Consider the following 57530-nt stretch of genomic DNA (forward strand, 5'->3'; position numbering starts at 1 on the left):
CCAGGGGTTGACACGATGCAGGAAGGCTTCTAATTCTGCTCTCAATGTCACACTGAACAGCGCGTTTTCAAATTTGCTTCCCCTCATATGCTACCCACACCATTTCATTTCCCAAAAACCAATCATCTTCACTGCGATGCACTATTGTACGCCTTGCTAGAACAAAACAAGACTGTGCTGCACACTAGCCTAGGGATAGTAGTGTTGCCAAGCTTCCTGTGACCGCGCTCGGGGTTATTCCGGTGCGCAAGCAGCCGCCGCGTGATCGACGTGACGCCGGGATACCCTCGATAGTTCATATTATACTTCAATCTGTTGGTTTCACCACCCGCACTACCTCATTCCCCCGAAAATCAATCACCTTCACCGCAATGCGCCGATGCTCACCGAGCTGGAACGGGAACGAGACCGTGCCGCGCATGCGCTCGAAAGTCTCTAGGTCAATTTGTGCTCGCAGCGCCCGCTGGAGCTTCTCCCACGCATTGGGATCGCCAGGGAAAAACGCCTGACAGATGTGGAAGGTCTTGCCGTCGTAGTCGGTGTCCAAAAACCAAGCCGCTACCTCGTTTCCTCTCGCGCTATGCACTTCGCCCTTGATCGGATCGTAGATATCCACCCCGCGCAGCTCCACGATAAACGTGCCGTCTGCTTGCCGCTTCACAGCTACATCGGGCTGACCGAAGACAGTGAAAATTTGACTGGCGCGGGTGGTTTTGAGCAGATCGCCCACCAGCACGTCAGGAGCGACGTTTGCAAAATGCACCTGCAGCTTGGGCACTGGTACTTTTTGAATGAACGCCTGCGCCTCGGGATCGAACGCAAAGCCAGCAAAGATCAAGACGTCGTAACCATTCGTCTTGGCAGTGGGAATCGCCTCTTGCACTTGCAGCGCCGTCACGGGTCCGTATTGCGGACCAAACGAGATCGCCACACGCAGCGTCGCGCCGTTTTGCTCTGCCTCTGCTTCAGCATGCAGATACCCCACGTTCAAGGGGCGCACGTTGCGAAGCTCCATCTTCCTCCCGCCGGGGAAGAGCACCCCACCCTGCTGCTGGAGCAGGGTGATCATCGTCGTTAGGTAGTCTCCGCCACGGTCGTCTACTCGCCCAGCAGCTTCTTCTTGCTCGAACTGCGAGATGGGCACCTGCATGGGGTCTTCTACGGCGGGCACGGGGATGGCCTCGACGGTGAAGGGTCCGCTCACGCGCACCACGCCGGGCTTGACCTTCGGGCGGTCGTAGAGCGTCTCCTGCGGCGCGTTGCGCCGGATGCTTTCGTCAATCTCTTCGCGCTTCTTGCGTTTCGCCTCCCAAAAGCGCCGTAGGGCGTCCTTAGCCGCTTCTGGCCAATCCGGCGCCGGGACGGGATCGGGCACTTCTTTCAGCGATTTCCAGCGATGACCTGTGAGCCGATAGAAGTCCTGAAGCCACGTTTGGATCGCTGTATCTTCGACAAATCCTTTGTGTTTGGCTTGGTGTAGCTTGTGGTAAATCTCGTGCGCTTCTTGGGGCCAAGACGGATGCGGCACCTCGCGCGGCACTTCCCACTCCAGCAGCTCATTAACCCGCACCACTTGTCCGCTTGGCAACGTGCAGGTCTCTGTATCGGGAGCAGTGAAGTCCACGACGTGCCCTTCGCGCCCGCCTTGAGCGATGCGAATGCGCACAGGCTGTCCTTTCAGCGTGCGGTTTAAGTCCGCCAGCGCCTGCTCGATCTGCGGCTGGTATTTGGCAGCGATGGCGTCAATTTCGGTGTTCTTGGCGATGCTCTCCAGCGTGATGTGCGGGACGGTTTCGTAGTGGAAGCCGCCGGCAGGACCACGCGCTGGGTCACGCAGCTCGTAGTAGTCGAATTTCGCCGTCATCAACCGCTGCCGGGCAATGGCAAGCGCGACGCGGGAGGTATCGCAGGTGATCCAGCGCCGGCCCCACTTTTCGGCGCAGTAGGCTGTGGTGCCCGAGCCGCAGGTGGGATCGAAGACGAGGTCGCCCGGGTCGGTGGTCATTAGGATGCAGCGCTCAATAACCTTGGTGTTGGTTTGTACGGCATAAACCTTTTCTCGTGAATACGTGCTTATCACAGTATCATCCCAAACATTGTGTAAGCGTATAAACGAAAAATCTTCCGGATAACGCTTTGTGTATTTCTCGTCTTCGGTCAGACGCTCCGCAGCTCGCAACCTCGCGATCAGCACTAGATCGTCCGTCTTGCGTTCCGCTGACTTGAACCTGCGTCCACCACACTCTGTCCGATCGAAGGTAGCCAACAATTCTTCCTCGTGCCTGTCGCGGTAAAGTGTCCGAACTTTCATTTGATTGCATTCTCGCGCGTACCACAGCAAATAATCAAACAACCTTGGAATGGTCATGGTGTTTTGACTTGCTGCAGTCTGAAACGCCACCACCGCCACGAAATTCTCCCTCCCAAACACCTCATCCAATAGACATCGCACCAGGTGCAGGTTCTCGTCGTTGATCTGCACAAAGATCGAGCCGCTCTCGGCGAGCAGTTCCCGCGCCAAGAGCAGTCGATCGCGCAGGTAGGTGAGGTAAGAATGGATGCCCAGTTTCCAGGTATCGCGGTAGGCTTTGATCTGTTCGGGTTCGTGGGTGAGGTCTTCGTCCTTGTCTTTCACGTCGCGGCGGTCAATGCGCGGCTGGAAGTTGGAGGCGTATTTGATGCCGTAAGGCGGGTCCATGTAGATCATCTGCACCTTGCCCGCCATGCCCTCTTTGACCAAGAGCGAGTTCATCACGAGCAGCGAATCGCCCAAAATCAGGCGGTTTGCCCAGCCGACTTCGTGCTGATAGAACTCGACCTGCTTATCCGCCGGCAGCGGCGTTTCGCCAAAGAGGTCGGGCTGCAACGGCTGTGGTCGGCGCACTGCGTTGAGGATGGCGCGCGTGGAGATGCGCTCGTGGATGTGGAGCGAGACCACATCCACCTCGAAGCTCGTGTGCTCGGCCTTGCCGGTATCCTGGGACGCTCCCAACGATCACCGGCTATGTGCAGCGAGGTACTGCTGGCCCTTATCCGAGATCGCCCAGACGCCGCGTGGGGTATCCTTGCGGAACAGGCCTTCGTGGACGAGCCACAGTCGTGCCCAGTGAGCAGCGTTCTGCCAGCGGATGACCCTTGATCAGAGGGAAGTGGGCGTAGGTCGGCAGGCTTCAGGTATGGCCGCATTTCAGCGTAGACACACTTCAGGACCTCCGACGACCGCGCCTGGCCGCCCAGAGCAACCAACGCCCGCAGGATAGGCAGCCGGAAGGCTTCCTCTGGTGTTCGCTCCCCATGAGATAACGGCTGGTGGACAGAGGCTCTTCTGCGGGATTTGCTATGGAGGCGCTTCCACCGCCGGTGTCTGGCGCGAGTTAGGGCGATAGATTGTTCGAGCTGCCGCCCCATACTCATCAGTATCCGAGCCGCGGCATAGGATCCCTGCTGTGTTGCCTCAGCGGCTGATCGGCGCATGCTCTCCAGTGTCGTTTCCAGAGCGGCAAGCAGTCGGCTGAATCTTCTGCTGTGTTCTGGTATCCCATGATGGCCTATGGTTTGGTGGACACGCCCGCTCTTTCCAACTGTGCCGTCGCTCTGTGGAGCGCGTAATTTCTGCTCAACGTTGTCGTAGATATTCGGCACAACTTACGTAGCGGCATTGCATAGATGATACCTGTAGGGACTTCGTTTGGACGTGGTCTGCTCCTGAGGCAGTTCCGTACGCTGCGTTCTTCAAGAGCCGTCTGCAGGGTGCGAATGCGCAGAATCGCAGAGGCGGGGGGCTGAGAGCTATGGGGCTCTCAGCCGCTGGTGTAGAGGAGACTCGTGTGGATTACGGATGAGCCTCGGTGGCTTACGTATGGGAGGCGACGGCGCTACAGGCTATCTGCTCCAGCTCCTGGAGTGTCAAGGACTTCGGCCGCATGATGGGGGTGCCGAGGATGCGATGGACCAGAATCTGGGCGCAGATTCCCAAGGCACGGGAGACCCCGAACATGACGGTGTAGAACTCAAACTCCTGCAGACCGTAGATGTAGAGTAGCGAGCCGGAGATAGCGTCTACGTTGGGCCATGGGTTCTTCACTTTGCCCTGCCGCTGGAGGACCTGGGGCACGATCCGGAAGAGCTGGTTGACGAGGGTGATCAGCTCATGCTGGAGGCGGTACTGCTCGGCAAACTGCTGGAAGAGGGTGAAGCGAGGGTCAATTACCCGAAGGACTGCGTGGCCGTAGCCCGGGATGACGTGCCCACTGTTGAGCCAGTCCCAGAGATATTGCTCTAAGGCCTCGTCTGAAGGCTGGGAGCCCAGGGTCTGCAGGGTCTGCAGTAGGAAGCGCAGGCATTCCTGGTTTGCTAATCCGTGCAGAGGCCCTGCCAACCCGTTGAGGCCGGCACTGACGGCATAGAAGGGGTCGGAGAGCGCAGAGGCGACGGTGTAGCCGGTCAGGGCGCTGACGTTGCCGCCTTCGTGATCGCTGTGGAGGACGAGGTAGAGGCGCACCAGGTCCCGGAACTGCCCGGTGGGGTCTGGAAGTCCGAGCATGTGGGCGAAGTTAGAGGCCCAGTCCAGCCCGGGGTCGGGTGGGATAGGCTCAGCATTCTGGAAACGGAGCCGGTAGATGCCGGCTGCCAGCGTCGTTATACGTCCCAGGAGCATTAGGCAGTCCTCCAGCAGGGGCTTCCAGAGTTCACCTCGAGGGAGCCCCTCTTCGAAAGCCCGCCGGAAGGCGGATTCCCGCTCCATCGCCAACAGGCCCAAGCTCAGCATCGCCATCGGATGCGAGTCCCGAGGGAGGGCTCGGAGCGCATCCCAGACGTACGTCGGAACAGGGGCCCGTTCGGCCAAGCTCTGCCGCAGAGACTCCCGCTCCTCCTCTGAGGGAAGCTCGCCAGTGCAGAGGAGCCAGAAGATATCCTCTGGCATGCGGTCTGCCAGGTCGGCAATCGGGATATTGCGGATGCGGAGCCCTTCAGTTGGGATGACGAGTGAGGTTTCACAGAGGAGTGCTGGAACCCCGCGCATACCGCCGATGACCTGCTCTACGCGGATGTCCGCGATAGGAGTACTGCCGTAGTCATGGAGCACTGTGCGGAGCTGCTGCTGCCACTGCGGGGCCAATCCTTCCAGCCGCTGCCGTAGAAGGGTGCTCATCGGGCGTTCACGAGAGGCTGTGCGACAACGAAGTGCCGTTGGCAGCAAACTTAGCAAAGTTTACGTCGGACGTGCGCGAAGCTGTATCACGAATTCTCACAGAGGACTGGGTATTGGCGAAAGCTGTAATTTTGCGACGTCAACGGCGCATTCGTCTAGGGGTTAGGACACCGCCCTCTCAAGGCGGAAACGGGGGTTCGAGTCCCCCATGCGCTACCAAATCCAGCCCTGCCCGATGGACCGCACGGTTGCTCCTCCATTTACACTCACCGCCGACGACGGTACGGAGGCCAAGCTGGAGAGCTTTCGGGGACAGTGGGTGCTGTTGCTCTTCTACCCGCGTGACTTCAGTCCTGTCTGTACGGAGCAGCTCTGCCACTACCGAGATGAATGGGAGGCGTTAGAGCTACCAGGGGTGAGGGTGTTCGGCATTAGTCCCGATACTGTGGAGCGTCATCGGGAGTTTCGTCGCCGGTACGCGATACCGTTCCCGCTCCTCGCTGATCCTCAGCAGGAGGTCTTCCGCCGCTACGGGATGGTGACCTTAGGGCTCCTACCGGCACGCGGTGTCGTAGTTGTGGATCCCGAGGGGATCGTGCGCTATCGGTGGAAGAGCTCATTAGGGCTGCGGTACCCGAAGGCAAGAGAGCTACGAAGTCTTCTTCTGCGACTCCAAGAGGGAGGGGCACCTCGGAAATGAGCCAAGGGGCGGTGCCAGGAGAATGGCTACAGCAGCCCTGCAAGACCGGCGAGAGGCACTCCTGAGGCACGAAGAGCTAGAGTGGTTGCGCGAGCGGGCTTCGGAGTGGGCAGAGGCAGAGATAGTGCCTGAGGAGGTTGTGGAGTGGCTCGTGCGGCGGCGAATTTTCAAGCTCTTCGTCCCAAAGGCCTTCGGTGGCAGGGAGGAGAGTCTGAGCAGTGCAGTCCGGCTCTACGAGGCCCTGGCGGAAGTGGATGGCAGCGTGGCGTGGTTGGTGCAGATTGGTGCCGGTGGGGGATTCTTCGTGCCATCGTTTGCGCCGGAGGTAGCCCAACAGTTCTTTTCAGCCGATAGTGCGGTGATCGCTGGTTCGGGAACCGTTGGTGGGGTAGCCCGTCGGGTGCGGGGAGGGTACCGAGTGTCAGGGCATTGGCGGTATGCTAGTGGAGCTCAGTACGCAACGCTCTTCACGGCAAACGCAAGGGTCCAGGAGACCGGTGCCGTGCGGGCGTTTGCGTGGCTACCGGAGCAGGTACGGCTGGAGCGAGATTGGCGCGCGCTCGGCATGCGGGCAACCTCAAGCTGGAGCTTCACCGTGGACGATGTCTTCGTGCCAGAGGGGTGGAGCTTCGTCGTGGGGCAGAAGCTCTGGGAACCGGGGCTGCCAGTGTATGACCTTCCCTTCGGCTTCTTCGCTACCGCTTCGATTGGAGCAGTAGCACTGGGGCTTGCCCGAGCCTTCTTCCGGGAGCTGGAAGCGTTGGAACACCCTGCGGCCATTCGGGCTCTGCTCCCTCGCTGGCGGGAGCTGCTGGAGTACGCTCGGTATGTGTTCCACACAACGGTAGAGTGGGCGGAAGAGGGCGTGGTAGCAGGGAGACTGAGTCTAGAGCAGGGGCAGCGTGGTGAGTGGATACTTCGGGAGGCCGTCTGGATGGTCAGGCAGTGTGTGCTCGAGGCGCTGCCGGCGGCTGGGATGGCGGCGATTCTGGAGGGGACCGCGATTGGACGGGTAGCACGGGATCTCCTCACGGTAGCTCAGCACCACGCGTTGTGGCGGCCGGAGTGGAGGCCTGAGGTAGTATGAGGTGGGCTGAAAGGGCAGCGTCATCCGCACTCTTTCGCCTGTTAGGTCGCCGCCTATTTCGAGCAGCGGGGGGCGGCTTCTTTCGCTTCTCTCGCGTCGTTGCCTTCGGTAGCGTCTTCCTGGGGAGCATGGCGCTCATGCTGGCCCTCGCCATCCTGGAGGGCTTCCAGCGGACGCTCTACGAGCAATCGCTGCGGTTTACGTGGCACGTCCAAGTGCGGACGTTCGGCGGACACCTATTCTTCTACGAGCCGGTGGTGGAGCGATTGCAGCAGGAGTTTCCAGGTGCTACGGTTGCCGCAGTGCGGGAGCAGGAGGCGTTGTTACGCACAGCAGTCGGTGTTGAAGGAGTAGTGTTGCGAGCACTGAGCTTGGCACCAAGTCGGGTGCCAGTGGGATTCCAGATTGTGGACGGCCGTGGGGACTTCAGCTCTGACACGGCTTCCGAAGTGCTGGTCGGGCAAGCCCTGGCCCGTCGGCTGGAGCTGGTTCCAGGAGATACGGTGCTCGTCATCACTGCACAACGCCAAGGGGGCAATGTCCTGCCGCTGCTGAAACGGCTCAGAGTTGTCGGAGTCTACCGCAGCGGGTTGACGAAGTACGAGGAATTGTATGCCTACCTCCCCTTCGGACGGGCAGGCCGGTTATGGGAGGTGCCAGAACTAGCTGCAACAGGGGTTGATCTCCTGCTTCCGACTGCGGAGGCGATCCGTGAAGCTCCGCAGCGCATTGAGCAGCTTTTAGGGGTTCCGTTCTATGCCCTCAGCCTCTACGAGCTCCACCAGCCGCTCTTCGCCTGGATTGAGCTGCAGCGTGTCCCTATCCCGTTGGTGCTGGGGCTGATGACGCTGGTGGCGGTCTTCAACGTGCTCACCTTCTTGGTGCTCTTGGTTGTAGAGAAGGCCAGGAGCTTTGCTATCCTCCAAGTGTTAGGACTGTCGCCACGGCAGATTCGGTGGTTCTTGTTGCGGCAGGGGACGGGGCTGAGCTTTGCGGGGGCTGCTGCTGGATGTGCAGTAGCAGGGGCATTTGCGTGGGTGCAGACCCAGTGGGGAATCATTCGGTTGGAGGGAGCGCTGTACTACTTAGACACGCTGCCGATAGCGGTTCTCTGGTGGCAGCCCGTCGTCGTCATCGCCGCAGCGGTCGGGTTGGCGGTACTGGCAAGCGTTGTGCCGAGCGCGGTTGCACGGCGCCTACCGGTGGTCGCTCTGCTCCACTTCCGGTGAGCGCCAAGATTTCTCCGTTGCTGCTAGCATTCGGTAGCAGACAATCCACGGTCGACCTCCCTGCGGGAACTCGTGCAGCTCATGCCGGGGACGGCAAGGGAGCTTGGCGTCTCAGACCCCTTCGAGCCGAAGGCCAACATCGTTGGCGGCAGTCGCTACTTACAGCAGATGCTCCAACGATTTGGCAGCCTCCCACTGGCTTTGGCGGCCTACAATGCTGGTCCAGGACGAGTCCAGCAGTATGGGGGTATTCCACCGTTTCCCGAAACTCAGCGGTACGTCCAGAAGGTCTTAGCACTCTACCGACAGCTGGAGACGGTGGCTACTGCAGCGGCTCCAATTCAGCCGTGAAGTGGCGCAAGAACGGGGGCTCTGAGACGATGCGGAAGCCGCGCAGCGAGTCCCGTTGCATATGGAGCTCAGCCAGCGCGTTGGCCACATACTCCAGATGGCTCTGCGTATATACTCGTCGCGGGATGGCAAGCCGGACCAGCTCCATCGGCGCTCGCTGGAACTGTCCGTCACTGCCTCGTCGTCCCAGCATGAGCGAGCCAACTTCAACAGCGCGAACCCCTGCGTGGACATAGAGGGCGCAAACGATTGCCTGTCCAGGGAAGTGCTCCGGAGGAATGTGTGGAGCGAAACGAGCAGCATTCAGGAAGACTGCATGCCCGCCTGGCGGTTCTACTACGGGCAGACCTGCTTTCCGGAGCTGTTCGGCAAAGCTTGCAATCGAGCGGATACGGTAGTGCAGGTACTCCTCCTGGAAGGCTTCGCGGAGGCCTTGCGCAATCGCCTCCAAGTCGCGTCCGGCTAGTCCGCCATGTGTCGGGAAGCCTTCCCAGAGGATGAGCAGTTGCTCTACGCGCTTTGCCAGCGGGGTGTCCCGTAGAGCTATGAAGCCTCCAATGTTGGCGAGACCATCCTTTTTAGCGCTCATGAAGCAGGCGTCAGCATACGAGAAGAGTTCGCGAGCAATCTCCCAAGGAGTACGCTCTGCGTAGCCGGGTTCACGGCATTTGATGAGGTAGGCGTTTTCAGCGATTCTGCAAGCATCGAGGATGAGGGGGATTCCGTACTGCGAGAGCACCGCCTTCACGGCTCGCACGTTTGCCATTGAGACTGGATGCCCCCCAAGCGTGTTGTTCGTGAGCGTTAGGAGGCAGGCCGGGATACGGTGCGCGCCAGCTTGCTGGATAAGCTCCTGCAGCTGCTCCACATCTATATCGCCCTTGAAGGGGTGGTCCGAATCGGGGTCTAGGGCTTGTGGGATAGGCAGGTCGCGAGCCTCGGCACCGGTGAAGGCGATGTTGGCTCTGGTGGTGTCAAAGTGCGTGTTGCTGGGGATGACTTTGCCGGGTCCGCCGAGGAGGTGGAAGAGGATTCGTTCGGCAGCCCTCCCCTGGTGGACCGGGAAGATGTGCGGCATCCCAGTCAGCGCTTGAACGGTCTCTACGAATCGGTAGTAGCTCAAGCTACCAGCGTAGGCCTCATCCGCTTGGAGCATTGCGGCCCACTGTGAATGGCTCATGGCACCGGTACCGGAGTCAGTGAGCAGGTCAATGAGTACGTCTTCCGAGCGGAGGCGAAAGACGTTGTAGCGGGCCTGCTGCAAGAGCTGCTCCCGTTCAGCACGGGTCGTCATTCGGAGGGGCTCAACGACTTTGATGCGGAAGGGCTCAAAAGGATATGGCATGCTGGCTACACCGTTGAGGGCACGAACTCAGCGCAAAGATAGTGGGGGATGCCAGCCGCCAGTGCTGATGCCGTTCTGCCCCTATGCTGAGCGGATGAAGTACTTCCCAGGCAGTTGGCGGACCAGCCCGCGGAACTCCAGCTCCAGCAGCCGCGAGAGTGCTTCCTGGACGGGGATGCCAGCTCGTTCGGAGAGAGCGTCAATGTGGATCGGCTCTTCGCTGAGGAGGTGGAAGAGACGCTCTTCTGCAGGCGAGTTGAACTGAGGCGAGGAAGCCTGGGGAGCCAAGGGAGCTAAGCCCACGTCAGCAAGGAACTCTTCGGGTGAAAGGGCAGGAGCTGCTATTTGGCGTTGAATGAGCATGTTCGTCCCCCGGCTCTTTTCCGAAGTGATGTTGCCAGGGACGGCGTAGACATCCCGTCCCTGGTCGAAGGCGAATTGGGCGGTAATCAGAGCCCCTCCAGGGATGCCGCTCTCGATGACAAGGACTGCTCGAGAGAGACCGCTGATGATGCGATTCCGCTGGGGAAAGTAGGCTGGCAGTGCCTTCGTGCCCGGTGGATGCTCGCTGAGGACAGCACCACCGCTCTCAACGATCCGCTGGGCCAATCGAGCCGCAGTGATAGGCTGAATTCGGTCCAACCCTGAAGCTGCCACGGCATAGGTGATGCCTCCCGCACGCAGCGCTGTTTCGTGGGCGATGGTGTCGATTCCTCGAGCAAGTCCGCTACAGATGACGGCACCGGCACGGACGCAGGCCTCGCTGAAACGCTCCGCGCAGAGTCTTCCGTACATCGTGCACTCTCGAGTCCCAACGATGCTAATCACGGGGACGGCGTCGGGTTGGAGCTTCCCCCAGAGGTAGAGGATGGGCGGGGGATAGGGGATGTGGAGCAGTAGGGAGGGATAGTCCGGCGAGGTTAGCGGCAGTAGCTGGATGGAGAGCTGCTCGCAGCGGCGTAAGACGGCTTCGGCACGCTGTCGAGCCGCTGAGAGAGCTGATCCCTCGAAGAGATGGAGCTGCTGTATGGCCCCAGACGCCGCAGCAGCGCAAAGCTCTTGAAGGTCCGTGTAGTGCTCAAGGAAGTGTCGCAGAGACCGCTGAGGAAGCCCTGGAAGGAAGCTCAGCGTCAGTACGTCGATCGCACTCCAGCCCATCCAGGATTAGTAGCCGAAGAAGTGGAGCATTGTCTTGTCGTTTCGCCAATGACGACGTACCTTGACGAAGAGCTCCAAGTACACGGGAACTCCCAAATGGGCTTCGATTGCCTTTCGAGCTCGCTGGCCTAGGAGCTTCAGACGGTGCCCGCCAGTGCCGATGAGGATAGGCTTCTGGGTCTCCCGCTCTACGATGATGTCAGCAGCGATGTACCATTTGCCGTGTTTCCGCTCGGCAAACTCCACGATTTGCACCTCGGTGGAGTAGGGGACCTCGTGCTGATAGAGTAGGAAAATGTGCTCGCGGATCAGCTCGGCAACGAAGAAGCGCTCTGGCTGTGTGCTTAGCTGCTCGGGATCGTAGAGGAAGGGCGAGCTTGGGAGGTAGCTCGCGATGGTGCGAAGTAGCTCGTCGACGTTTGCGCGCTTGAGGGCGGAGATGGGCACGAACTCCTGGAAGAGACCCACTGCGGCGTAGCGTTCGATGATCGGGAGCACCTCCTCTGTCTTCCGTAGGAGGTCGATCTTGTTGAGGGCAACGATGACGGGCTTTCGGAGGTGCTGGAGGGCTTCAGTGACCTCTTGGGTCAGCACTGTTTGTGGGTCTGCATGCTGGGTGACGTCTGCAACCAGGACTAGCACATCAGCATCCTTCAGGGAGCTGTGGACATAGCCCATCATTGCCCGGTGGAGCTCGTAGCGGGGTTCCAGTATGCCGGGAGTGTCCAGGAAGAGGATTTGGAGTCGCCGCTGCACGTCGGTGTAGATGCCAATGACCTGCTTCCGAGTCGTCTGAGGCTTTGGGGTGACGATGGAGAGCTTCGTTCCCAAGATGGTGTTGAGGAGCGTGGACTTCCCCACGTTCGGCTTACCAATGATGGCAGTGCTCCCTACCCGTGGGAGTTCTTCTACGGGTGGCGATGGCGCTTCAGTGGTAGGGTGTTGGTGTGCCTCGGAGCGGTGCTTACTCATGGTTGTGGTTGGGGTGATGGCTGTGGAGGGGCTGAGAAGTCCTCCAGTTGACGGTGGCGTACGAGACGGGCCTCTATGAGGAAGATGACGTTCTCGGCAATGTTCGTCGCATGGTCTGCCATCCGCTCCATGGCCCGCAGCACAACGATCAGCTTCACCCCTGGGCGTACGAGCTGACTCTGCTGCTGCATGAGCTCGATGACGCGGTTGCTGATCTCCTGCTCCAGGGAATCTACAGTAGAGTCCAGTGGCAAGAGGTGCTTTGCCAACTCAGCATCGGCGTTAACGAAGGTATCCAGACTCGTCTTGACCATGGTGAACGTTGCCTTCGTCATCCGCTCCAGGCCGACCAACTGTGCCAGCTCACAGATTTCGGGGGCCTCCAGGACTGCTCGCGCAATGTTGAGTGCCATGTCGCCGATGCGTTCCAGCTCGTTGTTGATCTTCAGCGCTGTCAAGAGGAGTCGCAGGTCGCTGGCAACGGGCTGGTGAAGGGCGAAGATGCGCTGGCACTGGCTGTCAATTTTGATGTCTAGGGCGTCAATCTTCTCGTCGCGCTCGATGACGAGCTGAGCGAGTGTGGTGTTGCACTCTAAGAGAGCGCGGAAGGCGAACTCTACCTGCTCTTCCACGATACTGCCCATACGGATGAGGCGAGTGCGAAGCTTGTCGAGGTCCTCTTCAAAGCTGCGGTGCATGGGGCGAGCCCTGTGCTGTGCGACTTAGGCTTAGCCAAAGCGTCCGGTGATGTAGTCCTCGGTCTCCCGCTTCTGCGGGTTTGTGAAGAGCTCCCGCGTCCGGTTGTACTCTACCAGGCGCCCTAAGTAGAAGAAACCGGTATAGTCGCTGATGCGGGCAGCTTGCTGGATGTTGTGGGTAACCAGCACAATCGTGTAGTCGCGCTTCAGTTCCTCGATGAGCTCCTCGATCTTGGCAGTGCTGATGGGGTCCAGGGCAGAGCAGGGCTCGTCCATGAGCAGGATTTCCGGGTTAACAGCAATTGCTCGGGCGATGCAGAGACGCTGCTGCTGCCCACCAGAGAGTTCCAGCGCGGAGTGGTGGAGCCTGTCCTTGACTTCGTCCCACAGAGCGGCGCGGCGGAGGCTTTCCTCGACAATGGCGTCTATCTCCGACTTTGGGAGATTGCCATTGAGGCGGAGGCCAAAGGCGACGTTTTCGTAGATGGACTTCGGGAAGGGCACGGACTGCTGGAAGACCATCCCCACGCGGCGCCGCACCTGCACTACATCTACCGACGGGTCGTAGATGTTGATGCCGTCGATTTCTACCCGCCCTGTGGTGCGCGCGTTCGGGATGAGCTCATTCATGCGGTTCAGAGCTCGTAGGAAGGTGGATTTCCCGCAGCCGGATGGGCCAATGAAGGCCGTCACTCGGTAGGCGTAGATATCCACCGTTACGTCCTGCAGGGCATGCTTGTGCCCGTAGTGGACACTCAGCTCAAAGGTTCGGATCTTGGGCTCCAATGGAGTCGGAGGTGCCATGGCTTAGAGCGTCAAGGGTCGCCGTCGGCGCATTCTCAGACGTAGAAGGACGGCCACTAAGTTCAGAGCAAAGGTGGTCAGGAGCAAGACGACGGTCGTGGCGTACTGAAGCGGTCGGGTTACCTCTACGTCTGGCGACTGGGTGGAGAGCACGAACAGGTGGTAGCCAAGCTCCATGAATTGGCTCGTTAGGCTCTTGGGGAGCTCTGGTAGGGAGTAGGCGGCCCCAACGAACATGATGGGAGCAACCTCGCCAGCTCCTCGGCTCACGGCCAAGATGGAACCGGTGAGGATTCCCGTGAAGGCATGTGGCAGTACGACTCGGCGTATCGTCTGCCATCGGGTTGCTCCAAGCGCTAATGAAGCCTCCCGCAACTGGCGTGGGACGCTACGGAGTGCCTCCTCTACGGACACAATGACGACCGGGAGGGTCAACACGGCTAGCGTAGCTGCCGCCCAGATAATCGCAGGCTTGCCCCACACAAGTTCTAGACCGAACACCCGGTCTATGCCTTTCCCGACGAATTGCACGAAGAAGCCCAACCCGAAGAGGCCGAAGACGATGGAAGGAACACCTGCCAAAGTGTTGACGCCGAAGCGTACCCAGCGGGTAAGTCGGGAGTCCTCTCGCGCGTATTCGGCAAGGTAGATCGCCGTTAACGTCCCGATGGGCACACCCAGGATGGACATCAGGATGACCAGGAGCACTGTGCCGTAGATAGCTGGGAAGATGCCCCCTTCTGTGTTGTTGTTGCGCGGGGCTTCTGTGAGAAACTCCCACGTAACGTGCGGGAGTCCCTCGATGGCGAAATGCCCAAGGAGCCCCACGCTAAGCCCGAAGACGCAGAGCGCGGCCAGCAGGGTAATCCCGACGAAGCCGAGTCCGATGAGGACTTGCTCACCCGATTCCTTCCGGAAGCCGTAGCGGGCCATCGGTAGCCTCTCACGAGCTACTCCCTCGGAAACGGCGCAGCAGGCGTTGCCGCACCCAGAACTCAGCAATGACGTTGAGCGTGAAGGTAACGCTGAACAGCAGCAGACCAATCAGGAAGAGGACGCTGTAGTGGAGCGAGCCCCAGACGACCTCTCCCATCTCTGCTCCGATCGTTGCCGACATCGTCCGTACGGGTTCCACTGGGCTCCACGACAGCAGAGGGGCGTTCCCGCTGGCCATCAACACAATCATCGTTTCACCGAAGGCGCGACCGAAGCCGAGTAGGATTGCAGCAAAGATGCCCGGCATTGCGGCCGGCACCATGATGCGTAGGGCTACCTGCCATGGTCGTGCCCCCAACGCCAATCCTGCCTCCCAGAGACGACGGGGGAGGCTAGAGAAGCTGTCCTCGGTGATGGTGAAGATGATCGGCAGAATCGCAATAGACAGCCCAATCCCGCCAACGAGGGCATTGAGGCGGTAGGTCGTTCCCAGGGTCTGCTGTATGAAGCTTGCAACGACCATGAGGCAGAAGAAGCCGATGACGACGGAAGGGAAGCCCGCCAGTAGCTCGACAACGGGCTTGATTGTCTCTCGAAGCCAGCGGGGAGCGAAGAAGGCAGCGTAGATAGCAGCCAAGATGCCGATGGGCGTTGCCAGTAGGAGCGCGATAATGGTGACCTTAAGTGTTCCAGCAACGAGGGGCAGCAAGCCATACTTTGGTTGCTGCGAGACGGGCTGCCAGACAGTTCCCAGGAGGTTCTGGAGCAGCGGCGGAGCTGGAGGTGTGGCTGCTTCCGCAGAATAGGCAGACGCTGTGATTTCAACCGTTGGTGAGGTGTCAGGATTGTCGGCCTCCAGAGAGGCATCGGGGTTGTAAACCTCAGGAGTAGAGGGAGCTGTCGTTTCAGCTTCAGCTCCGTAGACTTCTGGAGTCACTTCGGACGAGCTGACTAGGGATGCCTGCTCGGCGGAGAGGATGCCGACAGCTTCTCGTGCGACGAAGAAGAAGACGAGCGCGATGAGAGCGATCGCGCTGAAGGCTGTGGTACGGAGGATGAGCTCTATGGCTCGTTCACCCAGCTCGGAATACCATGGACGGCGGTGCTGGAGCGAGAGTGCCAGCGAGGGTGAGCGTGTGTTACTGCGGCTGACGCTTGTTGCCGGGGAGGCGGATGGGGAAGTAGCCAACTTCGGAGACGACGCGCTGTCCGTCATCGCTCAGCACCCAGTCTATGAAGGCCTTGAGTTCGCCGGTGGGGCGCTCCCGGAGGTAGAAGTAGAGGAAGCGGCTGATTGGATAGCGCCCAGAGACGACGTTCTCCAGAGTCGGGGAGTAGTATGGCTTCCCCGGTGACTCAGCAATCGCTACCTCTTTGATGTCTTTCGCGTAGGCTGCTCCTCCGTAGCCAATTCCCCACCGGTCCTTCGCTACAGCGTTGACCAAAGCAGCGGTGCCGGGCATATGCTGTACGTTGGGGGCAAAGTCCTGTCCCTGGAGGACACGCTCCTTGAAGAACTCGTACGTGCCCGAGTTGTTTTCGCGGCTATAGAGGATGATGCGAGCATCGGGACCCCCGACTTGTTTCCAGTTCGTCAGCTTGCCAGTGTAGATGTCCCTGACTTGCTGGAGCGTCAACTTGCTGACGGGATTGTTGCGGTTGACGTAGATGGCAATCCCGTCGCGGGCGACGCGGACTTCAACGCCGCGGCTGCCGTACTTGCGCTGAAGCTGCTCCACCTCTGATGGGCGCAGTGGCCGCGATGAGGCGCAGATGTCCGTTGTCCCATTGATGAGTGCTGCAATTCCAGTCCCTGAGCCACCACCGGTGACTTGGAATCGGACTCGGTCCTTGTGGGGATAGAGCTCTGTCCAGCGCTGGCAGAGGATGACCATAGTGTCCGAGCCCTTAATCGTGATCGTCTGCCGCTGTAGGGCAGCAAGACCGATGAGGACGACAGCGCCCAGGACACCCACTAGAACAGTCCTCCGCCGTACCATCGCTGGCCTTTGATCCGTTTGCCCGTGCCAGAAGTAGCTATCAGCACAAACTTAGGACGCTCCTGAGTCCTCTAGGGGCAAAGAGGAGTGGTTACGTTTCGGTAACATAGCGCCGGGCATCTTCGAGGAGAGCTCTGGTGGCGCTAGTCCCAAGCCGATCGGCTCCAGCGGCAATGAGAGCGCAGGCCTGTTCGTAAGTCCGGATACCGCCTGAGGCTTTGATCCGGACGCCGGGAGGGAGAGCCGAGCGCAGGAGTGTGACATCTTCCACCGTTGCGCCGCGGGCTAAGAAGCCTGTGGAGGTCTTAACGTAGTCAGCTCCCGCCCGCGCTGCTAACTGGGCAGCCTGGACAGTAAGCTCTGGGGTCAGGAGACCGCATTCCACGATGACTTTGAGCAGCCCACCTCGGCGATGGACTGTGGCTGCGAGGGCCGCAATGTCCCGCTCGACCTCCGTGATGTCCCCATTGACTAGAGCCGGCAGGTTGATGACCATGTCTATCTCCCGGGCCCCCATCGCAACGGCTTCCTCTGCTTCTGCAAGTTTCGCCCGCCGCGGACTTCCCCCAAAAGGAAAGCCAACGACGGTGCAGACAGCTACAGAACTCCCGCGAGTGAGGCGATAAGCGGCAGGGACAAAGTACGGCAGGACGCAGACACTGGCGCAGCCCCATTCCAAAGCCTCTGAGCAGAGCCGTTCGATGTCCGCGGGCGTCGCAGTCGGCTGAAGCAGTGTATGGTCGATACGGGAACTCAACTCTTTGAGGCTTGTCATGGGCCTTGTTCCGATGTCGGCGAGACAGGCTCAAGAGGAGTGAGTGTGGAATGGCGCCACTCGTTGAAGAGCAGTACGGCTACGGCAGTTGTCGGAACAGCCACCAGTAGCCCGACGAACCCAAAGACGGTGCCGAAGAGGATGAGCGAGAAGATCAGCAACACTGGGTGCACCCCAATCCGGTGTCCCAACACTCGCGGCTCCACGATGTAGGCGTTGAGGAAGTGGAGGCCATTGATGACAAGGCTAAACACCAGGAAGTCCCGCAGAAAGTTCGCAGACTGGGCAATCAGGATAGCGATGGCTCCAGCTCCCATGGTGATGAGGATGCCGAAGTATGGGATCGGGTTGAACAAGCCGCTGAGGAGCCCCAGCATCACTCCGTAGGGGATCCCCAGCAGCACGTAGAGTGCTCCAGAGACGAGTCCGACGAGGGCAGAGATAGAGATAATCCAGCCGAGGTAGGTCCGTACGATAGGGCTGGCTTTCAGCAGGACGGCTAACCCTCGTGGAGCTTGCCGCTGCAGGACTTCGACTACCACCGCTCGGAGCTTGGGGAAGTCCTTCAGCAGATAGAACGTCACGATCGGCAGCAGCAGGAGGTTGACGACGTGCGTCGCGATGCGAGCGAAGCCGGCCAAGGCATCCAGCAGGGCGCTCATGAGGATCTGGAAGCCCTGCTCCAGCCGGGGCAGGAGGTCGCGCCGGAATACCTCCTGCACAAGCTGCGGTGGGATTCCGTAGCGCTCCAGCGCCTGGAAGAAGCGCCGGCTCTCCAGGTATGTCGTAGCGGTGGTGTAGAGCGTAGAGAGCTGCCGGACGAGAGTGTCCAACTGGCTGAATACAGTCGGGAAAATGAGGACCGAGAGCGCTGCAACCCCACCCAAGAGCCCAAGGACGAGTGCCAAGGCACTGAGCCATCGAGGGATGCCGTGGCGTTCCAGCTTAGCGAGGATGGGGTCCAGCAGATAGCCGGCAAGCAGCGCAATCCCAAAGGGCAGGAGTAGCAGCCCCATGCTCTGGATGAGCCATAGAGCCGACGCCAGCAGGAGGAGCCAGAGCAGATGGCGCGCTAAGGGCGTACTGTGCCGGTGCGGATAGAGTAGCGCAATCCCAAAGAGGAGCACAACGAATGGCGAGACAGCCAGCTTTGTCAATACCAAAAATCCCGTCAACGCTCCCCCCGCCAGAGCGAGGATGAGCCACATGTATGGCGGAGTTCGCTCCGAGGGTGGCATAGAGGCTTAGGCTTGCTGCGGGACAGTGCAGTACGTCTGGAACCAACCTCGGAGTACAGCAGCAACCTCCTCCGGCGATCTACCTTGGATGTCTTCTCGGTGGAGCATTGCAACGAGCTGCCCGTCCCGCAGGAGCGCAAACGAGGGTGAGGAAGGGGGCTGCCCGATGAAGTACTCGCGCATGCGAGCTGTGGCTTCTCGGTCCTGCCCGGCGAAGACAGTCACTGCATAGTCTGGCCTTGGGGTGTGGCGGAGTGCCATCGCTGCTGCCGGGCGTGCAATCCCGCCTGAGCAGCCACAGACGGAGTTGACGAACACTAGTGTAACCCCCGGTCGCTGGACGGCTGCGTCTACCTCTTCCGGTGTTCGGAGCTCCTCAAACCCAAGTTGCCGCACTTCCTGGCGGATGTGCTCAACGAGTAGGTCCCACATCGTCCACCTCGCGCTGCGTACAACCCAACGCAGCGGAGAAGACGATGCCCTTGGCGGCTTCGTGGAACGAGGGCCTACACCGCTAGCGGGAGCCTCTACGTCATTGCGACCGACAAGAGGAAGCAATGATGGCCAGCTACGAGGCTACCTACCATTTGCTGCAACGCCGATTGCTTCGGACGCACACGAAGGAGCTTTTCCTGAGGACAACCGCTGCGGGCGCTTGGGCACTGGTGGTGTCAGTTGCAGCGCTGCTGGCGATAGCTGCAGTAGAGGCTGTGCTTATGGCTAGCTCGTCGGTGCGGGCACTGCTCTGGCATGGCTGGCTAGGGTTCACTGCCTTGCTCTTCGCAGGGGCGGTGCTCTCACAGCTTGTCCCGTGGGTCCGCCAGCATCGGCACAAGGTAGTGGAGGATATGGCGCTGCGCGTCGGTGCACACTACCCTCACGTGGGGGATATGCTCTGCAACGTGCTGCAGCTCATGGCGAACCTGCAGCAACTTCGGGGGACGTCGCAGGAATTGGCGATTGCAGCGTTTGAGCGAGTAGCGCGGGAAGTAGAAGCACTGGACTTTGGGGCCATTGTAGACCGCCACCGTAGCCAGCGGGCCCTCTTGGTGCTGTTCGGGACACTGCTTGGAGCATCCTTGCTGCTCGGAGCAGTGGAGCCGCTCCGAAGCGGATTGTACCGCCTGGCATTGTGGCATCGCTCGTTTGTGCCACCCGCACCCTTCACGCTACGAGTAGAGCCGAGCGAGGCGACCGTCCTGCGCGGTGCGCCCGTCACAGTGAAGGTCTACGCCGACGGCACTCCGCCAGCAACGGTCCAGCTCCACCTCCTTCCAGAGCAGGGCGGGGAGCGGGTGCAGGAGCTAAGCTCCGAGACTCCGGGCATGTTTGTTGCGGAGCTCGGGCCAGCGTATGTGTCCATGCGCTACTACGCAAGCGCCCGCTGGATGGGGGAGGATGTCGTAAGCCCCGTAGGAAGCTTGCGCGTTGTAGAACGGCCGATTCTGCAGAGCCTTCGGCTGGAGCTCCGTCCGCCGGCCTACACACGGCAGCAGCCTGTGCGGCTAGAGGAGTACGTCTCGGGGATTGCGGTGCCGCGCGGATCGCTCCTTGTTGTCGTTGCGGAGGCCAACAAGCCACTGCAGCAGGCAGAGCTCCTCTTTGCACGGTCGGAAGGTGGAGATACGGTCCGTGTGCCGCTGACGGTAGCCGGAACCCAGGCTCAGGGGAGCTCTGTGGTGGCAGCCAGTGGGAGTTGGGCAGTCGTTGTCCGCGACCGTGACGGCCAGACCAACGAGAGTCCGCTCTGGCACCGCATCACCGCTCTCGACGACGCCCCACCCCAGATTGCACTCCTCCAGCCTACCAGCGATATTGAGCTGCCGCAGCAGGGGCTCTTGCCGCTCCGTGTCGGTATCAGCGACGACTACGGTTTCTCGCGGCTCCTCCTCCACTACCGCTTGGCAGCGTCGCGCTATGCTCCGGTGCAGTCGGAGTTTCGCCAGATAGCAATCCCCTTCGACCCCACGAGCACTCTGCAGGAGGTGCCATATGTTTGGGACTTGAGGCCGTTGAAGCTGTCGCCAGAGGACCGCTACGAGTTCTTCGTGGAGGTCTGGGACAACGATGCCATCAGCGGGCCAAAGTCGGCGCGGACCCCTATCCTTTCCGTGCAGCTACCTTCGCTGGAGCAGGTCTTGCGGCAGTCGGAGGTAGCGCAAGAGCGTACGATCCAAGAGCTGCAGAGCACTGTGCAGCAGTTGAATGAGCTTCGCCGTAGGAGCGAGGAGCTGAACCGACAGCTCCGTTCGCCGTCGGCCCAGCAACCCCAGCAGCGATGGGAGCAACAACGCCGGCTGCAGGAGCTACTGGAGCAGCACCAAAGCTTGCAACAGCGGGTGGAGCAGCTCGCACAGCAGTTGGAGGCGATGACGCAGCGACTGGAGCAGGTCCAGGCGCTGTCGCCGGAGACGCTCCAGAAGTATCGCGAGCTCCAGCAGCTCCTCCGCGAAGTCCGTTCCCCACAACTGCAGCAGCTCATGGAGCGGCTCCAGCAGGCGCTCCAGCAGATGACGCCCGAGCAGCTCCGGCAAGCGTTGCAGAACTTCCGCTTCAACGAGGAGGAGTTTCGAGCGGCCCTGGAGCGCACACTGCGCCTGCTGAAGCGCCTCCAAGCGGAGCAGAAGCTGGACGCCCTCCGGCGGCGTCTGGAGCGCCTGGCCGAGCAGCAGGAGCAGCTCCAGCAGGAGACCGAACGGGCACGAGGTCCAGAGCAAGCCCCAGAGCTCCAGCAGCAGCAGGAGGAACTCCGCCGTCAGTGGCAGCAACTCCAGCAGGAGTGGCAGTCGTTGGAGCAGCTCATGCGGGAAGTGCTACCGGAGGCACCTTCAGAGGCAATCCGCCAGGCGGCTCAGCACATGCAGGGGGAGCAAACGACTGAGGCTCTGCAGCAGGCCTCCACGCAGCTCCAGCAGGGCCAACTGCGGCAAGCAACGGGGGCACAGCGCCGAGCTGCTTCCAACATGCGTTCGGCTGCTGCGGCTCTGGATCGCCTCTGGCAGGAGCTGCAGCGGAACCTAACGCGCGAGGTCCAGCGCCAACTGCAGAAGGCGATGCTGGATGCCCTGGAGCTGTCTGAACAGCAGGAGCAGTTGCGCGAGCGCACTCAAGGGGTGCCGGCAGGTTCCCAGCGCTTCGCCGAGCTTGCCCGTCGGCAGCAAGAGCTCCAGCAGGCCACAGCTGCTGTCACGGAGCGTGTCATGGGAGTAGCTCAGCGCTCGTTTGCCGTGACACCGCAGATGGCTCGAGAGTTGGGACAGGCTCTGCGCTCCATGCAGCGGGCTACGGCGCAGTTAGCCGAGCGCACGCCTGCCGCCGCTCAGGCTCAACAGGAGGCGATGGAGGCGCTCAACCGCTCTGTGCTGCTACTCCAAGATGCTCTCTCCACTCTCCAGGCCGCCAGTGCTGGTGGAGCCTGTCCGAATCCTGGTGCAGGGCAAGGGGCTGGTGGCATGGGGTTCCTAGAGCGGCTCCAGCAGTTGGCCCTCCAGCAGCAAGGCATTACGCAGGCGCTCCAGCAGCTCCTCCAAGGTCGGCTGACGATGGAGCAGCAGGCGCAGCTGGCCCGGTTGGCAGCCCAACAGGCACAAGTGCAGCAAGCCCTGGAAGAGTTGGCACGCCAGCAGCCTTCTAGCGGACAGCGTCCCTTGGGTGACCTGCGACGCTTGGCTGAAGAGATGCGGGAGCTCGTTGAGGAGCTCCGAGGTGGACAGGTAACCCAAGAGACGATACGCCGACAGCACCGGATTCTTTCGCGCATGCTGGATGCACTGCGGTCCATCTACGAGCGGGACTACGAGCCGCAGCGGGAAGCTCGCCCGGGTCAAGATATCATCCGCCCAAGCCCACCGGAGCTCCAGCTCTCAGAACCCTCGCGCATAGTCCCAGAGGACGCGCTGCGTCTACTGCGGCAGAGCTACAGCCCGGACTACCAGCGCCTCATAGAGCGCTACTTTGAGCTCCTGCGCCGTTCGCCTACACTGCAGCTACGCTGAGGCGATGCGGATCTTGGTGCTGTGCACGCACAACGCCCGCCGCTCGCTGATGGCCGAAGCTCTGCTGCGCTGGTTGGCGCGGGGGCACTGTGAGGTGGTCAGCGCTGGCATAGAGCCTGGGACCGTTGACCCAAACACCCTGACTGTGCTCCGTGAGATAGGCGTCCCAACGGATGGCCTGCGCTCGAAGTCCGTCGAAGAGTTCCAAGGCCAACACTTCGATGTTGTCCTGACGGTCTGCGATGGGGCTCGGGAGCGTTGCCCTGTCTTTCCGGGTGCCCCTCGGGTGATGCACTGGAGTCTGCCTGATCCCTCGCTGGCGCAGGGGACGACCGAGGAGGTGTTGGAACAGTTTCGCCGTGTTCGTGACGAGCTCCTTCGACGGATCCAGCAGGAGCTGTTGCCGCTGCTGGCGCCGGCAGCAGACAGCGCTTCATGCACGTCGCGATCGTGACATACCATTTCTTGCCTCGGCTGGGAGGGGTGGAGGTAGCGGTCCACGAGCTTGCTACAGCGCTCTCGGCACTTGGGCTGGAAGTGAGCGTCGTTGCTCCACAGGCAGGGCTGGACGGTCGGTTGGCATACCGACTGGTCCCGTTGCCGCCATGGCGTGGCGTGCCGCGGTGGGTCCGCACATATGCGGCGCTGGCGAGCCTGTACCGACGTTCCCCATACGCTGTAGTCCACGCGCAGATGCTCTATCCAACGGCCTACGAGGTCGCCCGCTTCTGTCGTTGGAAAGCCATCCCGCTCGTTGTCAGTCCACAAGGGGCTGACATCCACGTCTACGAGCCACTGGGTTACGGGATGCGGCTTCAAGCACGATTAGAGCGCCGCATTCGCACTGCAGTGCGCCGTGCAACTGTAGTGACGGTCTCCAGCCGTCTCATGTGCCGCGAGGTAGCGCTCCTCGATCCGGAGGCGGCCGAACGGGCTGTCTATGTGCCGAACGGGACGTGGACAGAGCGCTTCCGTGGCTACGATCGTCAAGAGCTGCGGCATCGCTTCGGGGTCCAGCCTGAGGAGACTGTCTTCATCACGGTCAGCCGCAATAGCCCCATCAAGGGGCTACCGCTGCTGCTCCGAGCTGCTCAGACCCTAGCGGCGGAGTTTCCGCGTGGATGGCGCCTCTGGGTCCTTGGGGTTGGCACGCAAGAACTGGCGGGCGAAGTCGCTACGGGACGACTACCGGTGGAGTTCCTCGGACAAGTCCCAATGGAGTACCGCTCCGAAGGGGTGCCGGTCCAGCCCCCTACAGCACTCGTGCAACGCCTATTAGCGGCCGACGTCTACGTTGCTCCAGCGTTCAGTGGGGGCTTCGAACTTTCGTGTGCAGATGCCTTTGCTGCGGGGCTGCCGCTCATCATCTGCCGAGCGAACGGTGCTCAGGACTTGGTGCAGGACTACGGTGCTGGAATCGTCATCCCACCGGCGAACGAAGCTGCACTCGTGGAGGCTCTCCGCCGGATGCTCCTTCAACAGGAGGAGCGGCAAGCAATGCGCCAGCGGGCGTACGAAGTGGCCCAGCAGTTGGACTGGAAAGCCATAGCAGAGCGATGTCGCCAACTGTATGAGGATCTTTCTGCTTTGCGTAGGCTGAGACATGGCTGAGCGTGTTCTAGTGACAGGAGCTGGGGGCTTCATCGGTAGCCATGTAGTAGAGCTGCTGGTCCAGGAAGGGTACCGTGTGCGGGCTTTCATACGGTACATCTCCGCTGGGAGTATTGGGAACCTGGCGTGGCTGCCTCCGGAAGTGAGGGCAGAAGTGGAGATCGTGCGGGGTGACCTACGCGACCCAGACGCCGTCCGACGGGCCTGTCATGGCTGCCCTTTGGTTGTGCACCTAGCTGCTTCTGTAAGTATCCCGTATTCGTACGTCCACCCGCGCGAGTTCGTGGAGACGAATGTCATCGGTACGCTCAACGTGCTCTCAGCAGTACTTGGGGCAGGGACAGTCGAGCGTGTCGTGGTGACCTCCACCAGTGAGGTCTTCGGCACAGCGCAGTACGTGCCGATGGACGAAGCACATCCATTGCAGCCGCAGTCCCCGTATGCCGCAAGCAAAGTCGCTGCTGATAAGCTCGCAGAGAGCTTCCACCGGAGCTACGGCTTGCCGGTGGTCATCCTGCGTCCCTTCAACACTTACGGTCCGCGGCAGACACCACGTGCCGTCGTGCCGACCATCATTCTGCAGGCGCTCCAGCGTGGACGCATCCGCCTGGGTCGGTTGGAACCTCGACGGGACCTGCTCTACGTCGCTGACACTGCTGCGGCCTTTTTGGTTTGCCTTCGTGCCCCAGCAGAGGCTGTCGTGGGGCAGACCTTCAATGTCGGTACGGGAAACGACATCAGTATCGGCGAGCTCTGCCAGCGGATCTGCACACTACTTGGCATGCCTGAGCTTCCAATCGAGACGGAGGAACGGCGCTATCGCCCTGAGGAGAGCGAAGTCTACCAGCTCTGTGCAGACAGCCGGAAAGCGCAACGTGTCTTAGGGTGGCAGCCACAGTACAGCTTAGAGCAGGGCCTGCAGATGACGCTAGCGTGGTTCAGAGAGCACCAACATCGCTACGCGCCGGAGGATTACCTGGTGTGAGCCCCAATGATAGACCTCCGCAGCGATACCGTCACGCGGCCGACAGAAGAGATGCGCCGCGTGATGGCACAGGCTCCCGTCGGTGACGACGTCTTCGGAGAAGACCCCTCGGTCAATGCCCTCCAGGAGTACGTGGCCGACCTTCTGGGGAAGGAGGCGGCGCTCTTCGTCCCCAGCGGTGTTATGGGGAATCAAATTGCATTGGCAGTCCACTGCCGCCCGGGGGACGAAGTGATCGTAGAGGCAGCCTCGCACATCTTCACCTACGAGACAGCAGCGCCAGCCATCATTGCCCGAGTGCAGCTCCACTGTATCCCGTCAGCTTTTGGGCAGATGCCTCTGGAAGCCCTCCAGCAGGCTATCCGGCCGCCGGAGTACTACTTTCCGCGGACGGCGCTCATATGCTTGGAGAACACACACAACCGGCATGGTGGGACAGTGCTGCCGCTGGACTACGTTCGGGCCGTGGCGGAATGCGCGCGCCGCCACGGCATAGCCCTCCACTGTGACGGTGCGCGGCTCTGGAATGCTTGCGTCGCAACAGGAATTTCGCCCCGGCAGTATGCCGAACCCTTCGATAGCGTGATGGTGAGCTTCTCCAAGGGATTGGGAGCGCCGGTCGGTTCAGCCTTAGTGGGCAGCCGTGATTTCATCGCTGAAGCTCGGAGGTGGCGGAAGATCTTGGGCGGAGGAATGCGGCAGGCCGGGATATTGGCCGCAGCAGCACTCTATGCCCTGCAACGCCACATCGAGCGCCTACGCGAAGACCACGAGCACGCCTACCTCTTTGCCCAGTTGCTGGCAGAATCGGGTGTCGTGGAGCTTGAGCTCGAGCGGGTGCAGACCAACATCGTTGTCTTCCGCTACCCAGCTGGAATTCCATTCGCTGCCTTCGCTGACAGCTGCCGTCGCGAAGGGGTGCTCATCAGCCAGGGAATGCCTGGATTTGCTCGGGCAGTCTTCCACTTGCACATCACCCGCCAACAGGCAATCCAAGCGGCTCAGGCCATCATTCGTGCTGTCCGGTCACTTCTGGGAGTGCTGCCGTAGATTGGGGACGACAGGGGATAAAACCCAGAATTTTGCGCGTTGCCAATTCTGTGCGCGGAGAGCTGAGGTCTTTGCAACGGCGTAGAGCTCGTCTCACAGCAATAGCGCAAGGTTGAGGCCTATGGAACAGCGCCAGGACCGTTGGACCAGTGCTGAGCCGCAGCAGTTCCGCCACCGCCTGTTGGGACGAGTGCATTCGCACGAGGTAGACCGGCAGGGCATCGTCCACAACGCTGTCTACCTGTACTGGCTGGAGGTGGCACGTGTGGAGTACTTTCGTGCCCTCGGGCTGGCGATAGACCGGCAGACCTTCATCACGAAACACCGTTTCGTGGTGGCTCGCATTGAGATCGACTACCGCATGGCGGCGCAGTTTGACGATGAGTACGAGATCCTCAGCCGTGTTGCATACGTCGGACGGACATCGCTCGGCTTCGAACAGTTGGTCCGCCGCCTGCCTGACCACACGCTCTTGGCACATGCCCGGACAGTGATGGTGCACCTAAATCCCGCAACACACAAGCCGGAGCGCATACAGGACGCCTACCGGACGCTCATCCGGCAGTACGAAGGAGAGACTGTGCACATCGAGGCCGCATGAGCACATCCGCCCGCTGGTTGGCTGTCCGCAGCATCGTTGCCCGACTGGAGGTCCCGCGCTACTGTCGGGATGGCGCTTATCGGCAGCAGGTGCTGAGATGGGTTGAGCAGGGACTCGGTGGCGTCTGCCTCTTTGGAGGAGGGGTCGATGAGGTAGCCCGGGCTGTGGCAGAGCTCTTGGCTACGGCAACGGTGCCGCTGATTATTGCCGCAGACTTAGAGTACGGGCTCCCGATGCGCTTCCGAGGCGGCACAGCCTTCCCACGGGCTTACGCGTTGGGGCGCACTGGAAATCCCGCATGGACCTTGCGGGTCGCCTCTGCGATTGCCCGTCAAGCTCGAAGCCTTGGGATTGGTTGGAACTTCGCCCCAGTCTGCGACATCGCTACCAACCCCGCCAATCCAGTCATTGGTATCCGAGCCTTTGGGCAGAGTCCGCAGGAGGTCATACCGCACATCTGTGCCTGGATTGAGGCTTCCCAAGCTGCCGGGGTGTGGGCCTGCACAAAGCATTTCCCTGGTCACGGGGATGTCACGGTAGACTCCCACCTTGCGCTCCCTACCGTAACGGCGGACGCGCAGACACTGCATAACCGCGAGTTGCTTCCCTTCCGCGCGGCAGTAGAGGCTGGAGTGGTAGGCGTGATGCTGGGGCATCTATTGGTACCGGCCCTAGGTATAGAGCCGTTGCCGGCGTCGCTGTCGGCTAAAGCCGTTTCGCTGCTGCGGGACGAATGGGGCTACGATGGGCTTATCCTTACGGATGCCCTGGACATGGGTGCTATCACGCAGCATTGGACAACGGCTGAGGCTGTTGAGCTAGCGCTCCGGGCCGGAGTTGACCTGCTGCTGATGCCAGCCGATGTTGAGGAAGCCTTTGCTACAGCTACTCGGCTAATCGAGGTTGAGCCCACACTTGCGGGGCAACGTCGGCGGAGCCTACTCCGACTCCAACGCCTGCGGGAGCTTTTCCCGCCGCCAGAAGAGGTGGCAGAGCACTACGAGACTCTGGAAGAGCTGGAACTGGCCATGCAGAGTGCTCGAGCGGCTGTGGAGTACCACGCGGATGGGACACTACCACTGCCGCAGCAGGGCCGCATTGCCATTTTCGCCTTCTTGGGAACGCCGCAGCCGGAATTGGCGACTCTCTTCTTCCGCCTTCTGAGCCAGCATGCTCGATGTGCTTGCGACATTGCGTACGTTGACGCTCGCTCGACCTCGGAGGAGGAGCAGCGGCTGCTGGACTCTGCTGGCGAGGCAACCCAAGTAGTGGTGCTCTTCCTTGCGCCACCGCGTTTGGACCCTGCCGTAGTCCAGCGGTGGTACGATTTCGCACAGCGCTGCTCTGTCCGTTGGCCTACGGTCGTGGTGCTGGCAGGAAACCCCTTCGTTCCAGTGCCATCCACAGCGACAGCAGTGGTGCGAACATATTCGGACACGGAACCCAGCGTTGCCGTGGCAGCGTTCCTGCTTTCGGGTGTCTGGACAGCGCAAGCGGGAGAATGAAGAGGGAGTGGCTGGAAGGCTCGCCCGAAGAGGTCTTTGTACGGCTCCGAGAGTCGGTGGAGCTACGCCTCCGAGAAGCAGCGCAGAAGTTACAGAAGGAGACCGTGCTCAAGCAGACCGTGCCGTACGTACTACAGTTGCCTGGTAAGCGAGTACGGCCGCTGTTGTGTCTTTTGGCGGCTGCGGTGGAAGGGGCAGATCCGCATGTGGCCGTCTCAGTGGCCGCGTCCGTTGAAATCCTGCATACCTTCACCCTTGTCCACGACGATATCATGGATCGCTCGGTCCTTCGGCGTGGATACCCAACAGTGCATGCGCAGTGGAATGAGGCGGTAGCCATCCTAACGGGAGACGTTCTCATTGGTGTAGCATACTGCCTCTTGGAAGAGTACGCAGGACACCCCAACTTCGCGCAACTGGTCCACACGATGGCCTGTGCCCTTGTACGGGTCTCCGAGGGACAGGCCCTAGACTTGGAGCTCCCTGCAGGAGAGCGGCTTACACTGGCCCGGTACTGGCAGATGGTGGAGGACAAGACTGCTGCCCTCCTGCAGGCAACCCTCCTACTGGGAGCTCTCGTCGGGGAGGTCAGTGCTCCGACCCAGGAGTTACTGCTGCAATTAGGCATGCAGCTCGGACGTGCATTCCAGCTCCAGGATGACCTTCTGGACCTTATCGGCGAGACGGAAGAGACCGGCAAGCGGCACGGGCAGGACCTAAGAGAGGGGAAGTACACGTACGCAATCCTGCGGGCCCTGGAGCAAGCTCCGGATAACCCCCTACTGCAGCGGTATCGGCAGCACCGCGGGGCGAGGTCGGATGAGGAAGTTGAGGCCCTGGTAGAGCTGCTCCAAGGGTTGGGGGTCTTGGAGGAGATGCGAGAGCAAGTAGGCTTGGAGTATGCTCGTGCAATCGCGTTAGCTAAGCAGCTCCCTGCAACTCCGGCCTCAGAGCTCCTCTGCTATCTCCTCCAGAGCCTCAGCCAGCGGCGTCGTTAACGACGTAGGTCGATGACTTCAGCATCTGTGGGGGGCTGGAAATGGAAGTAGCGGGCCGTCACGGGTGGATCTGGCTGGAAGCGACGGATCTCCCAGCGCTGGCTTCCGCTCTCAGCGGGGAGCTCTACCGCTACTGGAACCCAGTCTTGGCGACGAAACCGCAAGATGGCTTGCTGGAAGCCGAGGGCAAGGGTATCTGGAGGTGTCCATGCAACCGAAAGGATATCACCGCTCTGCGAAAGGAGGCGTAGGCGAGACTCTCCGAGGAGGCTTAACAGGACATGTTCGATCCCTCCTGACGGCAGGACACGTCGTGCCGAGGAGATAACCACTTGCCGGAGTGCAGGCGTGTAGCTCCAGACTGTCGTCCCATCACAGACTAGGAGGCGTCCCGCCCATTCAGCCCGGAAACGATTCCCTCGGGCAACAGTTAGACGGAGCTCCAGTCCCGTCTCAGAAACAGCCTCCACCGCGAAGCTTTGCAAGCGCGCGTAGTATCGCCGCAGGGCAGCCAGTTCGTCGGCGGCCAGCGACTGTGCCGCTAGCAGGCTCCCCGCAGCGACCAGAGTCCAGCGTAGGCTCATTTCAGCTTCGCCAACAAGGGACCTCGGAGGCCGGAGTAACCGGTGAGCTCAGCCTCTATGGTGCCGATGAGCACCTTGGTGACGACTTTCACAGGGATTTTGCGGTCATCGTCGGTGAGCCACATGAGGATCCGGCCCTCGCTCTTGAAGAGTCCACCCTCCGTCACCAAAGGCTCTATCAGGATGCAGCGGAAGGTACCGGAGGAAACCGATACCACTTGCTTTCCATGGATGCGAACGCCGAGGTCGTAGGTTTTAGTGCCGTAGAAGTTCTGCAGGCGCAGTACAGTATCCTTCGGCATTGCCGAGAGCTTCAGCGTGCGCACGTAGTAGAAGGCGGAGACGATGTCATGCACATAGCGCGGTATTGCGAACTCTCCGTCACTGGTAATAGCCCGGCAACGGGCGTGGTCTAAACGTGCAGTGAAGTCTCGTCGGTAGCCGCCTTCGCGGAGGCGCTGCTCGAACTCGTACGGGAAGATGCCAGCAACGTCAATGACGGTGCGATAGAAGTCCCGTACACGGTACAGCCAGTCCAAGGCAGGAACGGAGCGCACTTCAAAACGGATGTCGTAGCATGGGCGATTATAGCGGTAGACGGGTTCTGGGGCAATCTGGAAGTAGGCCTTTCCAGCGGTGATGAAGCGGTACTTGACATCGTACTCCAGCCGCTCCCCGAATCCGAAGGCCTCGTTTGGGACAGAGCGTGTCCAGTCCCCAGGAGGGCAGACAGGAGCCTGTGCGTGAGACGCTACGAGGAAAGCAATCGGCAGGGCAATCCAGCTCATCTCTGTCCGGGTTTGAAGGCTCCGCCTACGGCATAAGGACGCACGCGCGGCAGAGTTATCGTCCCTATGGCGACGTTTCCGTCGGATATTTTTGCCGCATGGGATGTCTCATAGCGAAGGGCGAGCCTTATGCAGGCTGTTATTGCTCTCATTGTTGCTGTCGGGACTCTTGGTGTGGTGTGGGCTCAGGAGCCTGGGCCTCTGGTAGCTCAAAAAGGACTTCGGACAGGTCTGGCAGCGGTGCGCTTCGTAGGGACAGATGCCGAAGGGGTGCGGACGCAGTTGAATCCTGCAGTGGGAGTCTTCGGTATCCTCCGATTCGAGGCTCTGGGGATCCCCAAACTCACGCTCCTCTTGGAGCTGCTCTACGCCCGTCGAGGGACTGAGCAAAGGATCTCCTTGGGTGGGGGAGGATACGACCTACGTTATAACCTCGACCAGCTTGAGCTGCTGGTGGCCCCGCGCCTCAATGTTGCTATGACGCCCCTGCCAGTAGCCATCTATGCTGGAATTGTACCGGGACTGCGAACGAGCGGTAGGGTGGAACAAAAAATCGGAGGTGGACCTCCAAAGAAGCTAGAGGCTTCTCTGCGAAGCATCACTGTAGGGCTGAGCGCTGGGGCTGGAACGGAGCTGCCGCTACGCCGCTCGGCACGCCTACTGGTAGACCTACGGGCATACTACGGGCTCCTCTCGATCCTCGAGCGGGATTTCAATCCCCCGCTGCGGGAGGGCAAGCCAATTCGCGCAGTCCATCCACTCGCTCTCGGCATAGCAGTGGGCGTAGGGTTTTAGGTGCAGATGGTCTGTCTGTGGCTCATTGTTGGCCCGGTGTTGAGCATTTGTGCCGCTCAGGAGTGGCAGCAGGGGGTACGGTACCAGATCCGCGCCGAGCTAAACCCTACGGAGGCACTCCTGCGCGTGCACACGCGGATGGTCTACCGAAACGCTTCGCCGGACACGCTGCGAGAGCTCTACGTGCACTTGTACTGGAACATCTTTGCTCCGAACAGCTACGCTCGGCAGTTCAGCCGAGAACGGCGTCTGGAGCGGATTCCCGAGCTTCCTGCCGTGCGAGTGGATTCCTTCGTTGTCATCGCCTCTACCGGCGAGCGGCGGGCAGACTTCAGCGTAGACAACACGATCGTGCGGCTCGGTATGCCGAAACCACTGCTGCCTGGAGACTCCGTAGAGGTCCTCAGCAGTACCGTGCAGACCGTGCCGCCGGAAGGCCTTCGGATGGGGCGCCACGGCACCGATTACTTCGTTGCGCATTGGTTCCCCTCGGTCTGCGTCTATGACCGCTATGGCTGGCACACGGAGCAGTATCTGGGCACTGGGGAGTTCTACGAAGAGATAGCGGACTTTGAGGTGGAGCTGACGCTGCCGGGGACGTACGTTGTTGTCTCCACAGGCACCCTGGCGAACCCCGATGAGGTCCTACCTGCTGAGCTCACCGAACGATTGCGCCGTCTGCGAGAAGATACCGGCATTGTGCGGATTGCCAATCTTGCCGCGCAGCCGCTCACTGACACAACGCCGCGGACTTGGCGCTTCCGTGCTGAGCGGGTGCGCACCTTCGCATGGGCGGCTGTGCGCCATTACCTGTGGGATGCTCAGCGGTGGGGCGATGTTTTAGTCCACGTGCTCTATCCCCGCGGGCTGGAGGACTTCTACCGTGACGAGGGGTTGAGGGCAGCGGTCCATGCGATTCGGTACTTCTCCGAGCACTTCGGGCAGTACCCGTACCCGCAGATGTTCGTTGTCGTCGGTGGGACGAGCGGTGGCATGGAGTATCCAGGCATCGTCTTCATGGGGCGTGATCTCACGGGTGGTATTCTAGCCCCGCGGACCGCGGAGGTCATCATGCACGAGATCGGGCACAATTGGTACCCGATGGTGATCAACTCCAACGAGACCGAGTTCGGCTTCCAGGACGAGGGCTTCAACACCTTCATCACCATGCTGGCGTTGGAGGCGTTCTATGGGCGGCGCTATCCTACACTACGGCTACCCTGGTGGCTGCGCCCCCTCATTGCGACGACGGATGAGCGTACTGGGAATGCCATTAGCACAGTCCGCTGGACGCTGACGGGACGGGATGAGCCGCTGCTGACCCGCTCGGACTGGCACCGTACGGAGGCAAGCTACGTCGTCAACGCGTACTCGAAGACGGCGACCCTGTTGCTCATGCTCCGCGGGATCTTAGGGGAGGAGACCTTTGGCGCAGTGATGCAGGAGTACTACCGCCGCTTTCGGTTCCGGCACGTGTATCCGGAGGACTTCGTGCAGCTCGTCAACGAGGTTGTCTCCCAACGCAAGGGGGAGCGGGCAGACTTTCGGTGGTTCTTTGACCAGTGGTTCTCCCAGACTCCGGTGGTGGACTACGCCCTCGCAGGCCTCCGGAACAGAGAAGCTCCAGGAGGCCTCTGGGATGTGACCGTTAGCATAGAGCGTTACCAGAGCGCTATCCTACCCGTCGATGTTGAGCTGAGGCTGCGTAACGGTCAGCGGGAGCGGGTTCGGTTCACGGTAGAGGAGCTGCTGCGGGGTCCGTCACGGCTGGAGAAGACCGTGAGACTACCCGCTCCAGCAATGTCTGCTCTCGTGGACCCGGACACGGTGCTGCTACTGGACATCAATCGGCTCAATAACTCCAGCGGTTTACTGCCGCCGGTGACCTTCCGTCCTTTCTTGGAGGCGGTCAGCACTGATCCTGTGGAGCTCTACTCCTACGGGATTGTGTGGCAGCCGGTGGTAGGCTTCAACACTGTAGATGGCCTGAAGGTAGGGGTGGAGGCTCGGGGGGCTTACTTGGGGATGTTCCACAAGGTCCGGCTGTCTCTGGCCCAAGGGGTGAGGTTCCGTCCCTTCTCCTTTGGAGGGATGTTTCAGTGGCAGCACCTCTTCTGGCAGATGCCAGCACGTCCGCAATTGGAACTCTTTGGAGCGCGGCAGGACGGCTGGGTGCGTATGCGGGTAGGGACAACGCTCTCACTCTCTCCTCTGCCACCCTCAGCATGGGACATCGTAGGGCGGATTGCTGTTGGATACTGGCGGCGACAGATAGCCGCATACGCCTTCCCCGGTTCGCCATTGGGATGGGCTGCTAGAGATCGGTTGGAGGTCGTTGCTCTTAAGGTAGCTCTAACGATGTCGGCGGAGACCGATGTCGGTACGCTGCGACTCTGCAAGAGCCTGGAGCCGTTCTGGTACAGAGGTCCTGCTGCGCCCTTTGGGGTATCGCCGTTTGCTGAAGGACGGAGCTTCTTCCGGGCGGTGGCGGAGGGCTTTTGGGAGTCAGAAGCGCCGCTCCCTTTGATGCTCCGAGGGGTTGTTGGTTGGTTCTCTTCTGATGAGCTCCGGCCGCCCTCAGTTGTCGGGTTCCGTTTAGCGTCGGTGTCTCCACTGGAGGAGCTGGAGCTGCCGCTCTTCCGCGCTCCCGGAATCATCTCCCCGGCAGCTCGAGAGCGGCGAATCATACCTGCAGGTGGGGGATTCGTTCGAGGATATGGGGCTCAAGATACCCTTGGCTTTATTCTGACGGCATTGAATGCTGAGGTCAGCGTGTCGCGGCTGCTTCGGTTGCTGCCTGCTGTCGGGCTCCTGCTGGAGCTCGTTGACCTTCGCCTCTTTGCCGATGGAGGGCACGTGGGTACAGCCCTCGGTGGTTTGCGTCAGTGGCGGTGGGATGCTGGATTCAGTGTGGTGCTCCGTCTGCCGGGTGTGCAAGGGTATTCACCTTTCCCCTTCCTACGCCGCCTAGGGATAGGGGAGATTGGGGTTGACTTCCCGCTGTACTTGAGCCATCCACCTTTGGGGCAACGGCGGTGGGCATACCGCTGGCTGCTCCGGCTGCGTTCGCTCCGCCAAGCTACCGTGGAGTGGTAAGCTCTTGGGATGGCGGGCGCTCAGTGGTGCCCACCATATGCTCAAGGAGCTGTTCTGTGGAGAGCAGCTCGTTCCGCAGGGCCTCTGCACGTTGGGGCTGTTGGAGCTGCTCGTAGGCTCGGCAGAGGGTCTCTACAAGGGCAGTCCGGTAGGCTTCGCGTTCCTGGCTTTCGTCAAGCTGCCACCATGCTCGCCGTTGTACCAGCGGAGAGAGGAGCTGTACAGCCTTCCGGTAGTGCCCGCTGGCGATCGCTCGTTCGGCGCGATCGAGCGCGGCCAAGAGGTGGTTTCGGACCTGATGAGCATGGGATTCGCTTGTTGCCGTTGAGCGGCGGTGATAGCGGCGGAGCTGGTCTACTAATGTGGCAACGGTACTGGAGTCCGTTAGGTCGTATGCGGGAGCGCGCCGCAAGGGAGTTCTGTAGACGACGATCGAGACAGCAGCACTATCTTGCGGGAAGCCGCGGGCGCGCAGTGAGTCGGCTAGGCGTGTGATGACACCGACGGTTAGGTCTGTTTCCACAAGGCCCAGTGCTCCCCGTAGGAGCGCAAGGCCCCAGGGTGTGTTGAGAGTAGGGAACCAGCGGAGGAGCTGCTGGCGTAGGAAGTGGGCCTGAACGTAGACGCGGTGGTAGTCATCGCCCCACACGCCAGTCCGTGCCCGCAGGACTCGGAGTACGTCGCTGGGATTGGCAAACTGGAGCAGGCGTAGGATGCCGAGGGCCTGGGAGAAGCCCAGCTCGGCGTAGTAGTGAATCCGCGGTAGTCCAAGGAGGCTGGCTAATGTTGCAAGATGAGCTCGCCGCCCTCGATGTGCCCGTACGTTCGCCAGCTTGTTGTATTGGCTCGTGTCGGGGAATCCAGCGTCGGCCGGTGTATCGCGGGGGATAGCGACAATCGTGATACGGCCTGTCTCCAGGTCGAGGAACAGTACGTGGTTGGCATCTGCGTGGGCTGTAGGGTCGTTGATCCGAGAGTCCACTCCGATGAGGGCTATGGTGATGCAGCGCGGGCATCGGGGAGGTGAGCCAGAGACGCGCTCCGTGAACTCAGGAGCTGAAACTGGTGCAGAGAGGGACTGTGTTGGGAGGCTGTCGGGGCTACGGGGCGGTGCAGGGGGATGTTGAGTTATCGGTAGAGCAGTGTCAGGAATGGGCTGGCTGCTCAATTCGTGCAGCAAGGTGTCTAAGTAGCGGTCTTCCGCGGTCTTTCGGAGTTTGTGGCTGTAGAGCCAGAGGAAGGCCAGCCCGAGCAAGATGGTGATTATCCCTAAGGCTGTGAGCCAGTACTTGGTCATTCCTGGGCTTCCTGCTGCTTGGCCTGGTTCCAGAGCTCATCCATCTCTGCCAGCGACAGCGCTTCTAAAGGGCGGTTCTGAGTCGAGGCGACTTGCTCGATGTACTGGAACCGGCGCGTGAACCTATCGTTGGCGTTCTGGAGACACTCCTCAGCATTCAACTGCTCAAAGCGTGCAGCGTTGACGAGTGCAAAGAGTACATCTCCCAACTCGCTTGCAATCCGGCCTGAATCGCCGGATCGTAGAGCTGTGCGGAGCTCGGCAAACTCCTCTTCCACCTTCTGCCAGACTTCCTCTTTCGTGTTCCAGTCGAAGCCGACAGAAGCGGCGCGTTCTTGGAGTCGCTGGGCGCGGAGGAGAGCCGGCAGGCTCTTCGGGATTCCCTCCAGTAGAGAGCGACGTCCTTCCCCCAGCTTGAGCTGCTCCCAGCGTTGCTTGACTTGCTGTGCATTTTCAGCCGAAGCATGAGCGAAGACGTGGGGGTGGCGGTGGACGAGCTTCTGGCTTTCCTGGGCGATAACAGCACTCAGGTGGAATTCGTTCGCTTCCTCTGCGATTGCGCTATGCATCAGGACGTGGAGTAAGAGATCGCCGAGCTCTCGGGCAAGCTCCTGCCAGTCCTGTGCGCGGATGGCTTCCACGGTCTCGTAGGCTTCCTCTATTAGGAGCGGAGCGATCGAAGCGTGGGTCTGTTCCCGATCCCATGGGCATTCCCGCCGCAAGAGGCGCACAATCTCCCAGAGAGCTCTGAATTGCTCAACAGGATCATTCGGCTGCGCCGGCTGTGGTATTGGATGTGGCATTCTTCGCCCCCGACGTGGAGTACCAGAGACGTCAAAATTCGGGGCTCTGAGCCAAAACAGCACCACGTTCCCCACTGCGCACTGAAGGGCAGCCCTTGGGAAAAGGCTAATTTTGCGCGACATGCGGCGTGCCTGGTCCATAGGGTTGCTCCTGCTAGCTGGCTGTGCTAGCGTCCCGGAGCCCGATGTGCGTAACGTAGAGGCGCTCTATCGGGCTGCACAGCAGGCGTACGAACAGCGAGAAGACGCGCTGGCGCAGAAGTGGTTGGAGATCATCCGTACTCAGTACCCAGCCAGTCAGTATGCTGCTGACGCTCTCCTCCTCTTGGCAGATCTACGCTTCCGACGAGGGGAGTACGTCATGGCGGCATTCCTCTACCAGCAGTTCCGCCAAGTCTATCCCCAAAGCCCTAATGCACGGTACGCCCTCTTCAGACTTGGGCAGGCCTATGTAGAGCTCTCCCCCCCGTACGATCGGGACCAAGAGTACACGTACAAAGCTCTGCAGGCTCTGGAAGAGTTCCGGCAATTGTATCCCAGGGACTCGCTGGTAGGAAAAGTGGAAGAGCAGATTCGGGCTCTGCGAACAAAGCTAGCCCAGCGGGATTACAGCATTGCGCAGCTCTATCGGAAGTTGCAGAGTCCAGAGTCGGCTCTTATCTACTACGATGCCGTCATCGAGCAGTACAGCGACACGGATTTTGCAGAACTTGCCCATGTTGGCAAGATAGAGGCGTTGATGGAGCTCCAACGGTGGGACGAAGCGCAGCGTGCAGTAGAAGCATACTGGCGGCTCTTCCCCCAAGGGGCTCAGCGTCGGGTAGTAGAGGCGATTGCAAGCTTGCTGGGACATGCACGAGGAGCCGCTCCATAAGCTCATGGGGAAGCCACCCTCAGCTTCCGCCGTGGAGATGACCCACTTGGTCCTACCGAACCATGCGAACCAGTTGGGAAATCTCCTCGGTGGACAGCTCATGCAGTGGATGGACATTGCTGCTGCGTTGGCGGCTATGCGCCACTCCGGGAGGGTATGCGTCACAGCGGCTGTAGACAGCATCACCTTCCTAGAGCCCATCCGTGTAGGCCATATCGTGCATATCTTGGCTTCGGTCAACCGGGCATTCCGCACCTCTATGGAGGTGGGGGTGAAGGTGTATCGGGAAGACCCAATCAATGGGACTCGCACCCATGCAGCTTCAGCATACTTGACCTTTGTGGCGATTGACCAATACGGTAAGCCACTCCCTGTGCCGGCAGTCGAGCCGCAGACGCCGGAGGAGCAACGTCGTTGGAGAGAAGCAGAGTTTCGGCGCCAGCAGCGGCTCCAGCAGCGTGAGCTCCTCCGCCAATTGCGGTATCAGCATTCGGTGGATGTCTCACAAACGATAGGGGATGTGCAATGAGGCAGGTACCGTTGACTGGGGCATTGGTAGCGCTGCTGTTTTGGACGGCGTCGGGGCAGTTCGTCTACCGTGCGGCAGTTGGTGCCGGCATCCACCCAAAGTTTGGGATCAACGCTGGTGAAATCCCTTCAGGCACGAAGACTGGGGTTGCTTTCACAGGGTTTCCGGACTTCTGGGTGCAGGGGGTCCTGCCGCTTGACCAGCATGGGGATATTGCCGTTGGGCTGGACCTGGGATATAGCAGCCATGCCTTCATCACGAAGCCAGGAGATGACGAGATGGCTACAGACAGCAACACCTTCACTCAGCACTACCGGTTCGTTGGGATTGCACCGACTTTCTACCTGAACGTCCTGGGTGTAGGGCTCAACGTTGGGGTCCCGTTGGGGGCAACGCTGCAGAACAAAAGGGGGGACGTCGAGAAAGGGCTCAAAGGGTCGGATATCGGGGTACAGGTTGAGCTGCGTCTTGGAATCTCTGCCCCGCTGATCAAGGATCCCAAGACTGGGCGGCTCAACTTCCAGCTCTTTGCGTCGTACGGGTTGACGAAGCTACCAGTAGGAACATACGAGCATCTCGGATTTGGACGAAAGGAGGACCGATATGCTCCGCGGGTTGCTGCGTTAGCTGTTGGGTTGAGCTACCACTTCTTCCTTGGAGTTCAGCGGGCAACAGTTGAGTGAGGGGTGCCCGTCCACGTTCACAAACTCGGCGGTAGCGTCCTTACAGACGCTACAGCTATCCGGCAGGCAGCAGCAGCAGTCGCTGCAACACAGCTGCAATCAGCAATCGTGGTGGTCTCTGCGTGTGCAGGCGTTACTGACCGTCTCCTCTCTATAGGGCAGCGGGCAGCAGTGGGCGATGTTGAAGAAGCTCTAGATGATGCGGAGTCGCTCTTTGCTTGGCATCTTGAACAGGCGCAGCAGCTCCTACCCTATGTGGAGGCTGAAAAGTTTAGGCAGGCTTTGGAGCGACTTCAGGGGCAGGCCGTGCGTCTCTGCCAGGCCATCGGGGCTCTGCAAGAGCTGACGGCCCGCACGCAAGATGCTCTCGTAGCGTTTGGTGAGCTGTTAGCTAGTCAGCTCGTTGCTAAGGTGCTCCAGACTGTCGCATCTGTACCCGTTCGGTTGGTAGATGCACGAGAGTACCTCATCACGGATGCTGCCTTCGGCCAAGCTCGACCCGATGTCTTGCAGCTCCAAGCTCGCTGCCAACAGCTCATTGAGTATCTGGCCGATGGGGCCATTGTGACGCAAGGCTTCATTGGTGCAACTCCCGAGGGTGCTACGACGACACTGGGGCGTGGTGGCTCGGACTATTCGGCTGCTCTCTTTGCTGCCGCGCTCCAGGCTGAGGAGCTGACCGTCTGGAAGGATGTTGCCGGTGTCTATACGGCGGACCCTGATGAGATTCCGGAGGCTGAGTTAGTGCCGGAGCTGTCGGCAGCAGAGATGCGGGAACTGGCATTTTCAGGGGCGAAGGTACTCCACCCGGACGCCTTAGAGCCAGCTATCGCTTCTGGTATTAGTGTGCGAGTCCGGAGTGTCTTGGCGACGGAGCTGCCTGGGACAGTCATCCGGAGATGCCGCCATGGGGACCCTATGCCGGTAGCGATGGCCTGGAAGATGCCGTGCTGGCTGTACGCTATCACAGCAGAGCAGCGAAGTTCACTCCAGGATTCTGCTGTTCTGGTAGCAGCCCTCTCACGCTCTGGCGGGCTGGTTGTTACTGAAGCTGTAGTAGAAGATGGGCGGTACGGTTGGCAACTTCTGGGTGGTCCACAGGCAATGCTCTCGCTCATCGGCCCGGCTCCGGAGCGGTGGGCAGCGGCGATGTTAGAGCAGCTCCGTCAGTCTGGTCTCCCATACAGGGCGTGGCTAGCAGACTCTGCACTGGCACTACGCGTCTTCGTGCCTCATGAAGCGTGGCGGGAGGCAGCTCGGACTCTCCACTGTGAATTGCTTCGCTGGCAACACTCGGTGGGTCAGCAATAGCTAACAGGCCGTGGTTGCAAAGTCGTGATGGCGACTCTGGATCTCCTTACCGATGGGGAAGCCCTGAAGGAGCGCTCAATAGATTGGTCGCTGCTGCGGCGGCTGGTCGTCTTCGTGCACCCCTATCGATGGTGGGTTGTCGTAGCGCTCGTGCTGGCTATCGTTGGGGCTCTGGTAACCCCTACGCGACCGTATCTGAGCAAGCTAGCTGTAGACCATGCACTGGCTGCTGGCCAGCTCGGTGCCTTCGCACTGCTGCTAGCGGCGGTGCTAGGAGTCGTACTCTTCAGTGCGTTGGTGCAGTATGCCCTCACCTACCTCCTCCAGTGGATCGGTCAGAGGGCGCTCTTTACCATCCGCATGCAGGTCTACGACCACGTGCTGCGCCTTGCGCTACGGTTCTTCGATACAACGCCTGTGGGACGCTTGGTAACACGCGTGACGAACGACGTGGAGGGGCTGGGCGAGTTCTTCTCCTCTGGGCTGGTGATGGCAATTGCAGACCTGCTCCTACTAGTCTGCATCGTGGGGTTCATGGTGGTGACGGAATGGCGCTTGGCGCTCTTGACCCTCCTCGTTGTCCCGCTACTCATAGGAGCGAGCATCCTGTTCCGAGTGAAGGTGCGGACGGTCTACCGGCAGATTCGGCAGCAGTTAGCGCGGTTGAATGCATTCCTCAGCGAGCACATCAGTGGCATCACTACTGTCCAGCTCTTTCAGCAGCACGAGCGCCAGTTTCGTCGCTTCGAGCGGCTCAATTGGAAGTACCTGCAGCTCCAGCGCCGTTCTGTCTTCTACTATGCCATCTTCTTCCCCACGGTAGATGTGCTCTGGGCGGTAGCGGTTGTGGCAATTCTGTGGTACTCTGCCGGGGCGCTTGGTGTAGGGAGTCTCAGCATCGGTACGCTGATTGCCTTCCTGCAGTATGTGGAGATGTTCTTCCGCCCTATTCGGGACTTGACCGAGCGTTACAACATCCTGCAGACGGCGCTGGTGTCAGCCGAGAGGATCTTTGGCATCCTCGGTGTCCGGCAGCATATCACGGATGCCCCGGATGCCGTTCCCATGCCACCACTACAGTGCGGCATTGAGTTCCGTCAGGTCGGGATGAGCTACGACGGTATCACACCAGTGCTCCGCAACGTGTCCTTTACCGTGCGGAAAGGCGAAATGGTAGCCCTAGTGGGGGCAACAGGGTCGGGCAAGACGTCACTTGTGAGCCTGCTGTGCCGCTTCTACGAGTTCCAGGATGGGGATATCCTGATCGACGGGTGCAGTATCCGGAAGCTCCAGCAGCAGAGCCTCCGACAGCGCATTGCACTGGTGCTACAGGACGACGTGCTCTTCTCCCGAACAGTGCTGGAGAACATCACCTTCGGGCGGCCTGGGGTGACGGAAGGGGACGTCTGGCGCGTGGTGCGCCAACTCGGCATCGAAGCGTTCATCAGCCGCCTACCACAGGGATTATGGACCGTCATTGGGGAGCGTGGGGTAAACCTTTCAGCGGGAGAACGCCAGCTCCTTGCTCTCTGCCGAGCGCTTGTTGGGGATGCCGACATCATCGTGCTGGACGAAGCGACGGCTCATGTTGACTCGCAGACGGAACATCTACTGGAGCGAGCCATAGAGTCACTGCGTCGAGAGGGTCGGACATGCCTAGTGATTGCTCACCGCTTATCGACGGTTCGCCAGGCTGATCGTGTGGTCGTGTTACATCGGGGAGAGGTTCGGGAGGTAGGCACCCACGACGAGCTCCTAGAACGTGGGGGGCTCTATGCACGCCTCTACCGTCTGCAGTACGCGCAGTTGCGTGCGGCCTAGCGGGACCGCCGTTGCTGAGCAGCGATAGCCCGGAGATGCTCGGAGTAGGTGCGCGAGAACAAATGTCGTCTTGAGCCGTCGCGTAGGAGCACGAAGTAGAGGAAGTCGTGTTCTTCCGGTTCCAACGCAGCCTCGATGGCATCGACACTGGGGTTGTTGATTGGCCCCGGCGGGAGTCCGGAGCGGGTGTAGGTGTTGTAGGGATGGGAGATGTTCAACTCCGAACGCTTCAAGGGCTGCCCGGGTTTGCCTAAGGCGTAGGCGGTTGTCGGATCAGCTTGGAGAGGCATCCCACGACGCAGGCGGTTCCAGAAGACGCCGCTGATGCGTCGCCGTTCATCGCTGTGGGGGCTTTCGGCCTCGATAATAGAAGCAAGCGTGAGGACTTCATGGCGTGACAGTCCACGACTGCGGGCGCGTTCGGCGAACCGTTCCTGCCAGAGCCGATCCTGCGTCTGAAGGAGCTGTTCCAGGACCTCCTCTGCAGGATGTCGCCAGAAGAGCTCGTATGTGTCCGGCATCAGGTAGCCTTCTAGCGACGGCACAGGAATGCCGCGAAGCTGAGCGAGGCTATCCGAGAAGGCTAAAGCAACGAAACGAGCAGAGTCAACCCCTGCCTCCCGTTGCAGTAGGGAGGCGAACTGCGTTATCGTAAGCCCTTCGGGGAGTGTTACCCGGACCCGAAGGACCTGCCGGCCAGAGAAGAGGGCTTGTAGCAACTCTCCACATCGGGTCTCGGGGCCGAATCGGTAGGTTCCAGCGTGGACTCGACTGCCAGTAGCGATGGCATATGCTGTCCCTACGGCGACGAAGAGCTCAGGCAGCGGGAGACGGCAACAGGATGCAGTGGTTGCTAGAGCGGCTCGAACCCCGCTACCGTGAGGGATCCAGCATTCTATGGCAGCGGCAATGGGAAGGTGCTGCAATAGGTAGGCTGCAAGACCAGTGGCAGCGACTCCGCCGACGATGATACTGGTGAGGATCCAGCGGGTCACTCTGGGCCACATTGCGGTGAGGTCAAATCAGCACGAAAGTACGGGAGAGCGAGGAACAAAGGCGCGTTCGACGAGATAGCCCAAGTTGTGTAATTTTGTGTGTTCACGGAAAGGTGCCGGAGTGGTCGAACGGGCTCGCCTGGAGAGCGAGTGTGCTCCCACAAGGGGCACCGTGGGTTCGAATCCCACCCTTTCCGCTGCGACCCCGTAGCTCAGCGGTAGAGCAACGGCCTTTTAAGCCGTGGGTCGCTGGTTCGATCCCAGCCGGGGTCACGGCCCCAAAGGAGACACAAGGGAATTGAGGAGGGGGCAGTCCTCTGGTGACTGCCCCCTGGTTTTTTGCCACGTCGTGGGAGTGGCTACCGGACGATGAGGAACCGCTCGACTGCTGTGAAGGGGCCAGAGACGAGGCGCAGCCAGTAGGCTCCTGCTGGTAAGTAGTGGACGTCAACTGTGTGCTGGTATCGTCCTGCAGGGAGTGTCCCGCTGACCAGCGTCAGGACGCGTTCGCCCATGCTGTTGAGAATCTCCACCTGCGTTGGGGCTTCTAAACCAATGCTGTAGTCTACTTGCAGCACGCCCTCCCGGACTGGGTTCGGTTGGATAGGTCGCAGGAGGTAGCCCTCGGGCGACAGTCGGACGATACGGCCATTCAGGAAGCAGCCGCCGAGCTCAATAGTGTTCGGGGTCGTGGAAACATCCACGCACTGCTCGCGTCCGGGGAGGGAGATGCTCAGCTCAGGCTCAATTCGCAACGCGTTGCCCAGGTAGGTCTGGAAACGCACTCGTAGGAGCTCGCCGTCGCGGGCTATCGGGTTCTGTCCCGCAGCGGTGAGCAGCAGACGGGCCGTACTACCGCTCCCTGGCAGCTCTTGGACCTGCAGTTGCCATGTCGCATCCAGGGCTGATCCTAGCTCAGCGCTGCCAGGGATGTACTGCATCAGCGTGCTGTTGTAGAGGAGCTCGCCTTGCAGCCGGCGGAGGGCAGCTTGACTCCAAGCGTTGCTGCGACCAACGATGCTCAACTGAATGGGCTCGCCCGGAGCAGTCAGCATTCGAGCAGGCTCAAGGGCGTATGCCGTCGCCGCTCGGTAGCCTGTACCACGGAGTGTCACGCGAAGGTCTGGATTGATAGAGTTTCGGATTGCCACTGTTGCCTCATATGAGCGTGGGTCTGTGGGCATGAAGCGGACCCGAACCTGCAGCGTATCGCCCGCCGGGATGGAGACTGGAAAGGCAGTGGGCTCGAGCAGCTTAAAAGCATCAATGTCACCGGCAATGAGCTCCAGCCCCTGGATAGAGATATCTCCTGCAGGGTTGGGGTTGATGATGGGGAAGAAGCCCTCAGGCTGGTCGCATGTCAGCACTCGGCCGAAATCCAGCCCTTCGGCAGCGATTGTGTTGATGCATCCGCTCCCAAGGATCTCTACGCGGGTAGTGACAATGGAGTCTGGCGCTGGAGCGGCGTCGGAGACGATCTCGACAACTCCCCGTCGCTCCCCAACGGCTTGCGGGGCAAAGCGCACCCCAAGCCGCAATTCACCACCCTTCGGGAGGCGGTACGGGAATGTCGGCAGTGGTTGGAGCCAAGTAAAGTCAGGGGCGCTGCCGGCTGCCCAGCGGATCGCATTGATCGTGAGATCTGCCGACGTACTGGGGTTGCGCAGCACAACGGCTGCGGGTTCCTCAGCACTCTCGCCGAGCAAGATGCACCTGAACGTGTACCCGTGGGCTTCTAGCTGAGGCAGGATTCCAATGCCGCGGATGTACCCTGTGACCGATTCAGCATTTGCAAAGAGGGCGTCTACGCTGTCAAGATGGAGTCCTTCGGCCTGTGGAGTGTAGCGGACGAGGATGCGGACTTCGGACTGCTCATTTGGCTTAACCTCTACGGGATTGCCTGGCGAGGGCTGTGGTTCAACCGAGAGGATCCGGAAGTTTCCGGCTGGAGCTAGCCCCCGTGGCCGGATCTCTTTAAGATAGGCCGCTGTGTTGCCAGCATTGCGCACGTAGAGGTACGCTTCTTGGACACTACCGACTCGCCGCTCACCCCAGTCGTACGAGGTGATGTACGGACCAGCTTTGACAGCACGGCCGCGCCAGTGCGAGATGTTCTTATCCCCTGGCGGAGCATCGCAGACAAACGTGACGTCAATGGCGTCAGAGCCGACGACCGTAGGACTGTAGCAAGCCATTGTCAGCCGGACCTGTCCTCCTGGCGGGATGCGGATTGGGAGTGGGGGCGAGATCTGGTTGAGGGTAAATGGAGGCTGGACTCCCTGGATGTTGCTGATGTGGAGCGTATCTGTACCGGGGTTGCGGACCAGGAGTCCACCGGTATTGCAGACGGTCGTGTTGACAGGGATTGTCCCTGCATCCCAGTCTTCTACCCAGATGTGGGGCATGATGCCCCGTCCCCGCAAGGCCCAGCGGAACTCAGCACACTCAGTACGCACCACGAGTGTATCCCAGTCGTACTCATTCGGGCCATGCTCACGGGTAGGCCGGTATTCGAGCTGGAACACATGGGTTTCTCTGCCGTTGAGGCGGCGTTCTGGCGGGACGGCACCAGCTACAATCCGGAACGCGGTGCCAAGCACTAACCGTGCTTCTTTGATAACGGCTGCACTATCACGGGCATTTTGGAGCGTTACGGTCAACGGCTGGCTACGTCCAAGTCGAACAGCACTAGCCTCTATCGGTTCCTCCGGCCGCGCTACGAGGCTGTCAGCAATGTGCCAGACGGAGTCAATCGCTATGTTGCCTGCGCGGTCTATGATGCCGATCCGAGCAAAGGCGGAGTGGCGTTTGTCGATGACCTCTACCCGGAAGACAAAGCGTTCTACCTTTGGGTATGGTTTCAGCTCCTCTGCTGTCACGAAACGTAGGCGGTAGTTGTAGCTGCCTTCCAGCAGCTCAATCTGGGCGATACCTTGATCTATCTGGCGTGGGTTATCGCCTTCTTTGCCGTTGCGGATCTCGGTAGAGAGGATTTCCCAATCACCACAATCTACGCGCTTGTGCAGCTCCGGCGGCAGCGTGTCTAGCTCATCGATTTTGTTGATTGCCATCGCAGCAGGCCAGCCGTAACTGTCATATTGGCTGAAGCCGTAGATGTAGCCGCCGAAGGGGGTCTCTCCGACGATGCGGTGCGGACCCGGCTGCATCCGGAGCACCACCCAATAGAGGTTCGTTCCAGGGATACGTTGTCCCAGGAACTCAGGGTGCCGACGCCAGACATGCTGGCCATCGACCTTGATGCTCTTGAGTTTAGCCTGGGTAGGGTCATTGGTATCGCCGATCGCGATGAGGTTGAAGTAGTTCGTGGCAAAAGCCTTGCTGGCAGGCGTCTGGAAGACCGTGGCGCGGATGTACTGCTCTACTGGGGTCACCACGATCATGAATGGATCAAAGTTAGGGTCATTGTCCCAGAAGGCGGAGTACGAGTACTGCATCAGGAGTACGGGCTTGTCGGCCTCCCAAATGGACTGCCCGTAGATGGAGGAGTCGTCAGCAGCAATGGTGTAGTTGTACTCCCAGAAGTCACCAGCGTTCTGGAGTCGGCCTGAAATGCTCCCCCGTAGCTGATTGTTGCGATACCAGCGGACAGTGAAATTCGTGTTAGGCTGAGAGGCGAGGATGCGGAAGAAGTCGCCTTTACGGGCGCGGCGCTGGTACTCAATTGTGATGTACCGCTTTCCCCATGCCGAGATCGGAGGTAGCATTTCCACAAGGAAATCCCGGCTAATGGCCCCAGCCTGCGGGATTGTGGGGATCATCGTGCGCATGTGGAAGGAGATGAACCCAACTGGCTTATTGCTGTAGATCCGGCTCCCGCTGAAGTCATTCTGCCCCGGTGGGGCATCCCCGCTGCCCCGGAGCATGTAGGTCTGCCCACGGTTGAGCATGACGGTGATACGGTCCCCAATGCGGCGGCCTCCGACGCTCCGTCCGTAGCCCTTTCCGTAGAGCTGGATCTGTACGAGCGTTTGGTCTTCCGAGGCGATGATGACGAAGCCGTTGCCGCGCTTCTGCCCAAAGTCTTCGTAGTCGTAGTAGGACAGGTGCATGTACTCCGTCCCCCATACGTTGACTGGAAGGGCCAAGTAACCGTCGGAGGTAGCCGGCTTTCCACTAAGGACGTAGACTGAGATGGGATGTGGGGCTGAGAGCCGAATCCCTTTCTGGGTGACAACTTCGCTCTCGCGGACCTCGTCTGTCCAGAAGAGCTCACCGTTGAGGAGTGAGAAGGTGGTGATGTCCATAGCTCGGACAGGCTTTCGAATGACGCGCCCGTCCATGGCACTGAAGAGTGTCACTTCGGTGTTGTAACTGGAAGTAACGTAGATCTCCAGCAGTTGCCCTGGATATCCATCGACTTCGTTGGGGGGAATTGCAATCCAGAACTCTCGCCCTTGGGCGGAGTTGTTCAGAATCCAAGCTGCAGGTGGAACCTTGTGTCTCTCTGCTGCTGTAGCCAAGAAGAGGGTAGCTGTTAGCACAGTCCCAACGTTTACAAGGCGCATGGCAACCCTTCCGAACTGTGCAACTTGCTACAAATATACATACTCGCCTACTGGCCGATGGGATCGGGTGCATAATCGGCACCCGTATTTTTGTGGCCTTACAAGCTATCGCTGGAGCCATGTTCTTCACGGCCGTTCACCGCATTCACTTCGTTGGGATCGGCGGAATTGGGATGAGCGGGTTAGCAGAGATCCTGCTACAGCAGGGGTTTTCGGTTAGTGGCTCTGATCTTGTACCCTCGGAGAATACCGAGCATCTGGAGCGCAAAGGAGCCCTCATCTACTACAGCCACGATGCCGCTCACATAGAGGGTGCGGAGGTGGTGGTCTACTCTAGCGCCGTCAATCCGCGAGAAAACCCTGAAACACGGGCTGCTCTGGAACGGGGCATCCCGTTGCTGCGTCGTGCGGAAATGCTGGCGGAGGTTGCACGCTTGAAGTACTGCTTAGCGGTGGCAGGAACCCACGGAAAGACCACCACTACCTCCCTCTGTGGCCTACTCTTGTTACGGGCTGGAATGGACCCGACCGTCATCGTCGGAGGGCGGCTCCGAGGATTGGGGGGAAGCAATGCTCGGCTGGGACGCGGGGAGTGGATTGTCGTGGAGGCGGATGAGTATGACCGCTCCTTCCTCTGCTTACTGCCGACAATCGCAGTCGTGACCAGTGTTGAGGAGGAGCACATGGACATCTACGCAGACCGGCACGATATCCTCGATGCGTTCGCTCGTTTCGCCAACAATGTCCCATTCTACGGACTCGTGGTTGCCTGTGTAGATGATGACGGCGTCAAGGAGCTCCTACCGCGGCTCAGTCGTAAAGTCCGGGCGTATGGGCTCTCGCCGCAGAGCGAAGTACGTGGTCGTCGAGTGCGGCTGTCAGAACGCTCGGCACAGTTTGAGCTCTTCATTAACGGAGAGTTCATCGGTGAGATTACGCTCCGGATCCCGGGGCTTCACAATGTGCGGAATGCCCTTGGAGCGATTGCCGTGGGGTGGGAGTTGGGGATACCGTTTGAGGTCATACGGGAGGCGCTGGAAGAGTTTACAGGAGTCTACCGCCGTTTCGAGATCGTCGCAGAACGCGATGGGATTCTGTTCGTTGACGACTATGCCCACCATCCTACAGAGGTCCGAGCCACACTGCAAGCAGCTCGGCAGGGTTGGGACCGTCGCCTCGTCTGTATCTTCCAGCCTCACACGTACACTCGCACTCGGGATTTTGCCGCAGACTTTGGGAAGGCCTTCGAGGAGGCCGACATCCTGATTGTCACCGACGTCTATGCCGCCCGTGAGCAGCCCATCCCTGAGGTGAGTGGCGAGCTCATCGTCCAAGCTGCCCGCCGCAGTGGACACCGCGCAGTCCACTATGCTCCTACCCTAGAGGAGGCTGCAGAACTGGCTGCTCAGCTCCTGCAGCCAGGCGACATGCTCTTGACCTTGGGTGCAGGGAACATCTACAAGCTGCACGCAATGCTCGGTGTCCGAGGCGGGGATAGATAACTGCGCTACAGGTTGAGAAGGCTCTCCAAATCGATGACATCGCCGATCTCTCTGGCAGCCTCCGGAAGGTCGCTGCTGCATAGGGTGAAGCTAGTTGACAAGGTGGCCTCAGAGGAGTTGGGAAAAGAGCAGGCCGCGGCTGCTGTCGCCTCGCTTTAATTCGGGATGCTCGGGACCGTTACGTCAAGTACTCTGTATTGCAAAGTTCTCTGTGTTGCCGTAAATTCGCATCGCGGTAGAATGTGAAATAGCAGGAGGACAGCAGCTATGAAGCGGACTTTAGTGGCGTCGTTGGTCATTTTCTGTAGCGTCCTTGGATGGGCTCAGCAGGAGCAGCTGTACGGTGGCGGGATGGGGTTCTTCGCCGCTGGTGGGCAGGTCTTGGGCATCGGGGAGCTTAGCGAACGGCTCTCTCAGGCCGGATACGGGAAGCTGCCGGGGGTCGGGATGCTGATTGGTGGTGGCGGGATGGGGTGGATTGGGAACTTCGGAATCGGGGGCGAGGGGTACGTGGTCCTTGAGCGGAGGATTTCAGGCGCAACGGGGGAGGCGGCCTTAAGTGGTGGATGGGGAATGTTCAGCGCTGCGTATGCACCATTTGTGTGGGACGGCATACGGATTTCGGCGATCGGTAGCATCGGAGGGGGAAGTCTGGGGATAGCGTTGAAGCGTGGCGAGCTCGAGGTTCCTTTTGACTCCCTGCTCCAGCGTCCGCTTGGGAACGCTCGACTGAGCACCGGGGGGTGGCTTGCACAGGTCGCTGCTGGAGCTGAACTGGAGCTGCTTCCGGGACTCCTCGTAGGATTGCGGGCAGGTTACGTCCTGCCGATTGGGTGGGATGCGCCAGGCCTTGAAGACGGTGGGAGGGTCCCTGGGGTACCGAAGGCCGACCTCAGAGGGTGGTCGCTCCGGCTCTTCCTCGGGGGTGGCTCGCCAATTCGTAGGACTGACTATGCCCCGCAAAGCGACTGATGGGAGTTGAGCGGCTTGATCCACTCCTCCACGAGCGCGTCCGGCTAGGAATTTTAACGCTTCTAGTCCAGCGGGGAAAGATGGACTTCCAGGCTCTTCGGCGGGAGCTCAACGTCACAGACGGCAACCTCTCACAGCACCTCCGTGTGCTGGAAGAGGCAGGAATCATTCGCGTGCACAAGCGCTTTGTCAGACGCCGACCGCGCACGACCTATGAGCTGACAGAACAGGGTCGGCAGCGGTTCGAGGTGTATCTACGAGAGCTGCAAGCACTGCTTGGAGCTTTGTTGGTGAATGTCTCGCAACAAGCGGAGTAGACCAATGGCTCAACGCACATTGGAAGAAATCCGGGATGCCCTTGAGGCAGTTGAGATTCTGCGTCTGCTCGTTAGCCGAGCACGGGAAGAGCTGCGTTCGGTAGCGCCGTATCTCGTAGCGTTTGGGGCGTACTCGAGCTTGAACCTCCTGCTTATGCTTTTGGGATACGGGGGATTGTGGGCAGAGCTGCTTCTGCCTGCCTTTGCACTAGCGACCTCAGTGAAGTTTGGACCGTTCCCAACGGTGTTCCTGTGGGCGTCGGTTGCAGCTGCTGCCCTTGGTGTCCTGTGGCTCTTCCAGAATCCACTCATTACATGGAGCACCCTCTTCGTAGGAATTGGGGGGACGATGGGAGTACTATACCTCATGGAGAAGCGTCGGGGTAGACTCCATGAGGGAAGGCTGGTGTTCTCCCCCTGGATTGGCGTAGGTTGGGGGATGCTAGCGGCGGGGATGTGGCTGTTGGTGTTGTCCCCGACAATCCAGAAGGCGGGTACTACCACGCCAGAGCTCTATGGTGCCCTCTGGGGCTATGCAATTGGACTGGGCCTGGTAGTAACGGGTCTCCTGTCTCCGTTACTCTTATGGGCAGGTGTCCTCGGCATCGTTGGAGCCCCTCTAGCTGCGCTGTACTTCCAGAGCGGAGAGGCTCTGCTGGTAATTTTCCTCGTGATGGCAGTGGCGATGATCGTGGTGGGGGGCCGGTCGTTGTTGGGGAAGTCGGCCTAGGGGCACGAGCTCGAGTAGCAGACACGAGTTCGAATAACCCCTTATCACTCGCACGTGGGATGGGGGGTGCCACTGCTACGTTCGTATTTTTGCTACCCAGTGGTACCTAACCTCTGGAGGCAGGGATGGCAGGAGTAGCAACGGTGGTGAAGGAAGCCTCTACCTGCGGTTCGGTACTGGACTGGATCGAAGATTTGCTGGGCGAGGAGCAGACACGGTATCTCTTGGAACATCGCTGCACGACGATTCCCAAAGAGATGTTGCAGCTACCGGGTCCCGATTTCGTTGACCGCGTCTTCGCCCTCTCGGACCGCAATAATCGAGTCTTGCGGAATCTGCAGTGGATCTTCTCCACTGGCCGCCTAGCAGGGACGGGGTATCTCTCCATTCTGCCCGTTGACCAGGGGGTAGAGCATTCCGCAGGGGCCAGCTTTGCCCCGAACCCAAGCTATTTTGATCCGGAGAACATCGTACGCTTGGCGATCGAGGGCGGATGCAATGCCGTCGCGTCTACCTTCGGCGTCCTTGGCAGTGTTGCTCGGAAGTATGCTCACAAGATCCCGTTCATTGTCAAGCTCAACCACAACGAGCTGCTGACGTATCCGAACAGGTACGACCAGGTGCTCTTTGGGACTGTCAAGCAGGCGTACGAGATGGGGGCGGCGGCGGTTGGTGCAACGATCTACTTCGGCTCACCCGAGAGCAGCCGGCAGATACAGGAGATTGCGGAAGCCTTCGCATATGCGCATGAGCTGGGGATGGCCACAGTACTGTGGTGCTATCTGCGCAACAGCGCCTTCAAGGCGGACAAGGACTACCACGTGGCAGCGGACCTCACAGGGCAGGCCAACTATCTGGGGGTAACGCTACAGGCAGACCTTGTCAAGCAGAAGTTGCCAGAAACGAACGGCGGCTTTGTGGCACTGAAGTTCGGCCGCAGCAGCTCTTTGATGTACGAGAAGCTCATGTCCGACCACCCGATTGATCTCTGTCGGTACCAGGTAGCGAACTGCTACATGGGCCGCATTGGGCTCATCAACAGTGGAGGCGAATCCAAAGGGGCCGGTGACTTTGCCGAAGCGGTGCGCACGGCGATCATCAACAAGCGGGCTGGAGGCATGGGGCTCATCTTAGGGCGGAAGGCCTTCCAGCGTCCCATGGAAGAAGGGGTTGCCCTGCTGCATGCAATACAGGATGTTTACCTGAGTCGGCTGGTGGATGTAGCATAGGCTGCATATTTTCGTGTGCCCATTGGGGCGGGATGTGCCACAAGATAGCGGAGGAGACCATGGTGTGGTGGCGAACAGCAGCAGTTGTCGGCGCCGTTGTTGCGCTGGTTGGCTGTGCGAAAGAGGAGAGTACTGAACCGACTCAGCCCCGGAACTACTTCCCCTTTGCTGTGGGGAACTGGTGGGTGTATTCAGGTATTCGGTTAGACACTTCCGGTGCGGAGATACCAGGAACGGAGTGGCGGGACTCGATGGTGATCGTTAGACAGGTGCCGTGGCATGGTCGGCAGGCGTATGTGGCCGTGCAGTACCGTAGCAATGACCACACCCCTGACACGATGCTGCTTTCCTCCGATGGGGTACGGCTGTACATGTTCTTCCCCTCGACTGGAGAGGTCCCTGGACCGACGGGGTGGGTAAAGGTAGCCGACTACTCGGCTTCTTCTTGGGCGATTTGGGATACGACGCTGACAAACGTACCGCTTGATCCCGATAATCCACAGGTGACGGTTTCAGGTTCTATGAGATGGCGCGGAGAGAGAGGTAATGAGACGTTGCGTCTGCCGGTCAAAGGGCGCCAGGTGGAGGCTCAAGAGTTTCGAGTGCAGGCGTCATTTGATGGGAAAATCTTCGCACAGGGTAGGGAGGTAGGCACTATAACCTTCACAGCCCGCTTCCGCTGGTGGGTGGCTGAAGGGATTGGAGTCGTCCGTGACCAGACGGATCCTGCAGAACTGAGGGTGCAGAGTTCCCTCATAAGCGATACGGTGAAGCAGGAAGGCGAGCGCAGGGTGCTAGTGGACTACAACGTCCAGCAATAGGCTGTAGCGGTGTGCCGTACAACCCTCTGGGCTGAGGACCTGGTGGTTACCCAGCGAGTAGGACTGAAAAGGGCCTGAGGGATGCACTCTGTCGAATAGCGAGGCATGGAGGGTTGGCCCAATTGGTAGGGCAGCGGTCTTGAAAACCGCCGGGCGAGGAGCCCTTGAGGGTTCGAGTCCCTCACCCTCCGCAGGCGCAAGGGGGGGCGGGATAGATGCCTTGGTGCTGTTCCACGACTGTGGGACAGGGGGTAGCAGCAATCGTAGGAGCTCTGGCTATTACATGAGGCGGCTGCTCAACGGATGAAGACGCAGGGGCCCGGCGGGGTTCCGGACTGCTGCTCACTTACGCTGGGTAGCTGGTGGCTATGTTTGGGCGTTGAACTGGGGACAATGAGGAATAGGGGTTCTAAACCGCCAGTGGAGGGATCCGCTCGGTGTTGTAGAGTTGGCGGAGATAGCAAGAAAGCGAGCGACTGTGGTGGTGACGTAGACGAATGGTGACCCAGCGAATGCTACCCTGGTAGCAACGGAGAACGGGTGTTTTCAGCAGTCAGCTTTTGCGAATTTTCCTCACAGTGGCATGGGGATGTTGTTTCTGTGAGCTCGTAGCAGGCGGTTAAGGTTGGCGATAGCATTAGCGAAGGACTTCACATTCCACCTCCACTACGCCTTCGCGGAGCATCTCCAGTGTTCTGGCGGCAGCTTCTGAGAGGTCTACGACCCGCTCTCGATGTTGTGGACCACGATCGTTAATCCGAACGATGACGGAGCGGCCGTTGCGCAAGTTGGTGACCCGTAGCCGAGTTCCAAACGGTAGGGTGCGATGGGCAGCAGTCAGCGCTTCTGGGTTGTAGATTTCACCGCTGGCAGTGGGGCGTCCGGCGAATTCACGACCGTAGAACGAAGCGAGTCCGCGGAAACGGCTCGGCTCGGTGCTGGAGGAGCGTACTGTAGAGGTGCAGCCGGAGAGCCACAGCAGGAGCCCTACGGAGAACAGGAGCCATAGCATGTCATAGTCGTACGCTAATGCGGACTTCCCAGAGGCGTTGGGTGGAGGGGAGAGTCACCGTCGTGGTACCGGTCGTCGTGGAGAGCTGGAGGAGGACCTGACGGAGGAATCCGGGCTCGCCGCGTAGGAGTTCGCTCAAGGGCATCTCCACGGTAAATTCTCCCTGGCCGAGGGGGTTCGTCAGATACCCACCCCAACGCAGCGTGATCGCTCCCAGTTGTCCTGTGATGCGGGCTCGCATCTGTTCGATGTCGAAGGTGCCTGTGGTGGGGTCTATCTGGACATCTTGTACCACCCCTATGCCACGGAAGAGCTCCGTGGCTGCTTTGGAGGCAATTGTGGACAGATTTGCCAGCGGGACTTCCCGTCCGATGCTTCCGTCAGCGGTGAAGCTGCCTTCCAGCTCCTCTTGGGTGCGGCCTACCAGGAGGAGCCAGAGGACGTCGTTGAAGAGCTTATTGTCGTCGCCCGTGCCGGCGGTACCAGCTATGGTGTAGCTCCAATTCCCAATCGAGAGGTTCCGTCGAGTACCACGGATGGTGAAACGAATCTCGTATGTCTGGCGCTGGTTGTTGAAGATGCGTACCCCATGGTAGCGGACTTCGACGTCCAGTTCTGGATTGTCAATCTCGCCTGTAGTGAAGGCGATGGTACCGCTGGCAGAGAAGTTCCGGTAGAATTTGTACACCGAGCCCGGTCGTAAGCGTAGGCGCCCCAAGAGCTGCGGGCGTCCGTCAGGACCGGTGACATAAGCCAAGGGAATCGCTGGATTTTCGGCTTCTAATTCCGCCAGGAGCTGCTGTGTGGAGGCTAAGTCCATCGTGATTGAGAAAGGGCCGAGCACGTAGAGGCGTAGGTCGTACGAAAGGCGTTCGGCAAAGCCTGACTCTTGGGGCGGAGAGATAGGCTGCGGTTGTTCTTCCTCCTCGGCTGAGGGGGTCTCAGGGGGCGTGACCCAGTGGTAGTCAGCTAGCAACGGCAGGGAACTTACAGGCGTCGTAAGGGCCTCCTCCGGGAAGATGAGGCGAGCAGAGTGAAGAAAGAGCGTTCCCGTTATGCGTGGAGCCTCCCAGGTGCCGACGAGCTGTACTGGAGGTTGCCCGGTGGCCAGGATCAGGGGACCATAGACGGGGACATTGGCGCGGGCAGATGCATAGCCGAGGACAAGCACTTGAGGGGATTGGAGCTGTAGGTCAAAGCTCCATGGCCGGAATTGTCGGAGTCCTATCGTCCCCGCGAGAGTGAGCATCCCGTTGCTGAGGTCTTCGGGGAGATTGCGCAGGACACACCGTTCTATCACGATGGACTGCCCACGGAGGTAGGCCGATAGCGAGGCCGTGTATGCAATCCCTGTCTGCGCTAGCGAGAAGGAGAGCGAATCGCCTTGGAGGCTGCCAGTGAAAGAGAGGTCGTTCGGTAGGGTGCCTCGGACCTGGAGTTCTAGGTTGAGGCTTCCCCGGAGATTGCGCAGCTCTGGAACAGCGGGACCCAAGAGGGCGGCGTTCAGATTGTGCGCTGTTGCTGTAGCGTGGACGGGGACTCGGGGGAAAAGCTCCTGTCGGGAGGGGAACGAAGAGATGACCAAGGAAAGACGCCGTTGACCAGCCTCAAGGTTAGCTTGTGCCCGGACGATCCCGTCTTGTAGCGTAGCAGTGGCATAGAGGTCTCCAAGGGAAGATGCCTCGTATTGGAGCCGTTGGAGCCAAGCTCGAAGCTCTATGTGTGGTGCTCTCAAGCGGCCTCTCGCAGTAAGCTGGACGGAGTCAATCTGCCCACGTATTCCTTGCATTTCGGGGCGGATGTAGCCGAGGGGTAGGAGCTTGAAGAGCTCGGAGAGGGAGGAGTTCGTTAGCTCTGCGGCCAAGAACTGTACTGAGTCCCACGCAATTACGCCGTAGAAGCGGAGCTGTTCTCTGGGCGGCCGTTCCAGGAGCAGAGTGTCTACGGTAATGCCATCACTTCCCAACCACAACGAGAAGGGGCGGACGAGGTTCCACGTGAAGCCTGTCTTTGCTGCTGTGAGGGAGAGGGCAGTTGTTGTCACAGAGTAGCCCGTCCCCTGCCACCGGAGTTGGGCATTCCAGGTACCGCGGAGTAGGTTGGGAAGGGAAAGGGAGAGCGCGAATTGACCTTGTGGCTTCTGGAGCTCCCACAAGAGGGAGAGACTGTCAACGAGCAGCTCTCCTGTGCTGAGCCCTTGGAGTGAAACGAGCCCCTGCATTTGGAGGAGCTCTGGGAAGCCCTGCACGATACGGAAGGTAGTGCCTATTCCTGTTGCAGAGAGCCAAGCAACGTGGAGGCGCTGAGTATCGGAGCCGATCCCGAGGTAACGTCCCAGGAGTCGTTCGGCATGGAAAGAGGCGGAGTCAGCACCAACCCAGAGGTGCCCGGCTAGGCTCAGAGTCCCTTGCAGCGGAGGAAGGTCTGCCGATTGGCTTAACCAGGAGAGGTCGCGGAGCTCGAGCCGGAAGCGCACGTCTGCGCTGTCAGAGAGACGTTGAAGGGGTGGTTGCGACCATGCCGTCATACCGGGCATGAAGCGATACTGTTCGGCAAGCCAATGGAGGGCCGAAGTACCGAGGGCAGCAGCAAGCTCCGGGAGGGTGCTCATGCGCCATGTGCCTGATAGCTGTGCTGAAAAGGGGTCTCCAGTGACTTGCAGGAAGCGGGCTGATGTTGAAGGCCGGCTGAGCTGGAGTGAGACTTCGAAAGGGAGGAGGCTCCACTCCGGGTACTCCAGCTCGCGGACGTTTGCCCGCAGGAAGCCCTCGACGCTGTCGGGGTGGAGTCCCTGGCCGGATAACTGTGCTACTACGGAGAGGGCCGATGGCAGTGTCGTGTCTTGCAGCAGGGTTGCGAGCGGGAAACGGGAGAGGGCAAGCTGGAGACGGTAGGAAGGTGCTGTTGGCGGAGTCAACTGTATCCAGCCACTGAGCTGAGCTTTGGCCGTATCCGCCCCTACTAGGACGCATTCAGCGGTGTCGAGCTGGAGGAAGCCGTCGGAGAGGTATGCTGAGAGCTGGGCTCGGTAGAGTCGCAGCGTCTGCAGAGAACCGCTACGAAGAGTAGCATGAATCCTCACGTCGGCTGTTGTCATATTGGTCCCTTTGCCCTGTAGCCCTATCTGCCCTCCGATCGTGAGCGAGCTCAGAGGAGCAGGGAGCAGACGCCCTATAGATAGGCTGCCAGTGTTCATCTGCAGGGAGTAGTCGGGTGTTGGGGTAGCCCAGCGGCGGGCAGAGAAGTTGAGCTCCGCTGTTCCTATGGATGTCTGAAACTGCCCGGCAAGCCACAGAGAATCGGCGGTAGCGGTGAAGCGGACACGCCGTGAGTGGATGAAGTCCAGTTGGCGAGCCTCGGGTGGCAGTTCGGGCAGGAACCGGGCTATCATTGGGATGAAGACGGTAGCTGATGAGATGCTCCCGCGGATCTGACGACGCGCTGAATCCAATGGGTTCGTTGCGTTGAAGTGGGCGTCCACGTGGAATCCTCTAGATCGGAGTGCGAGGCGGTCACAGTGGAGCTCGTTCAGCGTACCACTGCAGTTCACTATGGCGGCGACAGTGTCGGTGAAGTCCATCGGGAGACCAGGAAGAAACTTTGCCAGCTGCGCTGGAATCAGAGAGTCTACAATAAGCGCGGCTTGGAAGCGCTC

General features: G+C 60.1%; 45 protein-coding genes, 4 tRNA genes and 1 pseudogene (1 of these 50 running past the window's edge). 29 read left to right on the forward strand and 21 right to left on the reverse strand.

What is annotated here, in order from left to right; all coding sequences use genetic code 11:
• Nucleotides 1–307 precede the first annotated feature (307 nt).
• The gene (locus NZ960_07240; GenBank protein MCS7177388.1) at nt 308–2992 is read right to left on the reverse strand and encodes a site-specific DNA-methyltransferase; all 2685 of its coding nucleotides are present in this window, start codon (nt 2990–2992) and stop codon (nt 308–310) included.
• Nucleotides 2993–3853: 861 nt separating this feature from the next.
• Nucleotides 3854–5152 (reverse strand): citrate (Si)-synthase, encoded by a 1299-nt coding sequence (locus tag NZ960_07245; GenBank protein MCS7177389.1) that lies wholly within the window; start codon nt 5150–5152, stop codon nt 3854–3856.
• A 144-nt stretch (nt 5153–5296) separates the two neighbouring features.
• On the opposite strand from NZ960_07245, the gene NZ960_07250 reads away from it, so the two are divergent.
• The 5 genes and pseudogenes from NZ960_07250 to NZ960_07270 all read left to right on the forward strand — a co-directional run bounded on the left by NZ960_07250 (nt 5297) and on the right by NZ960_07270 (nt 8519).
• A tRNA-Glu gene (locus NZ960_07250) sits at nt 5297–5371 on the forward strand.
• Nucleotides 5372–5387: 16 nt separating this feature from the next.
• Nucleotides 5388–5852 (forward strand): peroxiredoxin, encoded by a 465-nt coding sequence (locus NZ960_07255; protein ID MCS7177390.1) that lies wholly within the window; start codon nt 5388–5390, stop codon nt 5850–5852.
• 22 nt (nt 5853–5874) lie between these two features.
• Entirely contained in the window at nt 5875–6939 is a 1065-nt protein-coding gene (locus NZ960_07260; protein MCS7177391.1) for an acyl-CoA dehydrogenase family protein, read from the forward strand.
• Nucleotides 6936–8168 (forward strand): ABC transporter permease, encoded by a 1233-nt coding sequence (locus NZ960_07265; GenBank protein MCS7177392.1) that lies wholly within the window; start codon nt 6936–6938, stop codon nt 8166–8168. Before NZ960_07260 ends, NZ960_07265 begins: the two co-directional genes overlap by 4 nt.
• A 69-nt stretch (nt 8169–8237) precedes the next feature.
• A pseudogene (locus NZ960_07270) lies at nt 8238–8519 on the forward strand (lytic transglycosylase domain-containing protein).
• On the opposite strand, the gene NZ960_07275 reads toward NZ960_07270, so the two are convergent.
• The 11 genes from NZ960_07275 to NZ960_07325 form a co-directional block, all read right to left on the reverse strand.
• Nucleotides 8491–9864, reverse strand: coding sequence for a tryptophanase (locus tag NZ960_07275; GenBank protein MCS7177393.1), 1374 nt, complete (start codon nt 9862–9864; stop codon nt 8491–8493). The pseudogene NZ960_07270 and the gene NZ960_07275 overlap by 29 nt on opposite strands.
• Before the next feature lie 81 nt (nt 9865–9945).
• A complete protein-coding gene (dprA, locus tag NZ960_07280) occupies nt 9946–11022 on the reverse strand; it encodes a DNA-processing protein DprA (GenBank protein MCS7177394.1) in 1077 nt (358 codons plus the stop codon).
• 6 nt (nt 11023–11028) lie between these two features.
• A complete protein-coding gene (era, locus tag NZ960_07285; protein MCS7177395.1) occupies nt 11029–11994 on the reverse strand; it encodes a GTPase Era in 966 nt (321 codons plus the stop codon).
• Nucleotides 11991–12692 carry a phosphate signaling complex protein PhoU gene (phoU, locus tag NZ960_07290; GenBank protein ID MCS7177396.1) on the reverse strand — a complete coding sequence of 234 codons (702 nt, stop codon included), beginning with the start codon at nt 12690–12692 and terminating at the stop codon, nt 11991–11993. The genes era and phoU overlap by 4 nt, the downstream gene beginning before the upstream one ends.
• 30 nt (nt 12693–12722) lie before the next feature.
• Nucleotides 12723–13496 carry a phosphate ABC transporter ATP-binding protein PstB gene (gene pstB, locus NZ960_07295; GenBank protein MCS7177397.1) on the reverse strand — a complete coding sequence of 258 codons (774 nt, stop codon included), beginning with the start codon at nt 13494–13496 and terminating at the stop codon, nt 12723–12725.
• Nucleotides 13497–13499: 3 nt separating this feature from the next.
• On the reverse strand, nt 13500–14429 hold the full coding sequence (gene pstA / locus NZ960_07300) for a phosphate ABC transporter permease PstA (GenBank protein ID MCS7177398.1): 930 nt from the start codon (nt 14427–14429) through the stop codon (nt 13500–13502).
• Nucleotides 14430–14439: 10 nt separating this feature from the next.
• Nucleotides 14440–15648, reverse strand: coding sequence for a phosphate ABC transporter permease subunit PstC (gene pstC / locus NZ960_07305; protein MCS7177399.1), 1209 nt, complete (start codon nt 15646–15648; stop codon nt 14440–14442).
• Nucleotides 15572–16432 carry a phosphate ABC transporter substrate-binding protein gene (locus NZ960_07310; protein MCS7177400.1) on the reverse strand — a complete coding sequence of 287 codons (861 nt, stop codon included), beginning with the start codon at nt 16430–16432 and terminating at the stop codon, nt 15572–15574. Before NZ960_07310 ends, pstC begins: the two co-directional genes overlap by 77 nt.
• A 91-nt stretch (nt 16433–16523) precedes the next feature.
• Nucleotides 16524–17207: a deoxyribose-phosphate aldolase gene (gene deoC / locus NZ960_07315; protein MCS7177401.1), complete on the reverse strand. Its 684-nt coding sequence runs from the start codon at nt 17205–17207 to the stop codon at nt 16524–16526.
• Complete coding sequence (locus NZ960_07320; protein MCS7177402.1) at nt 17204–18445, reverse strand: AI-2E family transporter; 1242 nt, start codon at nt 18443–18445, stop codon at nt 17204–17206. The genes deoC and NZ960_07320 overlap by 4 nt, the downstream gene beginning before the upstream one ends.
• 6 nt (nt 18446–18451) lie before the next feature.
• A complete protein-coding gene (locus NZ960_07325) occupies nt 18452–18877 on the reverse strand; it encodes a BrxA/BrxB family bacilliredoxin (protein MCS7177403.1) in 426 nt (141 codons plus the stop codon).
• Nucleotides 18878–19002: 125 nt separating this feature from the next.
• Between NZ960_07325 and NZ960_07330 the strand changes: the two genes are divergently transcribed.
• The 8 genes from NZ960_07330 to NZ960_07365 all read left to right on the forward strand — a co-directional run bounded on the left by NZ960_07330 (nt 19003) and on the right by NZ960_07365 (nt 29190).
• The gene (locus tag NZ960_07330; protein MCS7177404.1) at nt 19003–22440 is read left to right on the forward strand and encodes a DUF4175 family protein; all 3438 of its coding nucleotides are present in this window, start codon (nt 19003–19005) and stop codon (nt 22438–22440) included.
• Nucleotides 22441–22444: 4 nt separating this feature from the next.
• On the forward strand, nt 22445–22894 hold the full coding sequence (locus NZ960_07335; protein MCS7177405.1) for an arsenate reductase ArsC: 450 nt from the start codon (nt 22445–22447) through the stop codon (nt 22892–22894).
• Nucleotides 22876–24051 carry a glycosyltransferase family 4 protein gene (locus NZ960_07340; GenBank protein ID MCS7177406.1) on the forward strand — a complete coding sequence of 392 codons (1176 nt, stop codon included), beginning with the start codon at nt 22876–22878 and terminating at the stop codon, nt 24049–24051. Before NZ960_07335 ends, NZ960_07340 begins: the two co-directional genes overlap by 19 nt.
• The gene (locus tag NZ960_07345; GenBank protein ID MCS7177407.1) at nt 24044–25036 is read left to right on the forward strand and encodes an SDR family NAD(P)-dependent oxidoreductase; all 993 of its coding nucleotides are present in this window, start codon (nt 24044–24046) and stop codon (nt 25034–25036) included. Before NZ960_07340 ends, NZ960_07345 begins: the two co-directional genes overlap by 8 nt.
• A gap of 6 nt (nt 25037–25042) precedes the next feature.
• Nucleotides 25043–26086 (forward strand): low-specificity L-threonine aldolase, encoded by a 1044-nt coding sequence (gene ltaE, locus NZ960_07350; protein MCS7177408.1) that lies wholly within the window; start codon nt 25043–25045, stop codon nt 26084–26086.
• A gap of 121 nt (nt 26087–26207) precedes the next feature.
• Nucleotides 26208–26687 (forward strand): acyl-CoA thioesterase, encoded by a 480-nt coding sequence (locus NZ960_07355; protein ID MCS7177409.1) that lies wholly within the window; start codon nt 26208–26210, stop codon nt 26685–26687.
• Nucleotides 26684–28192, forward strand: coding sequence for a hypothetical protein (locus NZ960_07360; protein ID MCS7177410.1), 1509 nt, complete (start codon nt 26684–26686; stop codon nt 28190–28192). The genes NZ960_07355 and NZ960_07360 overlap by 4 nt, the downstream gene beginning before the upstream one ends.
• On the forward strand, nt 28189–29190 hold the full coding sequence (locus NZ960_07365) for a polyprenyl synthetase family protein (protein ID MCS7177411.1): 1002 nt from the start codon (nt 28189–28191) through the stop codon (nt 29188–29190). The genes NZ960_07360 and NZ960_07365 overlap by 4 nt, the downstream gene beginning before the upstream one ends.
• Here the strand turns inward: NZ960_07365 and NZ960_07370 are convergent.
• Together NZ960_07370 and NZ960_07375 are read right to left on the reverse strand one after the other, a co-directional pair.
• Nucleotides 29187–29774 carry an outer-membrane lipoprotein carrier protein LolA gene (locus NZ960_07370; protein MCS7177412.1) on the reverse strand — a complete coding sequence of 196 codons (588 nt, stop codon included), beginning with the start codon at nt 29772–29774 and terminating at the stop codon, nt 29187–29189. The genes NZ960_07365 and NZ960_07370 overlap by 4 nt on opposite strands.
• The gene (locus tag NZ960_07375; protein MCS7177413.1) at nt 29771–30562 is read right to left on the reverse strand and encodes a DUF3108 domain-containing protein; all 792 of its coding nucleotides are present in this window, start codon (nt 30560–30562) and stop codon (nt 29771–29773) included. Before NZ960_07375 ends, NZ960_07370 begins: the two co-directional genes overlap by 4 nt.
• Nucleotides 30563–30691: 129 nt before the next feature.
• Between NZ960_07375 and NZ960_07380 the strand changes: the two genes are divergently transcribed.
• The gene (locus tag NZ960_07380; GenBank protein ID MCS7177414.1) at nt 30692–31357 is read left to right on the forward strand and encodes a PorT family protein; all 666 of its coding nucleotides are present in this window, start codon (nt 30692–30694) and stop codon (nt 31355–31357) included.
• 6 nt (nt 31358–31363) lie between these two features.
• The gene (locus NZ960_07385) at nt 31364–34453 is read left to right on the forward strand and encodes a M1 family metallopeptidase (protein ID MCS7177415.1); all 3090 of its coding nucleotides are present in this window, start codon (nt 31364–31366) and stop codon (nt 34451–34453) included.
• On the opposite strand, the gene NZ960_07390 is transcribed toward NZ960_07385, so the two are convergent.
• Both NZ960_07390 and mazG read right to left on the reverse strand, forming a co-directional pair.
• Entirely contained in the window at nt 34437–35750 is a 1314-nt protein-coding gene (locus NZ960_07390; protein ID MCS7177416.1) for a hypothetical protein, read from the reverse strand. The genes NZ960_07385 and NZ960_07390 overlap by 17 nt on opposite strands.
• Nucleotides 35747–36553: a nucleoside triphosphate pyrophosphohydrolase gene (mazG, locus tag NZ960_07395; protein ID MCS7177417.1), complete on the reverse strand. Its 807-nt coding sequence runs from the start codon at nt 36551–36553 to the stop codon at nt 35747–35749. The genes NZ960_07390 and mazG overlap by 4 nt, the downstream gene beginning before the upstream one ends.
• Before the next feature lie 121 nt (nt 36554–36674).
• Here mazG and bamD point away from each other — a divergent pair, with 121 nt between their 5' ends.
• Genes bamD through NZ960_07420 form a run of 5 tightly spaced genes read left to right on the forward strand, consistent with a single transcriptional unit; the run spans nt 36675 to nt 41771 of the window.
• Nucleotides 36675–37427, forward strand: coding sequence for an outer membrane protein assembly factor BamD (gene bamD, locus NZ960_07400; protein ID MCS7177418.1), 753 nt, complete (start codon nt 36675–36677; stop codon nt 37425–37427).
• A complete protein-coding gene (locus tag NZ960_07405) occupies nt 37405–37956 on the forward strand; it encodes an acyl-CoA thioesterase (GenBank protein MCS7177419.1) in 552 nt (183 codons plus the stop codon). The genes bamD and NZ960_07405 overlap by 23 nt, the downstream gene beginning before the upstream one ends.
• Nucleotides 37953–38639 carry a hypothetical protein gene (locus tag NZ960_07410; GenBank protein MCS7177420.1) on the forward strand — a complete coding sequence of 229 codons (687 nt, stop codon included), beginning with the start codon at nt 37953–37955 and terminating at the stop codon, nt 38637–38639. The genes NZ960_07405 and NZ960_07410 overlap by 4 nt, the downstream gene beginning before the upstream one ends.
• Nucleotides 38640–38642: 3 nt before the next feature.
• Nucleotides 38643–39950 carry an aspartate kinase gene (locus tag NZ960_07415; protein ID MCS7177421.1) on the forward strand — a complete coding sequence of 436 codons (1308 nt, stop codon included), beginning with the start codon at nt 38643–38645 and terminating at the stop codon, nt 39948–39950.
• A 27-nt stretch (nt 39951–39977) separates the two neighbouring features.
• Nucleotides 39978–41771: an ABC transporter ATP-binding protein/permease gene (locus NZ960_07420; protein ID MCS7177422.1), complete on the forward strand. Its 1794-nt coding sequence runs from the start codon at nt 39978–39980 to the stop codon at nt 41769–41771.
• Here NZ960_07420 and mltG read toward each other — a convergent pair.
• On the reverse strand, nt 41768–42766 hold the full coding sequence (gene mltG / locus NZ960_07425) for an endolytic transglycosylase MltG (protein ID MCS7177423.1): 999 nt from the start codon (nt 42764–42766) through the stop codon (nt 41768–41770). The two genes, NZ960_07420 and mltG, sit on opposite strands and share 4 nt — an antisense overlap.
• 107 nt (nt 42767–42873) lie before the next feature.
• On the opposite strand from mltG, the gene NZ960_07430 reads away from it, so the two are divergent.
• Both NZ960_07430 and NZ960_07435 read left to right on the forward strand, forming a co-directional pair.
• A tRNA-Ser gene (locus NZ960_07430) sits at nt 42874–42963 on the forward strand.
• 4 nt (nt 42964–42967) lie between these two features.
• Nucleotides 42968–43039 (forward strand) — tRNA-Lys (locus NZ960_07435).
• 86 nt (nt 43040–43125) lie between these two features.
• Here NZ960_07435 and NZ960_07440 read toward each other — a convergent pair.
• A complete protein-coding gene (locus tag NZ960_07440) occupies nt 43126–47292 on the reverse strand; it encodes a choice-of-anchor D domain-containing protein (protein MCS7177424.1) in 4167 nt (1388 codons plus the stop codon).
• 119 nt (nt 47293–47411) lie between these two features.
• Between NZ960_07440 and murC the strand changes: the two genes are divergently transcribed.
• The 7 genes from murC to NZ960_07475 all read left to right on the forward strand — a co-directional run bounded on the left by murC (nt 47412) and on the right by NZ960_07475 (nt 53054).
• Nucleotides 47412–48794 (forward strand): UDP-N-acetylmuramate--L-alanine ligase, encoded by a 1383-nt coding sequence (gene murC, locus NZ960_07445; protein ID MCS7177425.1) that lies wholly within the window; start codon nt 47412–47414, stop codon nt 48792–48794.
• 267 nt (nt 48795–49061) lie between these two features.
• A complete protein-coding gene (locus NZ960_07450; GenBank protein MCS7177426.1) occupies nt 49062–49766 on the forward strand; it encodes a hypothetical protein in 705 nt (234 codons plus the stop codon).
• Entirely contained in the window at nt 49766–50083 is a 318-nt protein-coding gene (locus tag NZ960_07455) for a transcriptional regulator (GenBank protein MCS7177427.1), read from the forward strand. The genes NZ960_07450 and NZ960_07455 overlap by 1 nt, the downstream gene beginning before the upstream one ends.
• A gap of 4 nt (nt 50084–50087) precedes the next feature.
• Nucleotides 50088–50813, forward strand: a complete 726-nt coding sequence (locus NZ960_07460; GenBank protein ID MCS7177428.1) for a hypothetical protein — start codon at nt 50088–50090, stop codon at nt 50811–50813.
• Nucleotides 50814–50938: 125 nt separating this feature from the next.
• On the forward strand, nt 50939–52042 hold the full coding sequence (locus tag NZ960_07465) for a class I fructose-bisphosphate aldolase (GenBank protein ID MCS7177429.1): 1104 nt from the start codon (nt 50939–50941) through the stop codon (nt 52040–52042).
• A 59-nt stretch (nt 52043–52101) separates the two neighbouring features.
• Entirely contained in the window at nt 52102–52863 is a 762-nt protein-coding gene (locus tag NZ960_07470) for a hypothetical protein (GenBank protein ID MCS7177430.1), read from the forward strand.
• A gap of 107 nt (nt 52864–52970) precedes the next feature.
• Nucleotides 52971–53054 (forward strand) — tRNA-Ser (locus tag NZ960_07475).
• 446 nt (nt 53055–53500) lie between these two features.
• Here NZ960_07475 and NZ960_07480 read toward each other — a convergent pair.
• Both NZ960_07480 and NZ960_07485 read right to left on the reverse strand, forming a co-directional pair.
• Complete coding sequence (locus NZ960_07480) at nt 53501–53875, reverse strand: septal ring lytic transglycosylase RlpA family protein (GenBank protein ID MCS7177431.1); 375 nt, start codon at nt 53873–53875, stop codon at nt 53501–53503.
• A 1-nt stretch (nt 53876) separates the two neighbouring features.
• On the reverse strand, nt 53877–57530 hold the 3' portion of the coding sequence (locus NZ960_07485; protein MCS7177432.1) for a translocation/assembly module TamB domain-containing protein. It continues 798 nt past the right edge of the window; only the last 3654 of its 4452 coding nucleotides appear in the window; its start codon lies beyond the right edge, outside the window; its stop codon occupies nt 53877–53879.

It is taken from the genome of Candidatus Kapaibacterium sp. (assembly GCA_025059875.1).
Lineage (GTDB): Bacteria > Bacteroidota > Ignavibacteria > Kapaibacteriales > HRBIN21 > HRBIN21.

Bases quoted from the DNA above. Each gene is read 5' to 3' on its own strand.
- NZ960_07245 (MCS7177389.1), bottom strand. From the start codon at position 5,152: ATGAGCACCCTTCTACGGCAGCGGCTGGAAGGATTGGCCCCGCAGTGG.
- NZ960_07255 (MCS7177390.1), top strand. From the start codon at position 5,388: ATGGACCGCACGGTTGCTCCTCCATTTACACTCACCGCCGACGACGGT.
- NZ960_07260 (MCS7177391.1), top strand. From the start codon at position 5,875: ATGGCTACAGCAGCCCTGCAAGACCGGCGAGAGGCACTCCTGAGGCAC.
- NZ960_07265 (MCS7177392.1), top strand. From the start codon at position 6,936: ATGAGGTGGGCTGAAAGGGCAGCGTCATCCGCACTCTTTCGCCTGTTA.
- NZ960_07275 (MCS7177393.1), bottom strand. From the start codon at position 9,864: ATGCCATATCCTTTTGAGCCCTTCCGCATCAAAGTCGTTGAGCCCCTC.
- dprA (MCS7177394.1), bottom strand. From the start codon at position 11,022: ATGGGCTGGAGTGCGATCGACGTACTGACGCTGAGCTTCCTTCCAGGG.
- era (MCS7177395.1), bottom strand. From the start codon at position 11,994: ATGAGTAAGCACCGCTCCGAGGCACACCAACACCCTACCACTGAAGCG.
- phoU (MCS7177396.1), bottom strand. From the start codon at position 12,692: ATGCACCGCAGCTTTGAAGAGGACCTCGACAAGCTTCGCACTCGCCTC.
- pstB (MCS7177397.1), bottom strand. From the start codon at position 13,496: ATGGCACCTCCGACTCCATTGGAGCCCAAGATCCGAACCTTTGAGCTG.
- pstA (MCS7177398.1), bottom strand. From the start codon at position 14,429: ATGGCCCGCTACGGCTTCCGGAAGGAATCGGGTGAGCAAGTCCTCATC.
- pstC (MCS7177399.1), bottom strand. From the start codon at position 15,648: ATGACGGACAGCGCGTCGTCTCCGAAGTTGGCTACTTCCCCATCCGCC.
- NZ960_07310 (MCS7177400.1), bottom strand. From the start codon at position 16,432: ATGGTACGGCGGAGGACTGTTCTAGTGGGTGTCCTGGGCGCTGTCGTC.
- deoC (MCS7177401.1), bottom strand. From the start codon at position 17,207: ATGACAAGCCTCAAAGAGTTGAGTTCCCGTATCGACCATACACTGCTT.
- NZ960_07320 (MCS7177402.1), bottom strand. From the start codon at position 18,445: ATGCCACCCTCGGAGCGAACTCCGCCATACATGTGGCTCATCCTCGCT.
- NZ960_07325 (MCS7177403.1), bottom strand. From the start codon at position 18,877: ATGTGGGACCTACTCGTTGAGCACATCCGCCAGGAAGTGCGGCAACTT.
- NZ960_07330 (MCS7177404.1), top strand. From the start codon at position 19,003: ATGATGGCCAGCTACGAGGCTACCTACCATTTGCTGCAACGCCGATTG.
- NZ960_07335 (MCS7177405.1), top strand. From the start codon at position 22,445: ATGCGGATCTTGGTGCTGTGCACGCACAACGCCCGCCGCTCGCTGATG.
- NZ960_07340 (MCS7177406.1), top strand. From the start codon at position 22,876: ATGCACGTCGCGATCGTGACATACCATTTCTTGCCTCGGCTGGGAGGG.
- NZ960_07345 (MCS7177407.1), top strand. From the start codon at position 24,044: ATGGCTGAGCGTGTTCTAGTGACAGGAGCTGGGGGCTTCATCGGTAGC.
- ltaE (MCS7177408.1), top strand. From the start codon at position 25,043: ATGATAGACCTCCGCAGCGATACCGTCACGCGGCCGACAGAAGAGATG.
- NZ960_07355 (MCS7177409.1), top strand. From the start codon at position 26,208: ATGGAACAGCGCCAGGACCGTTGGACCAGTGCTGAGCCGCAGCAGTTC.
- NZ960_07360 (MCS7177410.1), top strand. From the start codon at position 26,684: ATGAGCACATCCGCCCGCTGGTTGGCTGTCCGCAGCATCGTTGCCCGA.
- NZ960_07365 (MCS7177411.1), top strand. From the start codon at position 28,189: ATGAAGAGGGAGTGGCTGGAAGGCTCGCCCGAAGAGGTCTTTGTACGG.
- NZ960_07370 (MCS7177412.1), bottom strand. From the start codon at position 29,774: ATGAGCCTACGCTGGACTCTGGTCGCTGCGGGGAGCCTGCTAGCGGCA.
- NZ960_07375 (MCS7177413.1), bottom strand. From the start codon at position 30,562: ATGAGCTGGATTGCCCTGCCGATTGCTTTCCTCGTAGCGTCTCACGCA.
- NZ960_07380 (MCS7177414.1), top strand. From the start codon at position 30,692: ATGCAGGCTGTTATTGCTCTCATTGTTGCTGTCGGGACTCTTGGTGTG.
- NZ960_07385 (MCS7177415.1), top strand. From the start codon at position 31,364: ATGGTCTGTCTGTGGCTCATTGTTGGCCCGGTGTTGAGCATTTGTGCC.
- NZ960_07390 (MCS7177416.1), bottom strand. From the start codon at position 35,750: ATGACCAAGTACTGGCTCACAGCCTTAGGGATAATCACCATCTTGCTC.
- mazG (MCS7177417.1), bottom strand. From the start codon at position 36,553: ATGCCACATCCAATACCACAGCCGGCGCAGCCGAATGATCCTGTTGAG.
- bamD (MCS7177418.1), top strand. From the start codon at position 36,675: ATGCGGCGTGCCTGGTCCATAGGGTTGCTCCTGCTAGCTGGCTGTGCT.
- NZ960_07405 (MCS7177419.1), top strand. From the start codon at position 37,405: ATGCACGAGGAGCCGCTCCATAAGCTCATGGGGAAGCCACCCTCAGCT.
- NZ960_07410 (MCS7177420.1), top strand. From the start codon at position 37,953: ATGAGGCAGGTACCGTTGACTGGGGCATTGGTAGCGCTGCTGTTTTGG.
- NZ960_07420 (MCS7177422.1), top strand. From the start codon at position 39,978: ATGGCGACTCTGGATCTCCTTACCGATGGGGAAGCCCTGAAGGAGCGC.
- NZ960_07440 (MCS7177424.1), bottom strand. From the start codon at position 47,292: ATGCGCCTTGTAAACGTTGGGACTGTGCTAACAGCTACCCTCTTCTTG.
- murC (MCS7177425.1), top strand. From the start codon at position 47,412: ATGTTCTTCACGGCCGTTCACCGCATTCACTTCGTTGGGATCGGCGGA.
- NZ960_07450 (MCS7177426.1), top strand. From the start codon at position 49,062: ATGAAGCGGACTTTAGTGGCGTCGTTGGTCATTTTCTGTAGCGTCCTT.
- NZ960_07455 (MCS7177427.1), top strand. From the start codon at position 49,766: ATGGGAGTTGAGCGGCTTGATCCACTCCTCCACGAGCGCGTCCGGCTA.
- NZ960_07460 (MCS7177428.1), top strand. From the start codon at position 50,088: ATGGCTCAACGCACATTGGAAGAAATCCGGGATGCCCTTGAGGCAGTT.
- NZ960_07465 (MCS7177429.1), top strand. From the start codon at position 50,939: ATGGCAGGAGTAGCAACGGTGGTGAAGGAAGCCTCTACCTGCGGTTCG.
- NZ960_07470 (MCS7177430.1), top strand. From the start codon at position 52,102: ATGGTGTGGTGGCGAACAGCAGCAGTTGTCGGCGCCGTTGTTGCGCTG.
- NZ960_07480 (MCS7177431.1), bottom strand. From the start codon at position 53,875: ATGCTATGGCTCCTGTTCTCCGTAGGGCTCCTGCTGTGGCTCTCCGGC.